The 55,781-nt window shown below is 70.4% G+C and carries 60 protein-coding genes and 2 pseudogenes (1 of these 62 running past the window's edge); 38 read left to right on the forward strand and 24 right to left on the reverse strand.

The features are described 5' to 3' along the window. Positions 1-162: 162 nt before the first annotated feature. The 7 genes and pseudogenes from VFR64_14030 to VFR64_14060 form a co-directional block, all read right to left on the reverse strand. On the reverse strand, positions 163-579 hold the full coding sequence (locus tag VFR64_14030) for a nuclear transport factor 2 family protein (protein ID HET9490857.1): 417 nt from the start codon (positions 577-579) through the stop codon (positions 163-165). After that, positions 559-936 (reverse strand): annotated as a pseudogene (locus VFR64_14035) (VOC family protein). Before VFR64_14035 ends, VFR64_14030 begins: the two are co-directional and overlap by 21 nt. After that, on the reverse strand, positions 933-1,865 hold the full coding sequence (locus tag VFR64_14040; protein ID HET9490858.1) for an acetamidase/formamidase family protein: 933 nt from the start codon (positions 1,863-1,865) through the stop codon (positions 933-935). Before VFR64_14040 ends, VFR64_14035 begins: the two are co-directional and overlap by 4 nt. Before the next feature lie 2 nt (positions 1,866-1,867). Further along, positions 1,868-2,320 (reverse strand): DoxX family protein, encoded by a 453-nt coding sequence (locus VFR64_14045; protein HET9490859.1) that lies wholly within the window; start codon positions 2,318-2,320, stop codon positions 1,868-1,870. Between the two features lies 1 nt (position 2,321). Continuing rightward, positions 2,322-3,161 (reverse strand): hypothetical protein, encoded by an 840-nt coding sequence (locus VFR64_14050; protein ID HET9490860.1) that lies wholly within the window; start codon positions 3,159-3,161, stop codon positions 2,322-2,324. After that, entirely contained in the window at positions 3,161-3,511 is a 351-nt protein-coding gene (locus tag VFR64_14055) for a hypothetical protein (protein HET9490861.1), read from the reverse strand. Before VFR64_14055 ends, VFR64_14050 begins: the two co-directional genes overlap by 1 nt. Further along, positions 3,504-3,872, reverse strand: a complete 369-nt coding sequence (locus VFR64_14060; protein HET9490862.1) for a cupin domain-containing protein — start codon at positions 3,870-3,872, stop codon at positions 3,504-3,506. The genes VFR64_14055 and VFR64_14060 overlap by 8 nt, the downstream gene beginning before the upstream one ends. 95 nt (positions 3,873-3,967) lie before the next feature. Here VFR64_14060 and VFR64_14065 point away from each other — a divergent pair, with 95 nt between their 5' ends. The 18 genes from VFR64_14065 (at position 3,968) to VFR64_14150 (ending at position 20,332) form a co-directional block, all read left to right on the forward strand. Beyond that, entirely contained in the window at positions 3,968-4,627 is a 660-nt protein-coding gene (locus tag VFR64_14065; GenBank protein HET9490863.1) for a GntR family transcriptional regulator, read from the forward strand. Between the two features lie 44 nt (positions 4,628-4,671). Then, the gene (locus tag VFR64_14070) at positions 4,672-5,010 is read left to right on the forward strand and encodes a hypothetical protein (protein ID HET9490864.1); all 339 of its coding nucleotides are present in this window, start codon (positions 4,672-4,674) and stop codon (positions 5,008-5,010) included. A gap of 116 nt (positions 5,011-5,126) precedes the next feature. Then, on the forward strand, positions 5,127-6,410 hold the full coding sequence (locus tag VFR64_14075; GenBank protein ID HET9490865.1) for an ABC transporter substrate-binding protein: 1,284 nt from the start codon (positions 5,127-5,129) through the stop codon (positions 6,408-6,410). A 110-nt stretch (positions 6,411-6,520) separates the two neighbouring features. Next, complete coding sequence (locus tag VFR64_14080; GenBank protein HET9490866.1) at positions 6,521-7,387, forward strand: branched-chain amino acid ABC transporter permease; 867 nt, start codon at positions 6,521-6,523, stop codon at positions 7,385-7,387. Beyond that, the gene (locus tag VFR64_14085) at positions 7,384-8,340 is read left to right on the forward strand and encodes a branched-chain amino acid ABC transporter permease (protein ID HET9490867.1); all 957 of its coding nucleotides are present in this window, start codon (positions 7,384-7,386) and stop codon (positions 8,338-8,340) included. Before VFR64_14080 ends, VFR64_14085 begins: the two co-directional genes overlap by 4 nt. Next, on the forward strand, positions 8,337-9,074 hold the full coding sequence (locus VFR64_14090; GenBank protein HET9490868.1) for an ABC transporter ATP-binding protein: 738 nt from the start codon (positions 8,337-8,339) through the stop codon (positions 9,072-9,074). Before VFR64_14085 ends, VFR64_14090 begins: the two co-directional genes overlap by 4 nt. Then, positions 9,071-9,775 (forward strand): ABC transporter ATP-binding protein, encoded by a 705-nt coding sequence (locus VFR64_14095; GenBank protein ID HET9490869.1) that lies wholly within the window; start codon positions 9,071-9,073, stop codon positions 9,773-9,775. Before VFR64_14090 ends, VFR64_14095 begins: the two co-directional genes overlap by 4 nt. Positions 9,776-9,863: 88 nt before the next feature. Next, entirely contained in the window at positions 9,864-11,099 is a 1,236-nt protein-coding gene (locus tag VFR64_14100; GenBank protein HET9490870.1) for a DUF1015 domain-containing protein, read from the forward strand. Between the two features lie 28 nt (positions 11,100-11,127). Continuing rightward, positions 11,128-13,425: a xanthine dehydrogenase family protein molybdopterin-binding subunit gene (locus tag VFR64_14105; GenBank protein ID HET9490871.1), complete on the forward strand. Its 2,298-nt coding sequence runs from the start codon at positions 11,128-11,130 to the stop codon at positions 13,423-13,425. A gap of 69 nt (positions 13,426-13,494) precedes the next feature. Further along, positions 13,495-13,593 (forward strand): pyrroloquinoline quinone precursor peptide PqqA, encoded by a 99-nt coding sequence (gene pqqA, locus VFR64_14110; GenBank protein HET9490872.1) that lies wholly within the window; start codon positions 13,495-13,497, stop codon positions 13,591-13,593. A gap of 80 nt (positions 13,594-13,673) precedes the next feature. Beyond that, the gene (gene pqqB, locus VFR64_14115) at positions 13,674-14,591 is read left to right on the forward strand and encodes a pyrroloquinoline quinone biosynthesis protein PqqB (protein HET9490873.1); all 918 of its coding nucleotides are present in this window, start codon (positions 13,674-13,676) and stop codon (positions 14,589-14,591) included. Then, positions 14,588-15,325, forward strand: a complete 738-nt coding sequence (pqqC, locus tag VFR64_14120; protein HET9490874.1) for a pyrroloquinoline-quinone synthase PqqC — start codon at positions 14,588-14,590, stop codon at positions 15,323-15,325. Before pqqB ends, pqqC begins: the two co-directional genes overlap by 4 nt. Further along, complete coding sequence (gene pqqD / locus VFR64_14125; protein HET9490875.1) at positions 15,322-15,603, forward strand: pyrroloquinoline quinone biosynthesis peptide chaperone PqqD; 282 nt, start codon at positions 15,322-15,324, stop codon at positions 15,601-15,603. The genes pqqC and pqqD overlap by 4 nt, the downstream gene beginning before the upstream one ends. Further along, complete coding sequence (gene pqqE / locus VFR64_14130; GenBank protein HET9490876.1) at positions 15,600-16,745, forward strand: pyrroloquinoline quinone biosynthesis protein PqqE; 1,146 nt, start codon at positions 15,600-15,602, stop codon at positions 16,743-16,745. The genes pqqD and pqqE overlap by 4 nt, the downstream gene beginning before the upstream one ends. Positions 16,746-16,831: 86 nt before the next feature. Further along, the gene (locus VFR64_14135; GenBank protein HET9490877.1) at positions 16,832-18,028 is read left to right on the forward strand and encodes a PQQ-dependent sugar dehydrogenase; all 1,197 of its coding nucleotides are present in this window, start codon (positions 16,832-16,834) and stop codon (positions 18,026-18,028) included. 101 nt (positions 18,029-18,129) lie between these two features. Continuing rightward, positions 18,130-18,792 carry a c-type cytochrome gene (locus VFR64_14140; GenBank protein ID HET9490878.1) on the forward strand — a complete coding sequence of 221 codons (663 nt, stop codon included), beginning with the start codon at positions 18,130-18,132 and terminating at the stop codon, positions 18,790-18,792. Then, on the forward strand, positions 18,789-19,775 hold the full coding sequence (locus VFR64_14145) for a hypothetical protein (protein ID HET9490879.1): 987 nt from the start codon (positions 18,789-18,791) through the stop codon (positions 19,773-19,775). The genes VFR64_14140 and VFR64_14145 overlap by 4 nt, the downstream gene beginning before the upstream one ends. Then, a complete protein-coding gene (locus VFR64_14150; GenBank protein ID HET9490880.1) occupies positions 19,772-20,332 on the forward strand; it encodes a histidine phosphatase family protein in 561 nt (186 codons plus the stop codon). Before VFR64_14145 ends, VFR64_14150 begins: the two co-directional genes overlap by 4 nt. On the opposite strand, the gene VFR64_14155 is transcribed toward VFR64_14150, so the two are convergent. From VFR64_14155 to VFR64_14165, 3 genes are read right to left on the reverse strand one after another with little or no spacing between them, the layout of a single operon-like run. After that, the gene (locus tag VFR64_14155) at positions 20,329-20,601 is read right to left on the reverse strand and encodes an OsmC family protein (protein ID HET9490881.1); all 273 of its coding nucleotides are present in this window, start codon (positions 20,599-20,601) and stop codon (positions 20,329-20,331) included. The genes VFR64_14150 and VFR64_14155 overlap by 4 nt on opposite strands. Then, complete coding sequence (locus VFR64_14160) at positions 20,602-20,796, reverse strand: hypothetical protein (GenBank protein ID HET9490882.1); 195 nt, start codon at positions 20,794-20,796, stop codon at positions 20,602-20,604. It lies immediately after the preceding gene. A 27-nt stretch (positions 20,797-20,823) separates the two neighbouring features. Beyond that, on the reverse strand, positions 20,824-22,227 hold the full coding sequence (locus VFR64_14165) for a hypothetical protein (GenBank protein ID HET9490883.1): 1,404 nt from the start codon (positions 22,225-22,227) through the stop codon (positions 20,824-20,826). Positions 22,228-22,419: 192 nt separating this feature from the next. Here VFR64_14165 and VFR64_14170 point away from each other — a divergent pair, with 192 nt between their 5' ends. Then, on the forward strand, positions 22,420-23,508 hold the full coding sequence (locus VFR64_14170; protein HET9490884.1) for a patatin-like phospholipase family protein: 1,089 nt from the start codon (positions 22,420-22,422) through the stop codon (positions 23,506-23,508). Positions 23,509-23,524: 16 nt separating this feature from the next. Here the strand turns inward: VFR64_14170 and VFR64_14175 are convergent, their stop codons facing one another. The 3 genes from VFR64_14175 to VFR64_14185 are packed head-to-tail and all read right to left on the reverse strand — an operon-like array spanning position 23,525 to position 26,816. Next, the gene (locus VFR64_14175; protein HET9490885.1) at positions 23,525-24,718 is read right to left on the reverse strand and encodes a CaiB/BaiF CoA-transferase family protein; all 1,194 of its coding nucleotides are present in this window, start codon (positions 24,716-24,718) and stop codon (positions 23,525-23,527) included. Then, positions 24,718-26,076, reverse strand: coding sequence for an MmgE/PrpD family protein (locus VFR64_14180; protein HET9490886.1), 1,359 nt, complete (start codon positions 26,074-26,076; stop codon positions 24,718-24,720). The genes VFR64_14175 and VFR64_14180 overlap by 1 nt, the downstream gene beginning before the upstream one ends. A 17-nt stretch (positions 26,077-26,093) precedes the next feature. Next, positions 26,094-26,816, reverse strand: a complete 723-nt coding sequence (locus VFR64_14185; protein HET9490887.1) for a 2OG-Fe(II) oxygenase — start codon at positions 26,814-26,816, stop codon at positions 26,094-26,096. Positions 26,817-26,952: 136 nt separating this feature from the next. Between VFR64_14185 and VFR64_14190 the strand changes: the two genes are divergently transcribed. After that, entirely contained in the window at positions 26,953-27,108 is a 156-nt protein-coding gene (locus tag VFR64_14190) for a DUF6496 domain-containing protein (protein HET9490888.1), read from the forward strand. Between the two features lie 207 nt (positions 27,109-27,315). Here the strand turns inward: VFR64_14190 and VFR64_14195 are convergent. Then, positions 27,316-27,909: pseudogene (locus VFR64_14195) on the reverse strand (N-acyl homoserine lactonase family protein). A gap of 66 nt (positions 27,910-27,975) precedes the next feature. On the opposite strand from VFR64_14195, the gene VFR64_14200 reads away from it, so the two are divergent. The 7 genes from VFR64_14200 to VFR64_14230 all read left to right on the forward strand — a co-directional run bounded on the left by VFR64_14200 (position 27,976) and on the right by VFR64_14230 (position 39,181). Then, positions 27,976-29,139: an acyl-CoA dehydrogenase family protein gene (locus VFR64_14200; GenBank protein HET9490889.1), complete on the forward strand. Its 1,164-nt coding sequence runs from the start codon at positions 27,976-27,978 to the stop codon at positions 29,137-29,139. A 183-nt stretch (positions 29,140-29,322) separates the two neighbouring features. Further along, positions 29,323-29,706: a response regulator gene (locus VFR64_14205; GenBank protein HET9490890.1), complete on the forward strand. Its 384-nt coding sequence runs from the start codon at positions 29,323-29,325 to the stop codon at positions 29,704-29,706. 5 nt (positions 29,707-29,711) lie between these two features. Next, on the forward strand, positions 29,712-30,512 hold the full coding sequence (locus VFR64_14210; GenBank protein ID HET9490891.1) for a methyltransferase domain-containing protein: 801 nt from the start codon (positions 29,712-29,714) through the stop codon (positions 30,510-30,512). Further along, a complete protein-coding gene (locus VFR64_14215; protein HET9490892.1) occupies positions 30,509-31,279 on the forward strand; it encodes a methyltransferase domain-containing protein in 771 nt (256 codons plus the stop codon). Before VFR64_14210 ends, VFR64_14215 begins: the two co-directional genes overlap by 4 nt. Before the next feature lie 144 nt (positions 31,280-31,423). Next, positions 31,424-32,095, forward strand: coding sequence for a GNAT family protein (locus VFR64_14220; protein HET9490893.1), 672 nt, complete (start codon positions 31,424-31,426; stop codon positions 32,093-32,095). Further along, entirely contained in the window at positions 32,082-34,226 is a 2,145-nt protein-coding gene (locus VFR64_14225; protein ID HET9490894.1) for an ATP-binding protein, read from the forward strand. The genes VFR64_14220 and VFR64_14225 overlap by 14 nt, the downstream gene beginning before the upstream one ends. Then, on the forward strand, positions 34,223-39,181 hold the full coding sequence (locus VFR64_14230; GenBank protein HET9490895.1) for a GAF domain-containing protein: 4,959 nt from the start codon (positions 34,223-34,225) through the stop codon (positions 39,179-39,181). The genes VFR64_14225 and VFR64_14230 overlap by 4 nt, the downstream gene beginning before the upstream one ends. Here the strand turns inward: VFR64_14230 and VFR64_14235 are convergent. Genes VFR64_14235 through VFR64_14265 form a run of 7 tightly spaced genes read right to left on the reverse strand, consistent with a single transcriptional unit; the run spans position 39,154 to position 44,679 of the window. Further along, positions 39,154-39,783 (reverse strand): phosphatase PAP2 family protein, encoded by a 630-nt coding sequence (locus VFR64_14235; GenBank protein ID HET9490896.1) that lies wholly within the window; start codon positions 39,781-39,783, stop codon positions 39,154-39,156. The two genes, VFR64_14230 and VFR64_14235, sit on opposite strands and share 28 nt — an antisense overlap. Next, positions 39,750-40,124 carry a copper resistance CopC family protein gene (locus VFR64_14240; GenBank protein HET9490897.1) on the reverse strand — a complete coding sequence of 125 codons (375 nt, stop codon included), beginning with the start codon at positions 40,122-40,124 and terminating at the stop codon, positions 39,750-39,752. The genes VFR64_14235 and VFR64_14240 overlap by 34 nt, the downstream gene beginning before the upstream one ends. Beyond that, entirely contained in the window at positions 40,121-40,300 is a 180-nt protein-coding gene (locus VFR64_14245; GenBank protein ID HET9490898.1) for a hypothetical protein, read from the reverse strand. Before VFR64_14245 ends, VFR64_14240 begins: the two co-directional genes overlap by 4 nt. After that, positions 40,297-41,304 carry a cytochrome c gene (locus VFR64_14250; GenBank protein ID HET9490899.1) on the reverse strand — a complete coding sequence of 336 codons (1,008 nt, stop codon included), beginning with the start codon at positions 41,302-41,304 and terminating at the stop codon, positions 40,297-40,299. Before VFR64_14250 ends, VFR64_14245 begins: the two co-directional genes overlap by 4 nt. A gap of 25 nt (positions 41,305-41,329) precedes the next feature. After that, entirely contained in the window at positions 41,330-42,268 is a 939-nt protein-coding gene (locus VFR64_14255; protein HET9490900.1) for a cytochrome D1 domain-containing protein, read from the reverse strand. 39 nt (positions 42,269-42,307) lie between these two features. Continuing rightward, complete coding sequence (locus tag VFR64_14260; GenBank protein ID HET9490901.1) at positions 42,308-42,673, reverse strand: copper-binding protein; 366 nt, start codon at positions 42,671-42,673, stop codon at positions 42,308-42,310. Further along, a complete protein-coding gene (locus tag VFR64_14265; GenBank protein ID HET9490902.1) occupies positions 42,673-44,679 on the reverse strand; it encodes a CopD family protein in 2,007 nt (668 codons plus the stop codon). Before VFR64_14265 ends, VFR64_14260 begins: the two co-directional genes overlap by 1 nt. A gap of 8 nt (positions 44,680-44,687) precedes the next feature. On the opposite strand from VFR64_14265, the gene VFR64_14270 reads away from it, so the two are divergent. Next, on the forward strand, positions 44,688-45,422 hold the full coding sequence (locus tag VFR64_14270) for an HAD-IA family hydrolase (GenBank protein HET9490903.1): 735 nt from the start codon (positions 44,688-44,690) through the stop codon (positions 45,420-45,422). Between the two features lie 159 nt (positions 45,423-45,581). Here the strand turns inward: VFR64_14270 and VFR64_14275 are convergent, their stop codons facing one another. Continuing rightward, a complete protein-coding gene (locus VFR64_14275; protein ID HET9490904.1) occupies positions 45,582-46,952 on the reverse strand; it encodes a phosphomannomutase/phosphoglucomutase in 1,371 nt (456 codons plus the stop codon). Positions 46,953-47,045: 93 nt separating this feature from the next. Here VFR64_14275 and VFR64_14280 point away from each other — a divergent pair, with 93 nt between their 5' ends. The 8 genes from VFR64_14280 (at position 47,046) to prsR (ending at position 54,216) form a co-directional block, all read left to right on the forward strand. Next, positions 47,046-47,450, forward strand: coding sequence for a carboxymuconolactone decarboxylase family protein (locus tag VFR64_14280; GenBank protein HET9490905.1), 405 nt, complete (start codon positions 47,046-47,048; stop codon positions 47,448-47,450). Further along, a complete protein-coding gene (locus tag VFR64_14285) occupies positions 47,450-48,232 on the forward strand; it encodes an inositol monophosphatase family protein (protein HET9490906.1) in 783 nt (260 codons plus the stop codon). Before VFR64_14280 ends, VFR64_14285 begins: the two co-directional genes overlap by 1 nt. A 12-nt stretch (positions 48,233-48,244) precedes the next feature. Further along, a complete protein-coding gene (locus VFR64_14290; protein HET9490907.1) occupies positions 48,245-49,279 on the forward strand; it encodes an LLM class flavin-dependent oxidoreductase in 1,035 nt (344 codons plus the stop codon). Continuing rightward, positions 49,276-50,361, forward strand: coding sequence for a uroporphyrinogen decarboxylase family protein (locus VFR64_14295; GenBank protein HET9490908.1), 1,086 nt, complete (start codon positions 49,276-49,278; stop codon positions 50,359-50,361). The genes VFR64_14290 and VFR64_14295 overlap by 4 nt, the downstream gene beginning before the upstream one ends. 32 nt (positions 50,362-50,393) lie before the next feature. Continuing rightward, complete coding sequence (locus VFR64_14300) at positions 50,394-51,302, forward strand: glycosyltransferase family 9 protein (protein ID HET9490909.1); 909 nt, start codon at positions 50,394-50,396, stop codon at positions 51,300-51,302. An 8-nt stretch (positions 51,303-51,310) separates the two neighbouring features. Continuing rightward, positions 51,311-51,487 carry a hypothetical protein gene (locus tag VFR64_14305; GenBank protein ID HET9490910.1) on the forward strand — a complete coding sequence of 59 codons (177 nt, stop codon included), beginning with the start codon at positions 51,311-51,313 and terminating at the stop codon, positions 51,485-51,487. 211 nt (positions 51,488-51,698) lie between these two features. Continuing rightward, positions 51,699-52,829: an ATP-binding protein gene (locus tag VFR64_14310; protein HET9490911.1), complete on the forward strand. Its 1,131-nt coding sequence runs from the start codon at positions 51,699-51,701 to the stop codon at positions 52,827-52,829. Next, positions 52,816-54,216: a PEP-CTERM-box response regulator transcription factor gene (prsR, locus tag VFR64_14315; GenBank protein ID HET9490912.1), complete on the forward strand. Its 1,401-nt coding sequence runs from the start codon at positions 52,816-52,818 to the stop codon at positions 54,214-54,216. Before VFR64_14310 ends, prsR begins: the two co-directional genes overlap by 14 nt. Here the strand turns inward: prsR and VFR64_14320 are convergent. Next, the gene (locus VFR64_14320; GenBank protein ID HET9490913.1) at positions 54,213-54,626 is read right to left on the reverse strand and encodes a hypothetical protein; all 414 of its coding nucleotides are present in this window, start codon (positions 54,624-54,626) and stop codon (positions 54,213-54,215) included. The two genes, prsR and VFR64_14320, sit on opposite strands and share 4 nt — an antisense overlap. Before the next feature lie 233 nt (positions 54,627-54,859). Between VFR64_14320 and VFR64_14325 the strand changes: the two genes are divergently transcribed. Beyond that, positions 54,860-55,003 (forward strand): hypothetical protein, encoded by a 144-nt coding sequence (locus tag VFR64_14325; protein ID HET9490914.1) that lies wholly within the window; start codon positions 54,860-54,862, stop codon positions 55,001-55,003. Positions 55,004-55,047: 44 nt separating this feature from the next. On the opposite strand, the gene VFR64_14330 is transcribed toward VFR64_14325, so the two are convergent. Next, positions 55,048-55,233, reverse strand: coding sequence for a hypothetical protein (locus VFR64_14330; GenBank protein HET9490915.1), 186 nt, complete (start codon positions 55,231-55,233; stop codon positions 55,048-55,050). A gap of 445 nt (positions 55,234-55,678) precedes the next feature. Here VFR64_14330 and VFR64_14335 point away from each other — a divergent pair, with 445 nt between their 5' ends. Next, positions 55,679-55,781: the start of a dihydrodipicolinate synthase family protein gene (locus VFR64_14335; GenBank protein ID HET9490916.1), read on the forward strand. It continues 1,064 nt past the right edge of the window; the window shows 103 of its 1,167 coding nt (coding positions 1-103); the start codon lies at positions 55,679-55,681; its stop codon lies off the right edge, out of view.

A 55,781-nucleotide genomic window follows, 5' to 3' on the forward strand; every position in this document is an offset into this window, starting at 1 on the left:
CTCGCCGCCGGCGAAGGGGCTACGCCGGCTGGTCGGGATGTGCGTGTGCTCGGGGACGAACAGCGACTCGAAGCCCCGGCTCTCCGCCTCGCGAGCCAGCTCGTCGATGCGGATCGCGTACTCGGTCGAGAAGATGCAGAGGCCGATGTCCATGATTCCTCCCTACGTCGTCGGCGACAGCGAAAAGTGCGTGTGGGTGGCGAGCCAGCGTCCGGCCCGCCGCTCGAAGAGGATCGTCAACCGCCCGGGGCGCGGAAAGGTCGACCCGTCGGGACGGGTCCCGAAGGAGTCCCAGCGGGCGGCGACCCAGCCCTGGTTGCCGTGGAGGCCGCCGCGGGCGTGGTCGGCGTCGATCGTGAACTCGCGGATGTGCGGCCACACCTGCCGCCACTGCTGCTGCATGACCTGATCGATGCCCTCCACCATCTCGGCCCGGGTGCCGAAGGCCAGCATCTCGGGGGCGCACAGCGCGCGCCCTGCGATGAAGTCCTGAGCCCGGACGCAGGCCTGCAGCCGCCTGAGCCAGTCGCGGAGCGGGGCGAGGGGGTCGCCCTCGGCGACCTCGTTGGAGATCTCCACGAGGTTGCCGTCGGGGTCGCGCAGGTAGATCGATTCGATGGGCCCGCGGGCGCCGGTGCGCCGCACGGGCCCCTGCTCGATCGCCACCCCGCAAGACTTGAGATGGTCGATCCACTGGGCCAGCGGCTCCGCGGTGAGCAGGCACAGATCGGCCGAGCCCGGCGTGGGCCGCGCCGCCACCAGGGTGAAGCCCCCACCGGCAGGATGGATGTTGATCTTCTGGTCGCCGAAGCGCAGCGCCGTGCGACCCTCGCCGAAGGCCATGACCTCCATGCCCAGCACGCGCTCGTAGAACGCCGCGGTGGCGGGGAGGTCGCGGACGGTGAGCACCAGGTGATCCAGGCGCTCGAGGTTCACAGGAGCACGCTTTCCGGCAGGAACGCCGACACGATCCAGTTGGGTGCGTCGACGATCTGGCTGATCTTCAAATCCGCGGCCACGCTGCACAGCACGTAGGCTTCCTCCCGCGTGAGCCCCCGTTCCTCGACCAGATGCTCGATCATGTAGCGGGTGGCCTGCTGGGCCGATCGGTAGAGGTCGGGGCCGTGAGCGGTGGTGGCGTAGTGGGGGCCCACGTTGGTGCGGGCCGCGATGGGCCCGCGGGTGCGCAGGCGCGGCTCCGGCAGCTTCCGATCGGTCAGTAGATCCAGGCGCAGCGTGACCTGGGCCGCCATCTCCACCGCGTTGATACACACCTCGCCGTCGCCCTGGGCAGCGTGGCCGTCGCCCACGCTGAACAGCGCGCCGTCCACCCACACCGGCAGGTAGAGGGTCGTCCCGGCCGTGAGCTGCTTGATGTCCATGTTGCCGCCGTTCTTCCGCGGCGGCAGGGTCGTGTGGCCGCCCGGCTCGTCGAGGGCGACGCCCATGACGCCGGGGAACGGTTCGATGGGCACGGCGACACGGCTACCCAGGCGAGCCAGCAGGCCGTCGGAGAGATCCCAGATGTGCACGGAGGCCTCCAGGAATTCCTCGGGCAGCAGCCCGCGGCCGGGGATGATCTGGGTGTAGCCGAACGAGGCGGCCGGCTTCATGTCGACGATCTCGACCACCAGCACCGTGCCCGGGCGCGCCCCGCGGACGCGGACGGGACCCGTGAGGGGATGTCCGCGGAAAGGCGGCTTGGCGGCCGCATCCGCCGCCGTGGAGGTCGGGGTGAACCAGCCGTCGGCGGCGTCGCGCGTCCGGAAGACGACGGTGTCGCCGGGGTCGATCTCGAGCCGCGGCGGCAGCGCGTGGTTCCATTCGTAGTGGACCAGGCTGGCGTCCAGCTCGTGCGTGGCCATGGTCAGGGCACCGGCAAGCGGCGGTGGCGGCGGGCTACGTCGACGGACGGGGCGCCGGGCCCAGCCAGGACGATCGTCAGCGTGGCGGTCAGGACCAGCAGGGAGAACTCGTAGCCGGCGAGGGTGGGGCGCCCCTCCGGGCCCTCGACCACCTTCATGAAGAAACCCTGCGGCGCGTGCAACAAGAAGACCGCGGCGGCCATGATGGGGACCTGGGCCAAGGCGGCGACAAGGGTCCAGAGGCCGAGGACGAGCAGCAGCCCGCCGAGGGCGTGCGCGACGATCAGGTACCAGGCCAGCGGCGTGCTCAGCGCCGGCGGGTTGCCGAGCCGCACGATGTAGTCGGCCATTCGGGCCGGCCCGAGGACCGCGAAGGCGAAATAGCCGTGCATGATGAAGATCACGCCCAGGACGACGCGCAGGAGGGCCAGGCCCCAGGCGGGCGCCGTGTACATGTCAGGCCAGCTCGTCCCACACGACCATGCCGGTCCCCGTGCGCCAGGCGATGGCCGGCATGTAGGCGAGCACGTCGGCCGGTCCCCGCGTGAAGGCCAGCGCCAGGATCCAGGCGTTCAACTCGGCGGTGCCTCCCGAACCCGCCTGCTCCATCCGCTCCAGCGTGCACTCCCGGAGCAGGGTCTGGTGGTCGCCCTTCTTGAGCAGATCCAGAAACCAGCGGTCGAACTCCTCGTCTACCCAGAAGTAGCGGGGCCCGCCGGGCTCGTGGCTGAGGCCGCCGGTGGCGAGGATGGCGATCCGCTCGGGTCCCGGCCAGGCCTTGAGCATGTCGCGCAAGACCAGCCCCACCTGGTAGCAGCGCTCGGGGGTGGGGATGGGCGGGACGGTGCAGTTCATGGTGATGGGCACCAGCGCCGTGCGTCCCTCGGGATTCAGGTAGTGCATGGGCACGGAGATGCCGTCGTCGAACTGCATCTGGCGCAGATAGGCGAAAGCCAGCCGCCGACGGGCGCCCTCGTTCACGACGTAGCGCGCCAGCGCCGGATGCCCGGGGATGCGGTACCGGCCGAGGGCCAGCCACTCGTCGTACCATTCCGCCGGCCCCACGTGTTCGGGGCCGATGCCCACCGTGAACTCCGGGATGTTGTTGATGGGCCAGTTCAGCAGGTGATCGTTGGAGAAGGCCAGGACGACGTCGGGGCGGGCCGCCTCGAGCCGCCGGCGCAGCTCGCCGAGCGCGCGGCGGGCCTCCTGCTGCTGCTCGAGGGGCGCGCGGTCGAACCAGCCGGTCAGGCCCGGGGAATGCGTCATGGCCAGCGCCGCCACGATGCTGGCCATCAGTTCCTCGCTCGCCGCTGCAGCCGCTCGGCCTCGGCGAAGGCCCGCGCCGTCTCCTCGGGGAAGGCTCGACGGTAGGCCTCCAGGGCGGGGTGGCTGTTCGCGTTCGCGGAGGCCCCGAAGAACAGGCGCATGATCTGGGGGATGTAGTACTGGTGCACCCCCAGCTCGTTCAGGCGCCGCACGTCCCGCGCCTGGAGCGCTTCGGACTCCTCGCGACCGAGCCCGAACTCGCGGCAGAGGCCGTCGAGGTCCGTCTGCCACCGCTCGCGGAGCCGCGCGTCTTTGCGCACGTAGAACATCATCTCGTTCAGCGGCAGGGTCTTGTCGCAGCGCTCGACGTTACCCACGCTTCAGGACCCGGGGATTGACCTTGACGAACATGATGACGCACCGCTCGGTGCCCAGATTACGGACGTCGTGGGGCACGTTGGCGGGAAATCTGATGATCGAGCCGGCCGGCACGACGTAGTCCTCGCCGCCCACGCTCATGGTGGCTCGGCCCTCCAGCACGAAGATCGCCTCCTCCTCGCCGGGATGGTGGTGCATCACGGTGGACTGCCCGGGCTCGTAGCACGCGATCTCGGACCACAGCTGATCGGTCTTGAACAGCATCTTGCGGACGCGCTTGTCGGAGGCGAACTCCTTGAGGGCGTGGAGATCGAAGACCTGCGCGACGCGCTGGCTGGTCGCTACGGCGGCCTCGTTCATGGCGCCTCCTCGGGGCGCCTAGTGTACCTCACGGCGGTGCGGGAGGATGGTCCTCTTGACTTCGTCGCCATTTGGTCTGACAGTGACCGCGCAGCATGTTCACCTCGGTCCGGGCGCCCCGCGTCTACGAGCACATCGTCGAGCAGGTCGAGCGGGCGATCTTTGCCGGGCGCCTGCGCAGCGGCGACCGGCTGCCCCCGGAGCGGGAGCTGGTCCACCAGTTCCGGGCCAGCCGGGTGGCGGTGCGCGAGGCCCTGCGCACGCTGGAGCATCGCGGCCTCATCGAGGTGCGTCACGGCTCGAGCGGCGGCCACTTCGTCCGCCACGTCGACGCCAGCCTCCTGCGCCGCGACTTCGCGACCCTGTTCCGGCTGGGCCGGGTCACGTTGCCCCAGCTCACCGAGGCCCGCCTGATGGTCGAGCCCGAGATCGCCCGGCTGGCCGCCGAGCGCGCCACCGAGCCCGACCTGCAGCTGCTCGCCGACGCCGTCGACGGGCAGCTGGAAGCGAAGGACCGGTTCCACCGGTTGCTGGCCGCGGCGGCTCGTAACCCGGTGCACGCCGTGCTGGTGGACGCGCTCACTGACCTGGGGCCGCGCCCGTGCCCCGAGGACGACGAGGCCGTGTCGGTCGCCCACAAGACCATTTTCGCGGCCGTGGCCGCCCGCGACCCCGAGCGGGCCCGGGCCGCGATGGCTGCCCACGTCGTCGACGTCCAGCGCCGCCTCGGGCGCACGCGATCGGAAGCGTCCTAGCCAGGCACGTCCTGCCGGTCGCCGCCGCGCTCGCTGCCGTCGTCGTGGCGGCGTGGCCACTCCCCGCCGGCGCCCACGCCACCGGGGCCGGCGTCATCCTGCTCCTGCCGACCCACCTGTACATTGCGGGCGGGGCGATCACGGTGGCCGTCTCGTTCGCCCTGACGATGCGCACCTCGCCGCGGTTCGTGGCGCGGGCGCTGTCGCTGCGGTTGGCCCTGCCCGTTCCCATCCCGGTGCGCCGTCATCTCGAGACGGCGGCGAGCCTCCTGGGGCTGGCCGTGACCGGCGTGCTCGTCGTCGCCGGCGTGGTGGGCAGCCGCGACCCGCTGGCGAATCCGCTGCCGCTCTTCGTGGCCAGCTCCCGCTCCTCGTCCTCATGATCGGCTATACGATGCTCGGTCTCTGGCTGCTGTCGACGCCCACCGCGAGTTGAGTCGATGACGCCGCCGTGTTAATAGACGATCGCGTCTGATCCACGTCCACCAGGAGGTCGGCCATGGCGAGCAGGTCGCGACGGAATTTTCTGAAGGCCGCGGGCGCGCTCGCGGTCGCGACCTCCTTGCCCGCTCCATGGACCCCCCGAGCCGTGGCCCAGGGCGGGTCGGCGCCCCTCCGCCTGGGCTTCCAGGTGCACCGCACGGGCATCGGCGCCGTCTACGGCCGGTGGTACGAGCGGACGACCACGGCGGCGGTGAAGCTCATCAACGAGAAGGGGGGCATCGCCGGCCGGCCCATCGAGATCGTGGCCGAGGACGACGGCACCGATCCCAAGCGGGGCGCCGAGGTGGTCGAGAAGCTGGCCGTGCAGCACAAGGTCGATCTCATCTTCGGGACGCTGTTCTCGCACGTCGTCATCGCCTCGGCCCCGCGGGCCGGCGAGCTCAAGATCCCGTATCTCGTCGTCAGTGAGGGCTACCACGTGGCTTCCGGCCGGCTGAACCGCTACGTCTTTCAGCCCGGCATCACCGACGTGCGGTCGCAGGTCACCGCGGTGGCGCCCTGGATCCTCAAGAACCTCGGCAAGAAGGTCACATTGATCTTTCCCGACTATGCGTTCGGCCACGATCACCGCGACTTCTTCAGCCGAATGGCCGCGGCTCAGGGCGGGACCGTCCGCGCGCTCGTGCCGATTCCGCCCACCGAGACCTCCTTCACGAAGTATTTCCCGCGCGTGCCCGCCGACACCGACGTCGTCTACCACGTCATGGTGGGCCCCGGCGTCCTGACCTTCGTCAAGGAGATGGGCGAGCATTTCGGCCGGCGGCGGCCGCAACTCTTCGGGTTCGTCGATTCGCTGGAGGGCGTCGACCTGGCCAGCCCCGGACTCGAGTTCCTCGAAGGCACCTACTTCTGGGAGGCCTTCCCCCGCTACGCCAGCCCGACCACCCCGGCCCACGTGCGCACGTACCGTGAGCGGGTGGGCGTCAACGACAGCGGGGCCAGCGTCGGCGATCCCAAGGACGTCTCGACCTTCTCGCACATGTTCGGCTGCTGGGAGACGCTCTTCGTCATCAAGCGAGCCGTCGAGCAGAGCCGCTACCGGAACCCCGGGGCCGGTGACTACAAGGCCTTCGTTGAGACGCTGGAGGGCTTCTCGTCCTTCCCCGAGGGCCTGGAGCACCCGCAGGGCGCCAAGCGGTTCGTGGGCCGGCTGCACCAGGTGTTCGGCCACCAGACGATCTCCCGGGTCGAGAAGCGGCGGCTCGGCGTGGTGCACCGTACCGCGATCGAGGACTCGATGTACCCGCCCGAGGCCGACTACACCAAGCAGCCGCTGTGAGCAAATCGGAGGGGGCGACGCACTGGCGCGCCCCGTAGGGCGCGACGGCCCCCCTCCGAGGCCTCCCCCAGGATTGCGCGGGCAAAGCCCGCGCTGGAGCACTCGCGCTCATGAGCGTCGGGCCGCACCTGCTGCTCGCGCTGCTGGAAGGCACGGTCGGCGCGCTCGTACTGGCGCTGACCGCGCTGGGCCTGTCCCTCGTCTTCGGCGTCATGCGCATCGTCAACGTCGCCCACGGCGAGTTCTTCATGCTGGGCGCCATCGTGGCCTGGTACGTGTCCACGACCACGGGGAGCTTCGCGGCCGGGCTGGTGGTCGCGCCGCTCGTCGTCGCCGCCATCGCCGTCGCCGCGGATCGGCTGGTCCTGCGGCGCGTCGGCTACGAGCCCGAGAGCACTATCGTGGCCACCATCGGCCTGCTCTACATCCTGCAGCAGCTCGTCCTCACGACCTATGGGCCCTACGCGCGTCCGGTGGAAGCCCCCGTGTACTTCCGCATCGACTTTCCCTGGTTCGGCTACTCCGGCTACAAGGTGATCGTCGCCGTGGTGGCGGCTGGCCTCCTGGGGATCACGTGGCTCGCGCTGTCCCGGACGAGGCTGGGGTTGCGCATGCGGGCCACTCAGCAGGATCGGGAGATGGCCCAGGCCTTCGCGATTCCCGTCGCCCGGATCTACACCATCGCCTTCGGCCTGGGGGCCGCGCTCACGGCCGTGGCCGGCGCCCTCATCGTCCCCGTGCAGCAGGCGCATTACCTCATGGGGCTCGACGCCTTGCTGATGTCCTTCGTCGTCGTGATCCTGGGCGGGCTGGGCAGCCTGCGGGGGACCCTGGTGGCCGCCTTGCTGGTCGGCCTCAGCGACGGCGTCGTGTCCGTGCTGTTCTCGCCGACGCTGGCCAAGATCGTGGCCACGCTGCTGGTCGGGCTCGTGCTGGCCGTCCGGGGGCGTGGGCTCTTCGGGGAGGAGACGGCGTGAGGCGACGTCCCGACGGCCCCGTGCTGGCGCTGCACGCGGGCGTGGTGGCCCTGCTCGGCCTGCTGCAGCTCCTGCTTCCCCCGTTTCACCACGGCATGATGGCCCGGATCATGGTGCTCGCCGCCTACGCGACCGGCTACAACCTGCTGCTCGGCTACACGGGGCTCATGAGCCTGGGCCACGCCATGTTCTTCGCCGCCGGCATGTACGGCGCCGGGCTCACCATCCAGCATCTGGGCCTGGGGGCGGCGGCCGGCTTCGTCGGCGGCATCGGGGGCGGGCTCGCGGTGGCGGGGCTGGTCGGTCTCATCACGCTCCGGACGGCGGGGCCGGCGTTCCTCATCGTGACCATGATGCTGGCCCAGGCGTTCTACCTGGCCACCCTCTACTTCAACGAGCTCACGATGGGCGATCAGGGCTTCATCCTCGCCGGACTGCACCTGCAGGTCGGGCCGTGGCGACTCGTCCTCGCCGACGCCAGTGTCAAGTACAACGTCGCGCTCGTCGTCTTCGCCGGATGTCTGTTCGGCAGCCTCGGGCTGGTGCGCTCGCCGATCGGCCGGATCCTCGTCGCCGTTCGCGAGAACGAAGAGCGGACGCGTCTGCTCGGCTACAACACGGCCGGGTACCGCTTCGTGGCCGTGGTCGTGTCCGGCCTCATGTCGGCGGTGGCCGGCGCCGTCTACACGTTGCTCTTCTCGTATGTGGGGTCGAGCTTCGCGGGCATCCTCTACTCCATCTACCCGCTGCTGTGGACGCTGCTGGGCGGGGCGGGGACGACGCTGGGTCCCCTGATCGGCACGCTGCTCATGACCTATCTGGTCGACGTGACGAGCGGGCTCACCACCGGCTACCTGATGGTGGTGGGCGCCGTGCTCGTCGTGACGGTCGTCTGGCTGCCGACCGGACTGATCGGCGGCGTCAGAGGCCGGTGGGCGCGGTGGCTGCCCTGAGCGCCCTGCTGGAGACGCGGGCCCTCACGCGGCGCTTCGGCGGGCTGGAAGCCGTCAGCCGCGTGGACTTCCGGCTGGAAAACGCGGAGGTGCGAGCGCTCATCGGGCCCAACGGCGCCGGCAAGACGACGCTGGTCAGTCTCATCAGCGGCCGGCTGGCGCCGAGCGCCGGGCAGGTGCTGTTCGGCGGCCGGGACATCACGCGCCTTCCCGCCTGGCATCGGGTGGGGCTCGGGATCGTCTACACCTTTCAGATCACCAGCGTCTACCGGCGGCTGAGCGTGCACGACAACGTGGCCCTGGCCGCCCAGCGCCGGCGCCTGCGCGGGCTGACCGACTGGCTCGCGCTCGACCGCGCGGCAGTGGCCGCCGATGTGGACCGCGCCCTGGCCACCGTCGGACTCGGCGGGGTTCAGGACCAGCCAGCCGGCGCGCTGCCCCACGGCCACCAGCGGCTACTGGAGATCGCCATGGCCCTGGCGCTGCGTCCGGCCCTGCTGATCCTCGACGAGCCCACGCAGGGCCTGGCCGCCGCCGAGACCGACGCGGTGATCGCTCTCGTGCGGCAGGTCGCTCGGGGCGCTACGGTGCTGGTCATCGAGCACAACATGGCGGTCGTCCTGGAAGTGGCGGACCGGGTCACGGTGATGGACGGCGGCCGCATCATCGCCGAGGGCACCCCCCGCCAGATCGAGGCGGATGCCGGTGTGCAGCGCGCGTATCTGGGCCGATGATTCTCCGCCTCGATCGGGTCAACGCGTATTACGGGGGCGCTCACATCCTGAAGGACGTCTCGCTGGAGCTGGCCGGCGGGCAGGTCCTGGGACTGCTGGGGCGCAACGGCGCGGGCAAGACGACGACCCTGCGAGCCGTCATGGGCCTGGTGCGCGCGGGCTCCGGCCGGATCACGTTCGGCGATGCCGACCTCGGGCGGTTGCCGGCCCACGAGATTCCACGGCTGGGGATCGCCTATGTCCCCCAGGGGCGGCGGCTGTTCGGGGACCTCACCGTCGCCGAGAACCTCACGATCGGCCTGCTCGTCCGCGGCGGAGGCGCCGAGACGCTGGAGCCCGTGCTGGAGCTGTTCCCCGTGCTCCGCGAGCGTCTGCGCCAGCGCGCCGGCACGCTGTCCGGCGGCCAGCAGCAGATGCTCGCCACCGCGCGAGCGCTCTGCGCGCGCCCGGCCATCCTGTTGATGGACGAGCCCGGCGAAGGCCTGATGCCGACGCTGGTGGACCGGCTGCTCACGAGCATCGCCGCGCTCAAGGCCCGCGGGGTCGGGGTGCTGCTCGTGGAGCAGAAGGTCGACGCCGTCCTCCGGGTGGCCGACCGCGTGGCCCTGATCGACAACGGTCGCATCGTCCGCCAGGCGACGCCCGCCGAGCTGGCCGCCGAGCCCGAGGTGTTGTTGCGGCACGTCGGCGTCCGGCGCTGAGACGTCGGAAGCGATCACGCGGTTGCCACCTGCCGGGCGGTCTGCCAGAATCGCGACGTGCGGTCAGCCGCCGCCGGACGCTAGACACGTGGAGATTCTGCCGTTCCGGGGTTACCGGTACGCCGTGGCCGAGGCGCAGGACATCTCGACGGTCGTGGCCCCGCCCTACGATCAGATCAGTCCCGAGACGCAAGAGCGCTTGCTGGCTCTCAGCGCCCACAACGTCGTCCGCGTCACGCTGCCCAAGGACGAGCCGGGGTTCGACCGGTACCAGCGGGCCCGCCAGGTGCTCGAGGAGTGGCTGGCGGACGGGGTGTGGGCCCCCGAGCAGCGCCCGGCCCTGTATCCCTATCACCAGACGTACGCGGTGCAGGGGCGTCAGGTGACGCGGGCCGGTTTCATCGGGCTGGGCGAGGTCACCGAGTACGCGCGGGGCGTGGTGCGGCCCCACGAGCGCACGCACGCCGGGCCCAAGCAGGACCGACTGCGCCTGCTCGAGGCGACCGGCGCCGACGTCGGCCTGCTCTTCATGCTGATCAGCGACCCTCGCGGCGCCCTGCTGCAGGCGACGCGCCCTCAGGGCGACCCCATCGCCGAGGCATACGACCTGCGGGGCGAGTTGCACCAGCTCTGGCGGATCACCGACGATGTCACCATCGCCCGCCTGCGGACGCTGATGGCGGGCAAGTCGGTGATCATCGCGGATGGACACCACCGCTACGAGACGGCGGTGGAGTACGCGCGCCAGCATCCGGGAGCGCGCCTCAAGCTCATGGCCTTCTGCACCCTGGAGGCGCCGGGGCTGACCATCCTGGCCAATCACCGGCTCGTCCGGGGCGTGGACGGCTTCTCGCTCGACCGGCTGGCGGAGGGCGCGCGGCCGTGGTTCGAGACGGCGCCCCTGGCCGACCCGCTGGGCTTCACACCGACCAACCGTGTGATCGGCGTGGTGAGCGCGGGCCAGGCGCTGACCTTCCGTCTGCGCGACGAGGCGATGGCCAAGCTGCCGTGGCCGCCGGACACGTCATCCGCGTGGCGCGCCCTGGCCGTCTCGATCCTGCACGAGGGGATTCTCAAGCCCTTGCTGGACATCACCGAGGCCAAGCTCGACGCCCGGAGCCACGTGGACTACACCGCCGACGCCGGTGAGGCGGTGCGTTCGGCTCGCGCCGGCGCCTGCCAGGCCGCCTTCCTCATCGCCCCGACCACGCCCGACGAGCTGCGCGCCGTGGTCGAGGGGGGCGAGCTGCTGCCCCAGAAGTCCACCCACTTCTATCCGAAGCTCCTCGACGGCCTCGTGTTCCACCGGCTGACGGAGGTTTGATCGCCTGGCCCGGCCCCCGCGTGCGGATGTGATCCGCCTGACCGGCGCGCGCATCAAGCGGGTGGAGGACCCGCGGCTGCTCCGCGGGGGCGGGCGCTACGTGGCCGACCTCGCCCTGCCCGGGATGCTGGCGGTGGCCTTCGTTCGCAGCCCCCACGCTCACGCGGAGGTCCGTGCGGTCGACGTGGCCGGCGCCCGCGCCCGGCCCGGCGTGCTGGCGGTCGCGACGGCGGCCGACCTGCGCGGGAAGGCTCGCCCACTGGCGCCCCGGCTCGACGGCGGCGGCTTCACGCCCACGGAGTGGCCCGCGCTCGCCGAGGGCCGCGTGCGCTTCGCCGGCGAGGCGGTGGCGGCGGTTGTCGCGGACAGCGCCGCGCTGGCGGTCGATGCCTGCGAGGCCGTCGTCATCAGCTACGGGCCGCTGCCCGCGGTCACCTCGATCGATACGGCTCTGGCGAGGGGCCAGGTCCTCTTCCACCGCGACTGGCGCCACGGCGAGGTCGACGCCGGCTTTGCCACGGCGCCGGTGGTGCTGCGCGAGCGGTTCAGCCACGGACGCTGTGCGCCGGTGCCGCTGGAGCCTCGCGGTCTCGTCGCGGACTGGGACGGCGCGACCCTCACCGTGTGGGCGTCGACCCAGACGCCCCAGATCCTCCGCTCGGCCCTGGCGGCCAGCCTGGGGCTGGGTGAGGCGCGCGTCAGGGTGATCGTGCCCGACGTCGGTGGCGGCTTCGGGCTCAAGGTGCACGTCTTTCCCGAAGACGTTGCGGTCGCCGCGCTTGCTCGCACGCTGGGACGCCCGCTGAAGTGGGTCGAGGCGCGGCGGGAGAACCTGGCGGCCGCATCGCATGCGCGCGAGCAGCGGGTCGACCTGGAGGTGGCGGCCGATGGCGATGGCCGCCTGCTGGCCCTGCGGGCCCGGGTGCTGTCCGATGCGGGCGCCTATCACATCCACGGGCTCACGCAAGCGCTCGAGCCGCTGGGCACCGCCGCCATCCTGCCCGGGCCGTACCTGACGCCGGCCTACGCCTACGAGGCCGTGGCGGTGGCGACCAACAAGCCCCCGCTGGGCGCCTACCGCGGCGTGGGAATGACGATGGGCGCCTTCGTCATGGAGCGCGCGCTGGATCTGCTGGCCGGGCGGCTCGCCCTCGACCCCGCCGACGTGCGGCGCCGCAACCTGATCCCGCGCGAGGCCTATCCGTTCACGTCGGCCAGCGGGATGACGTACGACAGCGGCGATTATCACAAGGCGCTCGATCTCGCCCTCGATCTGGCGGGCTACGAGCAGCTCAAGCGCGACCGCCAGCGCGCCCGGGCCGCCGGGCACCGGGTGGGGATCGGGGTCGCCTGCTACACGGAGTACACCGGCATGGGGGCCGAGGTCTTCCGCCGACGCGGCATGCGGGACATCCCCGGCATCGAGGCCGCGATGGTGCGCATCGAGCCCGACGGGACCGTGCGCTGCGCGGTGAGCTTCCCTTCCCAGGGCCAGGGCCATGCCACGGCGCTGGGGCAGATCATCGCCGACCGGCTGGGCGTGCCGGTCGAACGCGTCGTGCTGCAGCCGATCGACACGCACGGCGGGCCGGCGGGCAGCGGGACCTTCGGCAGCCGGGGGGCCGTGGGCATGATGGGCGCCGCCGGCGCGGCGGCCGATCGGGTGCGGCAAAAGGTGACGCGGCTGGCGGCGCACCTGCTGGAGGCCGCCCCCGAGGACATCGTGCTTCAGGAGGGCGGGGCCCACGTCACCGGCCTGCCCCAGCGGGCGGTGTCGCTCGTCGACATCGCGCGCGCCGCGTACGCGCCGCCTGTCGGCGGCCTGGGCCCAGGGGTGGAGCCGGGGCTCGAGGCTACGATCTATTTCGATCCCCCGGGCGCGACCTTCTCGGGGGCCGTCCACGTGGCCGTGGTCGAGGTGGATCCCGAGACGGGCCGTGTGCGCGTGCTGGGCTACACCGTGGTGGAGGACTGCGGGCCGCTGATCAATCCCATGCTCGTGGAGGGGCAGGTGCACGGCGCCGTGTGTCAGGGCGCCGGCGAGGCCCTGCGGGAGAGTATCGTCTACGACGAGGACGGCCAGCTCCTCACCGCGACCCTCATGGACTACGCCCTGCCGAGGGCGGACGAGCTGCCCGAGCCCCGGATCGGCCACCTGGAGACGCCTGCTCCTCATTTCCCGGGCGGCATCAAGGGCATGGGCGAGGGGGGCACCATCGGCGCCCCGGCGGCGCTCGCCAACGCCGTGGCCGACGCCGTGGGCGCGCGCGGCGTCACCATCACGCGGCTGCCCATTCGCCCCGCCGACCTCATCGGCATGCCTTGACACGGGTGAGGCGGCTCCGTACCCTTTCGACTGGTAGCCGCGGTACCAGCCGACAGGAGGTGGGCGCCGATGACGTGGGAGACACCCGCGTTCGTGGAGATCAAGATGGACGCCGAGATCAACTCGTACCAGGATGATTTCGATCGCGACGACCCGGATTCCTTCTAGGGGCGGCGCTCCCGCACGCTGAACAGCCCTTCCCGGCCGGCCCCGCAGGCCGCGCGAAGGGCTGTATCATCTCGGTCACCGTGCGCATTCGGGTCCTCGGCTCGGCAGCAGGGGGCGGAGCGCCGCAGTGGAACTGCGGCTGTGGAAACTGCCGCGGCCTGCGCCAGGGGACGGTACGGGCGCAGCCGCGCACGCAGGAATGCGTGGCCGTCAGCGCCGACGGCGACGCGTGGTTTCTCCTCAACGTCTCGCCGGAGATCCGAGCCCAGATCGAGAGTTTTCCTCCGTTGCACCCGCAGGCGGCGCGGCATTCCCCCATCGCCGGCATCGTGCTCACCAACGGTGACCTCGATCACTGCCTGGGCCTGCTGTCGCTCCGCGAGTCGTACCCGCTGACGGTGTACGCGACCGATCGCGTGCGGCGCGGCTTCACCGAGGACAATGTCCTCTACCGCACCCTGCAGCGGTTCGACGGGCAGGTGATCTGGCGGGTGCTGAAGTTCGGCCACGAAGAAGAGATGACGGCATCGGGCCGGCCCACCGGGCTCGTGCTGTCCGCCCTCGCCGTCCCCGGCAAGCTGCCGATCCACCTGGAGGGGCGTGTACCCCCCGATCCCGAGGACAACGTGGTCCTGCGCATTCGGCAGTCGGCAACCGGGCGCACGCTGGCCTACGCTTCCGCGGTGGGCGCGGTGACGCCGGCCGTGCGTGCCGCACTGGCCGGGGCGGACTGCGTATTCTTCGATGGGACGTTCTGGTCCAGCGACGAGCTACCCGTGCAGGGGCTCGGCACCAGTCGGGCCGAGGACATGGCCCATGTGCCGGTGGGAGGGCCGCAGGGCAGCCTGGTCGCGCTGGGGGCGATGCCGGGGACGCGGCGAATCTTCATCCACATCAACAACACCAACCCGTTGCTTCGCGAGGACTCGCCGGAACGGCTGGCGATCGTCGCGCAGGGCTGGGAGCTCGCCTTCGACGGCATGGAGATCGTGCTATGAGCGAGGCCTCACCGCGCCCGCCGCTCTCGGCGGACGCCTTCGTGGAATGGCTGCGCCGCGAGGGCGAGACACGGTATCACGACCATCACCGCTATCACGTGCTGATGCACGACGGGAAGCTCACCCGGCTCCAGCTCCAGCAGTGGGTGCTCAACCGCTACTACTATCAGACCCGGGTCCCCATCAAGGACGCGATCATTCTCTCCCGGTCGGAGGATCCGGCCTTCCGGAGGATGTGGATCCGGCGCATCCATGATCACGACGGTGACGAAGCGGGGGCGGGCGGGCTCGAGCTCTGGCTCCGGCTGGCCGAGGGGGTCGGGCTCGACCGCGAGGAGGTCGCGAGCTGCCGCGCGGTGCTGCCCGGTGTGAGGTTCGCCTGCGATGCCTACGTCGCGCTGGTGCGCGAGCGCAGCCTGGTCGAGGCGGTAGCGTCGTCGCTGACGGAGTTCTTCGCCCCCGATCTGATGACCCGGCGGGTCCTGGCCTGGGAGCGCCACTACCCATGGGTCAGCCGCGAGATGCTGGAGTACTTCCGATCTCGGGTGCCTCGGGCCCGACGCGATTCCCAGGAGGCGATCGACTTCGTCGCCCGTCACGCCACGACCTACGAGTTGCAGGCCCGCTGCGTGGCGGCGCTCGTCCGGAAGACGGAGATCCTGTGGCACCTGCTGGATTGCCTGTACGCGGCCTACATCGAGCCGGGCTGGGGGCCGGCGGGTGGGCGGGCATGATGTCGCCGGCGAGCCGGCCCCGGTTGGCTTCCAAAGCCCGGATTCGCTTCGACCGGCGGGGCCAGCAGTACATGTTGCTCTATCCCGAGAAGGGGTTGGCCCTGAACTCCACGGCCGCCGCGGTCGTGAGGCTGTGCACGGGGGAGCACACCGTCGAAGCGATCGTGGACCGGCTGGCCGCCGAGTCCGGAGGCGAGCCACGCGAGCGGGTGGAGCGGGAGATTGTGGCCTTCCTGCAGGCGCTGGCCGATCGCGGCCTGGTGAAGGACGGCATGTGAGCAACCCCCACCGGCCGTATACGCTCGTCGCCGAGCTGACGTACCGGTGCCCGCTGCGGTGCGTGTACTGCTCCAACCCGCTCGACTACGCCCGCCACGACCAGGAGCTGGACACGGCCGCCTGGCGCCGGGTCTTCCGCGAGGCGGAGGACCTCGGCGTGGTACAGCTCAACCTCACCGGCGGCGAGCCGCTGCTCCGGAGCGATCTGGAAGCATTGATCGAGGAGGCGCGGGGCCTCGATCTCTACACCAACCTCATCACCAGCGGCATTCCGTTGACGGTCGAGCGGCTCCGCTCGTTCCGCGCCCGCGGGCTCGACAACGTCCAGCTCTCGCTCCAGGACGTCGAGGCCAGCGCCTCCGACCGCATCGCCGGCCACCGCTCGTTCGCCCGGAAGCTGGAGGTGGCTCGCGGCGTGAAACAGGCCGGCATGTCGCTGACCCTCAACGTCGTGCTGCATCGCGAGAACCTGGGCCGGGTGTCGGAGATCGTGGCCCTGGCGGAGTCGCTCTCCGCCGATCGGCTGGAGCTCGCCAACACGCAGTATCTCGGCTGGGCGCTGCTCAACCGCGCAGCGCTCCTGCCCGGCCGCCGCCAGCTGGAGCAAGCGCGGGCGGTGGCGGCCGCCGCCCGGGACCGGCTGCGCGGCCGCATGGAGGTCCTCTTCGTCACGCCGGACTACTACGCCCGCTTCCCCAAGGCCTGTATGGACGGCTGGGGCCGGCGGTTTCTCGTGATCAGCCCGGACGGGCTCGTCCTGCCCTGCCACGTCGCCCACACCCTGCCTGGTCTGAAGTTCGACAACGTGCAGGAGCGCGGCCTCGCCGAGATCTGGGACGATTCCCCCGGCCTCAATGCCTTTCGGGGCGAGCGGTGGATGCCGGAGCCCTGTCGAAGCTGCGACCGGCGTGCCGAGGATTTCGGCGGCTGTCGCTGCCAGGCCTTTCACCTGACGGGCGACGCGGCGGTCACCGATCCGGCCTGCTCGCTCTCGCCGCACCACGCCATCGTGGAAGCCGCCCGTGAAGACGCGACGTCGATCAGCGCCCCGCCACCGGCCTTTCAGTATCGTGGGCCCCGGGCGACCGCCGCCCGCCGAGGGTTCGGGGGCGGGTCGGGCCGCCGGGCCCGGCCGCGTTGACAACGCCGGGTCCGCGTATTACGTTTCGCCGCGCGTCGAAGGTCCACTGCACACCGGTCGAGGCTCCTCGCTCAAGGGAGGCAGTTATGGGGGTCGCACGAAGCACGGGCATCATCGTGGTCGTCCTGATCGCGCTCGGCGCCTGGCTCCTCTCGCCGGAGCCCGCTCTGGGGCAAGCATGGAAGCAGGGGCAGCCGCCGGAGCTGGCCAACTCGCCGCTGGCGCCGGTCCCGTCACCGCCGACGCCGACGCCGGCCGCCAAGATTCCCGTCAACAAGATCAAGTTGCCACCCGGCTTCAGCATCAGCGTCTGGGCCGACGGGCTGGCCAATGCCCGGCAGATGGCCTGGGGATCGAAGGGCACGCTCTTCGTGGGCACGCGCGTGGCCGGCAACGTCTACGCGGTCGTGGATCGCGGCGGCAAGCGCGAGGTCAAGACCATCGCCAAGGGTCTCACCCAGCCCAGCGGCCTGGCCTTCAAGGACGGCGCGCTGTACGTCGCAACGATTCCTAACATCATCAAGTACGAGAACATCGAGGCCAACCTCGACAGCCCGCCGGCCCCGAAGACCATCTACGTGTTTCCGCCGGACGCGCATCACAACTGGCGGTTCCTGACCTGGGGACCGGACGGCAAGCTCTACTTCAACATGGGCGCCCCCTGCAACATCTGCATGCCGCCCGACACGCATGCCAACGTCTCGCGCGTCAACCCCGACGGGACGGGCTTCGAGTACGTGGCCTTCGGCGTGCGCAACAGCACCGGCGCCGACTTCCATCCGGTGACCAAGGAGCTCTATTTCGTCAGCCACGGTCGCGACTGGGGAGGCGACGACTTCCCCAACGACACGCTCCACCACGCTCCCAAGAAGGGACTCCACTTCGGTTACCCGTACTGCCATCAGGGCGACACTCCTGATCCCGACTTCGGCAAGGGTCGCTCCTGCAGCGAGTTCGCGCCGCCCCTGCTGAAGCTCGGCGCCCACGTCGCGCCCATCGGCACCCGGTTCTACACGGGAAGCCAGTTCCCACCCGAGTATCGGAACCGGCTCTTCATCGCCCAGAAGGGCTCCTGGAACCGCACGGTGAAGCAGGGCTACCGGGTGATGACGGTCGAGCTCAAGCCGGGCCAGCCGCCGAAGTACGATGCGTTTCTCAGCGGCTGCCACGAAGGCAACACCGTCCTGTGCCGGCCCACGCACATCGAGTGGATGCCCGACAGCTCGATGCTGCTGTCCGACGACTACCACGGAGCGATCTACCACATCAGCTACAAGCGTTAGATAAGCGGGAGGGGGCCTCGACGGCCCCCTCCCGATCCTCCCCCCAGGAACGATTGCGCCGGCGGAGCCGGCGCTCGGAAGCGGTGATACGCTGGGCGCCGGTGAATCTCCCGGCTCGCCTGCCTCGCATCATGAACGTCGCTTCGTTCGGTGCCGGAGTCCTCATGGGAGCTGTCCTCGTTAGCCTTGCACCCGTGCGCGTTGCCGGCGGGGGTGATGTCGACCCGGGACGGAAAAAGGCCGAGGTCTGTGTGCCCTGCCACGGTCCGGAAGGCAACGCGGTCACGCCGGGCGTGCCGTCGCTGGCCGGCATGCCCGCTTTCTACACGCACTGGCAGCTCATCATGTACCGCGACGGGCGCCGCCGGGACGCCCAGATGTCGCCGTTCGCCGCCAACCTCACCGACACGGACATGGCGGACCTGGCCGCCTACTACGCCGCCCGGCGCCCGCGCGCGCGTCCGGTCGAGGTCGACGCGGCCCGGGCCGCCGCAGGCCGGCCGCTGGCCCAGCGCCTTCACTGCGGGTCGTGTCACGGCCCGCAGTTGATGGGGCAGAACCAGGTGGCACGCCTGGCCGGGCAGGACTTCGATTACCTCCTCAAGCGGCTGCGCGGCTACAAGGCCAAGACGACGAGCGATCTCGACGGCATGATGACGATGGTGGCGCAGTCCTTGAGCGAGGAGGACATCCAGAATCTGGTGCACTTCATGGCCGGGGCCGCGCCGACGACGGCCCCCGAGCCGAAAGGATCAGAGCGATGAAGAAGTGGCTGCTGGTGGCCTCCACGATGCTCGCCGGCGCTCCCGCGTGGGCGGGCGGCTCCGACTACGCCATCGTGCCCGGCGCCCGTACCGCGATCGAAGGCAAGGTCTCGGAGTGGGCGGTGCCGACCCCTCGGTTCGCGCGGGACCCCGCGCCGGGGCCGGACGGGAACATCTACATCGCGGTGATGGGCGGCAATCGGATCGCCCGCTTCGACACCCGGGCCAGGTCCTTCACCGAGTGGGATCTGCCGCCGGGGGCCCGACCTCACGGTCTGCTGGTCGACCGGGCGGGCCAGGTCTGGTACACGGGCAACGGCAACGGCACGATCGGCCACCTCGATCCCGTCTCCGGCAAGGTGATCGAGCATACAGTGCCGTCCGGCGGCGACCCCCACACCCTGGTGACGGACGGCAAGGGGACGATCTGGTTCACCGTCCAGGGGGGCCAGCGTATCGGACGGCTCGACACGAAGACGGGCCGGTTCACCGAGTACCGGACACGCGGCAATCCCTACGGCCTCGCGCTCGATCGCGCGGGCGCGGTGTGGTTCTGCCAGTTCGGCGGCGACCGCCTCGGCCGCCTCGACCCCCAGAGCGGCGTGATCACGGAGCTGGCGATGGCGCCCGGATCTCGTCCGCGACGCATGGCGACGGCGCCGGACGGGTCGTTGTGGGTGACGCTCTACGGCCACGGCAAGCTGATCCGGGTCGACCCGGCCACGCGTGAGGTCGTGAAGGAGTACGCGCTGCCGGCGGGGCCGACGGGCGGGCCCTACGCGGTAACCGTGGACGCGGCCGGCGTCGTGTGGGTCAACGAGATCCAGACCGACACCGTCGTTCGGCTCGACCCGAAGACCGATGCCGTCCGCGTGGTCACGCTGCCGTCCCGGAACGCGGGCATCCGCAAGATGATCGTGGACGCCGAGGGCCGGCTCTGGTACATGGGCAGCCACAACGGACGGCTGGGAGTGATCGAGTGATCCGCGCCGCCGCGGTCGCCGCGGCGCTGGTCGTGGCCGGGCCCGGCCGCGTCGCCGCCGGCGACGCGCTGTGGGACGTGTTGAAGGCGGGTGGCCAGGTCGTGCTGCTTCGCCACGCGACCACCACGCCCGGTGCCGGCGACCCTCCCGGCTTTCGCGTCGAGGACTGCGGGAGCCAGCGCAACCTCAGCGAGGAAGGGCGGGCGGAGGCCCGCCGGCTCGGCGCCGCCTTTCGGGCCCGCGACATTCCCGTCGGGCAGGTGCTCTCCAGCCGCTTCTGCCGGTGCCTGGAGACGGCGCGGCTAGCCTTCGGGCGGGCCGAGCTCCACCCTCCGCTGGACAACCTGATTCACGATCGCCGCCGTGAGCCCGAGCGCGCGGCCGCCATCCGCGCCCTGGCCGGTGAGCCTCCGCCCGCCGGCAACCTCGTCATCGTCACCCACGGTGTCAACATCGCCGCCGCCATCGGCCTGCATCCGGCGCAGGGAGAGATGATCGTCATCACTCCCCGCGGCAATGGAGCCTTCCAGGTCCGCGGCCGGATTCCGCCGCCCTAAGTCTCCTCCTCCACCTCGCCGTCCCATTCGATGGCGATCCCGCGCTGGACCGACTGCGAGGCGGGACAGCCCTTCTCGTGCACCTCGATGGCCCGGCGGGCGTCATCAGCCTTGCCCGGGGGCACGCGGACCTTGTAATGGACTTTGATGCGCGTGATCAGGGGACGGCCGTCCACGTTCTCGATGAACCCCTCGGCGTCGGCCTGCAGCCGATCGGGCTGGGTGGGGATCTTCCGGGCCGCCAGCGCACCCGCTAGCGTGCCCGTCATTCAGCCGGCGACCGCGGCGATGATGTGGTCCAGCGTCGTCGGTTGCTCCTCCTCGGGCTCGACGCCGTAGAACGCCTTGACCCCCCCGTGGAGGCCGTAAACCACCGGCTCGGCGAAGGGCGCGATGTAGGCGCGGCGGCGGGGGCCCTTGTCCTTCACAATGCGGACCCGCGAGACGTGCAGCACGTCACCCATTGAAGGCTCCTTTCGGGAGGTTCGGGCTCAGCCCCGGGAGGATACGACGCCCGGCTTGGCGACCGCGCTGGTCTTCGTCCGCTCCCCGCTCACGCTTCCCCGCTCTTCGTGCCACAGCAACGGCAGGGCGAGCAAGGGCAGGAGCCCCAGCATGCCGACGACGATCATGAGCTGCCCGAGGTTCGAGTAATCCTGCTGCGTGACGTTGAAGAATTCGTTGAGGTACTGGGTGAAGAGCTGGCTGGCCGACAACGCCAGGTTCATCAGCGAGGCCATGATGGCGAACATGGTGGCTTCGGCGCCCCGGGGGGCCGTCTTGGCGATGAGCACCAGCATCGGCACCATCGTGAGCTGGGCCAGCGGCGCCGAGATCGTGGTGTCGATGAAGGCCAGCGTGCGGGCGCTGATGCCCAGCCACGTGTGCAACCCGTAGAAGAGACCGATGTTGGGCAGGTAGAGGATGGTCCCGGCGATGACGACCCACAGCAGGGTGAAGCTCACCGGGCGCGTGACGATCGTCTTGCGGAAGACGAGGAGGCCGAGCAAGCTCAGCACCGAGCCGACCTGGGCCAGGATGCCGAGGAACTTCTGATCGAAGCCGAGGCCGTCGACCGCCCAGTAGCTGTACCCCTGGCCCACGCCGGGCGTGGCTCGAAAGAGGAAGATCACGATGGAGGCCACGGCCACCCCCCGGGAGATCCCGACCTTCTGGAGCAGCAGCCCGATGAGCACCATCGAGACGACGAGCACGATCTCCCGCGAGAACGCGACCTGCAGCGTCTCCAGGGCCACGCCGAACGCGGCGTAACAGAGACCGACCACCAGGACCAGCCGCGCCTTGCCGCTGCTCAGTGGGCCAGCCCGGTCGGCAGCCGGCGCCACCACCCGGGATGGCCGTCTGCTGCGTAGCGGCAGGACCAGGCTCAGCGCCACCAGCAGGGGCAGCACGGTGGCCACGGCGAACGTCGGGCGAGAGCCGATGGTGCCGGCCAACCAGCCGGACAGGTAGCCGACGCTGATGCCGCCGAGCAACAGGGCCATGCGACCGAGCGTCTGGATCTGACCGATCTCCTCGTCCGTCTCGGCCACTTCCACGCTCAGGGCATCGGCGACGACGTCCTGCACCATGAAGCCGACGGTCACGAGCAGGCCGGCCACCAGGTAGGCGGCCTTGGTATCGACGCTGGTGGCCAGCAGCCCGTACCCGGTCAAGCTGAGCCCACCCCCGAGCAACAGGTAGGCCGTGCGGCGGCTTCCCAGCAGGGGGTAGACGTCGGAAGCCACGCCGGCAACCATCTTCATGGACCACGGCAGACTCAACCAGAACGCGATCCCGGCGGCCTCGGCCGGCGTCAGCTTGAGGACATCCTTCTGGAAGAAGAGCTCGGCCACCCCTGTCACGACGCTGGCGCCGTAACAGAAATAGGTCATCAAGATCGGAGTCCAGGCGAGACGAAAACCGCCGAGCATTCCTCGCACTGTCCCCATCGTACAGCAGAATAGCTTCAGTGTTCTCGCGGGTTATGCGGACCGCGGGTGGCCGGCGCGACGCACGAGATGCGCCGTTACTCGACGCTATTGTAAGTTGGTAATGGCCTTGCTACCTATATAAGTGAGAGCGCGATGACCGTGATCGAGCGGGCCCTGGCGTTTTACAAGCGGCGGCAGCCCCAGCCGACCTCACCTCCCCGCTTGGCTCTGGCCCTCGGTGGCGGGGGCGTCATGGGCGGGATGTACGAGGTCGGGGCTCTGGCCGCGCTGGAAGAGCGGCTCACCGGTACGGGGCAACTGTTCCACGTCTACGTCGGCTGCAGCGCCGGCTCCGTGGTCGCCTCGCTTCTGGCCAACGGCATTCGCGCGTCGGACATCTATCGCATCCTGGACCAGGACTTGCCCGATCCTCTGAACTTCCGCCGCGGGGCCGTGTTCTCCCCGGACTCGTTCCGCCGGGCCGCTGGACGGTTCGGTCGCATGATGTGGGCGTTCAGCAAGAACGCCATGACCGGCCTGCGGGGATCGATCCCCGACATGCTGGCCAGGGCCGAACGCGACCTCCCCCCCGGGTTCTTTTCGCTCACCGCGCTCGAGCGCTTCATCGCGGAGGCGATCGCCGCGCGCGGGCTGTCCAATTCCTTTACGGAGCTGCCCCGGACCTTGCTGATCCCGGCGGTCGACCTGGACCGCGCGGAGCGGGTGATTTTTGGCCAGGGCGATCTGCAGGACGTGCCGATCAGCCATGCCGTGGCCGCGTCGTCGGCGATCCCGGGGTTCTTCGAGCCGTACATGATCGGCGGGCGCGATTACGTCGACGGCGGCGTGGGCTTCAGCGGGCACGCCGATCTGGCCGCCGAGGCGGGCGCCGACGTGGTGTTGCTCGTCCACCCGCTGGTTCCGACGTTCCCGCCGGAGGACTCTGGCCTGACGATGCGGGCGAGGGGCCTGTACAGCATCATGGAGCAGACCAGCCGGATCTACGGACAGAACCTGCTCCAGCTGGGCCTGGCCACCCTCAGTGTGCGCTTCCCGCGCACGACGTTCTTCCTGCTCGAGCCGCCCCGGACGAACTCGCCGCTGTCCGGGCTCTGCATGGGCTTCGAGGGGGCGCGCGCGGCGCTGCGCTTCGGTTACACGTCGACGCGCGACTGGCTGGACACGCAGGGCGAGCCGCTCCTCAAGCGGCTGCTTCCCGAACCGGCCCCGGTCACGCTCTAGCCGCCGCGGCGGCGACCTACTCGATCACGCCCTTGTCTCGGAGAGCGGCGACGTCCGCGCTCGGCACACCGAGCTCGGCCAGCACGCTCTCCGTATGCTCGCCCGGCAGCGGGGCGGCCTGGCGCACGGCGCCGGGAGTGTCGGAGAGCTTGATGGCGATGCCGAACTGGCGCACCTTCCCGAGCACGGGGTGCTGGGTCTCCACGACCATCTGCCGGTGCGCCACCTGGGGATCGCGCACGACCTCCTCGACGTCGTAGACCTTCCCCACGCAGACGTCGGCCTTGACCAGCAGGTCGTACCATTCGTCCCGGTCGCGCGTCCTGATGATGGCCTCGATCTCCCGGCGGGCGGCTTCCTCCTCGGCATTGGCGGCCCGGACGAACTGGTCGGGGCGCCGGGCGAACCGCACGAGCTCGGGCCGGCCGATGGCCTTGCAGAAGTTCTCCCACAGCCAGGGCTCGGTGCAGCCGATGGTCAGCAGCTTGCCGTCCCGCGTTTCGTAGATCGCGTAGTACGGGTAGGAGCCGCCCAGGAAGCCCTCGCCACGCCGCGGCGCGATGCCGTCGCTGAAGAAGAACCGCATGTTCGGCGTCGCCGCCAGCAGCGCGATGGTGGTGTCCAGATAGGCGATGTCGACGTGCTGTCCCCGGCCCGTTCGCTCGCGGGCGAACAGCGCCAGCACGATACCGAGCGCCCCGTGCAGGCTGGCGCCCGCGTAGTCGGCGATGAGGTTCAGCGGGATCACGGGCTTGCGGTCCCGCTCGCCGATCAGGCCGAGCACCCCGGCCAGCGAGATGTAGTTGAGGTCGTGCGCCGGGTACGCCCGGGCCGGGCCATCCTGACCGAAGCCGGACAGCGAGCAGTAGACGAGGCGGGGATTGAGGCTGCGCAGGGTCTCATAGTCGGCGCCCAGTCTCGCCATCACGCCGGGGCGAAAGCCTTCGACGACGACGTCGGCCGAGGTCACCAGCCGCCGGAAGATGGCCTGTCCTTCGGGCGCCTTCATGTTCAAGGTCATCGAGCGCTTGTTGCGGTTGACGAAGGCGAAGGCCGTTCGCCGGTCCCACTCGGGGCCTCGCGGCCGCTCGGGGTCGGGCGTCTCGATCTTCAGCACGTCGGCGCCCATGTCGGCCAGGATCATCCCGGGCATCTCGGCGGGCGGCACCCGCGCCAGCTCCAGAACGCGGATCCCGTCGAGCACGCCCATCAGTCGATTCCGCCCACGAGCCGCGCAGTCAGCGCTCGGACATCGGGAATGTCCTCGAGGTGAGCGATCTGCTCGGCCACGGCCTCGGCCTCGTCGCGGCCGACGACCGGGCTGGCGCAACCGAGAAACTTCTCGTGCAGGGCCTGCGCGGACAGCGGCCGGTCGGGATGGCCGGAGGCGCCGCGGGGCGGCGAGTGGAGCGCCCGTCCGTCGCGCAGCCGGACGGTCACCCGGCTCCGGGCCTGCTCGGCCCCGCCCGCCAAGCTTTCATCGGCAACCATGGTGACGGCGGGCATCAGGGCCTGCACGACAGGATCGTCGACCTCCCCGTCACGGAAGGCGAGGAAATCGAGGCGGCCCTCCACCAGGGCGGTGGCCGCGCAGAACTGCATCGAGAACTTCCGTTCCAGCGCCGTGGCCGGTCGAGGATAGCTCAGGACCTCGATCGCGATGCGGCTGATGCCGATTTCAACCGCCGTGACGTCGCCCGCCTCGAGCCCGTGTTGCCGGCGCAGATCGAGGAGCGCGTCGACCGCCGGGTGGGTGAACGCGCAGGACGGGTACGGTTTGACGGCGATGCCCGAGTCCACCAGGTGCCAGCGTCGACCCAGTCGCTCCACAGCCTCGTCCAACGGGTTGCCGCCGAAGGCGGCCGAGAAGCCGCGCTTGCCGTCGAGCGCGGACTCGGATGCCGTCAGGCCCTCTCTGGCCAGTCGAGCCGCCAGCACCCCGCTCCGCGCCGCGTGACCGGCGTGATAGGGCTTCGTCATCGTGCCGAAGTTCTCCTGGACTCCCGAGGCCAGCGAGGCCGCCAGGGCCAGGGCCTGACGCGTCTGGGCCGGGTCCAGGCCGAGCACGCGGGCGGCCCCCGCGGCACAGCCGAAGGTGCCGATCGTCGAGGTGGCATGCCACCCGCGCTCGTAGTGCGGCGGGTTCAATCCGCTGCCGAGCGCGGCGTTCACCTCGAAGCCCACCAGGTAGCCGAGCGCCAGCGCGGCCCCGTCGGCCATCTCTGCCTCGGCGCAGGCCAGCAGCGCGGCCAGCAGCGGCACGCTGGGGTGTCCCATGAGGGCAAACGACGTGTCGTCGAAGTCGTGGGCATGACCGGCCGTGCCGTTGGCCAGGGCCGCCCACGTCGGTGCCGTGCGCAAGGCCGTGCCCAGGACCGTGCAAAGCGGTGCGCCGCCCTCGGCCCGGATGACCTCGCGTACGGCCCGGGCGGCCGGCTCGCCGGCCCCGGCGAGCATGACGCCCACGGTGTCCAGGGCCGCCCGACGGATGGCGTCGAGCGCCGGTCGCGGACAGTCCTCCAACGTGGTCTTGACGACGAAGTCGCTCAACCGCGCGATGGCCGTCACGCCCGCACCTTACCGCACTACTTCGCGTTATGGAAGATGACGCCCAGCGTGTAGCGCGAGCCTCGCGTGACGCGGCTGACGCCGTGACGCATGGTCGCCCGGAAGTGGCCGCGGGAGCCGGCCACGGGCCGCCAGCGGGTGGTGAAGATGACCGACGCCCCCTGTGCCGGGGCAATCACCTCGCCCCGGGACTGCGCCCGCGGCCGCTGCTCGACGAGCAGGAACTCCCCGCCCTCGTGATCGACACCGCGGCGGCTGAGAAAAACGGTGAGCTGCAGCGGGAAGGCCACCTCGCCGTAGAGGTCCTGATGCAGGCAGTTGTAGCCGCCGGCCTCGTAGTGCAGCAGCAGCGGCGTCGGCTTCGTCTGACCGGCCCGCCGGCAGACGGCGAGCAAACCCGCCAGGTCGGCCGGGTAGCGCCGGCGCGCGCCCAGCGCCGCTTCCCACCGGTTGGCCACGCCCGCGAGAGGGGGATACATGCGCTCGCGCAGCTCGGCCACCACGGGCGGCAGGGGCTCGGCGAAGTACTTGTACTCGCCGACGCCGAAGCGATAGCGCTCCATGTCGACGCGGCTGCGGAAGCGGGCGTCGTCGGAGTAGAGGGTGACCAGGGCCTGGCATTCGGCCGCCGTCAGCAGAGCCGGCGTGGTGGCGTAGCCCCACCGCCACAGCGCGTCCTCGAGCCCGGTCCAGTCCAGCGCGGCCACGCGTTCGGCGATCGATGAAGGCGTCGTCGCCATCGGGCTGCCATCGTACCGCCGGTCGCCAGCACGCGCATTGCACGTGTCACAGCCGGAGGCCGCCGCCCGGGCGGCCAGGGAGGTGCGCATGGCGAGAAGGTACGGACGCAAGGCCAGTCAATCCGTCGAGCGGGCGATGCACAAGGCCAAGCGCGGCAAGCTCACGAGCGGCCGCAGCGGCAAGAAGGTCACCAGCCGCAAGCAGGCGATCGCGATCGGGCTGTCCGAGGCGCGCCGCAAGGGGGCCAAGGTGCCGGCCCGACGGCGGCCTCGCAGAGGTCGGCGAAAGTGAAGTCGCACCGCGCGCGAATGGGGAGGGTGGGAGGGGGCCGCTGCCCCCTCCCACTAATAGTAGACCGGCTCGATGGCCCGCCAGAACTGCGGGTCGTGGCCGGAAAAGAGCCGCGCGCCGAGCAGGCGGGCCAGCGTCTTGAGCCGCTTGATGGAGTGCAAGGCCAGGGTGGGATTCCAGACCACGCCGGGGACGCGCTCGGCCGTCCAGGTGCTCCGTCCAGTAGCAGGCGTCCCCGGTGAGGATCACCGGCCCGGTCCGGGGCAGCTCGACCAGGAGCGATTGGTGGCCGGGGGTGTGGCCGTCGGTGCGCAGCACCGTGATTCCCGGGGCCAGCTCGGCGTCGCCGTCCAACAGGCGCCAGCGGCGGCCGGCCACATCGAAGTTCTTCCGGTAGTAGAACGGGGCGAAGAAGGCCGCCGGGTAGTGGGCGTAGGCGTACTCGTCCTGCTGGGCGACGAGCTCGGCCCGCTCGAGCAGCTCGATGCCGCCCGCATGGTCGTAGTGCAGGTGGGAGAGCACCACCAGGTCGATGTCGCCCGGCGCGCGGTCGAGCCCCTGCAGACGGTGAACGAGCCGGTCCGCCTCCGTGAACCGGGCCAGGGGATCGCTGCGCAGCAGTCCGGGGACGGCGCGCGGTGACAGCCCGGTGTCGAACAGGATCGTCGCGTCGCTGGTCCGCACGAGATAGCAGCCGACGGGAATCTGCACGCGCTCACCCGAGAACTCGCCATAGAACAGCAGCGACCGCGGGGCGCCCATGAACCCGTTCAGCAACGCGTGCAGCGCGTGAACCGCCATGGCGCGGCATGATAGCACCGGTGGGCCGGACCTCCGGGCGGTGGCCCGCTGGAGTAGAATCGCGGCGTGGACTTCGCCCTGACCGAGCAGCAGGAGCTGATCCGCAAGGAGGTCGCCACGCTGGCGCGGTCGTTCTCGCTCGAGTACTGGCGGGAGAAGGACCGCACCGCGGACTACCCGTGGGAGTTCGTGCGCGCCTTCGCTGCCGGTGGCTGGCTGGGCGTGGTCATCCCCGAGACGTATGGCGGTTCGGGGCTGGGCGTGACCGAGGCCTGTCTGCTTCTGCACGAGATTTGCGCGGCGGGCGCGGGCACCAGCGGGGCGTCTCCCATTCATTTCTACGTCTTCCCGCCCATGCCCCTGGTCAAGCACGCCAGCGAGGCGCTCAAGCGGAGCATCCTGCCCCGCATCGCCACCGGCGAGATCGTGATGTCCTTCGGCGTCACCGAGCCGAACGCGGGCACGGACACCTCCCGTATCGAGACGCGCGCCGAGCGGCGGGGCGATCGCTTCGTCGTCCACGGCCGCAAGGTGTGGAACACGAACGCCCGGCAAGCCACGCACATGCTGCTCCTGGCCCGGACGTCCCCCCGCGAGGCGGACAGGCCCTTCGCGGGGCTGACGTTGTTCTTCGCCGACTTCGACCGGACGCGCATCACCGTGCGCGAGATCGAGAAGCTGGGCCGGGCCGCCGTGGACTCCAACGAGATCTTCATCGACGGCCTGGAGATTCCCGTCGAGCACGTGGTGGGCGAGGTCGGGCGCGGGTTCTACCACCTCCTGGATTCGCTCAATGCCGAGCGCATCCTCACCGCAATCGAGGCCGTGGGTATCGGCCGCGCCGCCCTCGAGCGGGCCACGCAATACGCCAGAGAGCGCGTCGTGTTCGACCGTCCCATCGGCCAGAATCAGGCGGTGGCCCACCCCCTGGCTCTGGCCTGGGCGAAGCTGGAGGCGGCCGAGCTGATCACCTTGAAGGCGGCCTGGCTGTTCGATCGTGGCCGGCCGTGCGGCGCCGAGGCCAACACCGCCAAGCTGTTGGCCGCCGAGGCCGGCTTCGAGGCGTGCGACGTGGCCGTGCAGACCCACGGGGGATACGGGTACGCCAAGGAATTTCACGTCGAACGCCTTTGGCGCGAGATCCGCCTGTACAAGATCGCCCCCGTGTCCCAGCAGATGGTGCTGAACTATCTCAGCGAGCACGTGCTGGGCCTGCCGCGCAGCTACTAGCCCGGCGGGAATCCCGCGGCCGGTCGCTGGTCGCGCAAGTAGCGCATCGGGACCGTTAAATTGACAGTCCGCCAGCGCCCCTGGTACGTCTGGATAGGACACCAATGTGATCTGCGCAGCCGGAGAGGAACGCTCGATGGCCGGGACGTTGGCTAGGGCATTTTCACTAGCGCGCGCCGCTGCGTGACGTCCCCCCTGACGAAGCGCCGGGTCCTGGTCGTGGACGATGCCGGTGAGGTGATCGTCCTCTGCGTCAACATGCTTCAATCGCTCGGCTACGCCGTCAAGGGCGCGAACCGTCCGCAGACCGCGCTCGAGCTCCTCGGTCAGGAGAGGTTCGAGCTGATGATCGTCGACTACAAGATGCCGGAGATGAACGGCTTCGAGGTGTTCCTGCAAGCTCGCCGGCTCCAGCCCCGGATGGCGGTCCTGCTCCTGACCGGACACGGCACCGCGGACATCGTGGAGGAGGCCGCGGCGATGGGGTTCGATGCGATCCTGCTCAAGCCCTTCACCCGTGATCAGCTGCACGCTGCCGCCAAGCAGGCGCTCCGCGGGCACATGTGAGCGGCATGCTCTCGCGAGCCGAGACCGCCCGGCGCACCTCCAACTACAGGGTCGTGCGCCCGCTCGTCAATGCCGTGCAGTGGGGTCTCGACCGGACGGTGTCCGTCGGCTATGGGGTCGTGTACGATTACATCTTCGAGCGCTTCGGGCCGTACCGCGCCCTGCAGCGGGAAGTGCTGGCGCGGGTGGAGGCCTCGCTCGTCGGCGGCGCCAGTCCGCGCCACGAGATCCGCGTGCTGGAGGTCGGCTGCGGGCCCGGAAACTTCAGCTGCCTGCTGGCCGAGGCGGGCTTCGCGGTGGTGGGCATCGATCCCTACGCGGGACTGGTCGAGCTGGCCCGTGAGAAACGCCGGGCGCTGGGCCTGTCCCACCTCGCCTTTCAGCACGCCGACCTGGCCCACGGTGGGGTGTTGTGGGATGCCAGCTTCGATCAGGTCGTCTGCATCCACGCCCTCTACGCCCACCCGGAGCCGCGCCGCCTGCTCGCCGAGATCCACCGCGTCCTGAAGCCGGGCGGCCATGTCGTGATCGTCAACCACACCCGGCGGATCGCCCTGGGGTCCACCTTCACCGAGGTCCGCCGTCGCGACGGCCGGACTCCGGCATGGCAGGCGCTGCTCCTCTGGTTGATGCCCAACGCCATCTTCGAGGCGGCCCGCAAGCCGGTGGGGCCGCACTACTGGGACGAGGCGACGTTCGCGGCCGAGCTCCGAGCCGCCGGCTTCATGGTGCGCGAAATGCGGCGCACGTTCCTCAACGCCACCAGCCTCCTGGTCTGGGCACGCAAGGACGAGGCGCCGCGGTGAAGGAGCCGGGCGCACTGGCCTGGAACGGGCAGCCGCCGATGACGGTGAGACCGATGCGGGTGCTTCTCGACCGGCTGCTGGCGATCGCCTACGGCCTCGGGTACGACGCCGTGGTGCGGGGCTTCTCACCCTACCAGGCGCTGCTCGACGAAGTGGCGGCCTGCGTGGCGCGGGTCTCGGGCGGCCCGCCGCACCGGCTGAACGTGCTCGACATCGCCTGCGGGACGGGGACGGTCGCGGCCCGGCTGGCCCGCGAAGGCTACCGTGTGGTCGGGCTCGACTCGATCGAGCACCTGGTCGCCGTGGCCCGGCGGCGGTACGGGCAGTCCGGCGCCATCGCGTTTCACCATCTCGACCTCGCCCGCCATCCCGTGCCCGAGGCCGGCACCTTCGACGTGGTGGTCAGCATGCACACGCTCTACTGGCACCCCGATCCGCCTGGTATTCTGAACGCCTGCCGCTCGGCCCTGCGCCCGGGTGGGCACGGGATCTTCCTGACGTATGTCCGTCCCGCCTACGTGGCCCGGACGTTCGGGCTGATCCGGGCCGAGCAGGGGCTGCTCGGAGCCCTGCAGGCCCTGCGCTGGCTGCTGCCGACCGCCGCCTTCGAGGCGGTGCGCCACTGCGAGGCCCGCTACATGAGCCGGGACGAGTTCCACCGGAGCCTGGTGCAGGCGGGTTTCGAGGTGTTGGAGTCGCGCGAAACCTTCCTGGCCGGTCTGAGTCTCCTGGCCTTGACCCGAGCCACCCGGCCGGCCGGCCGCTGAGCGAGGGTGGGATACGGCCCAGGGCACTCCCCCCGGCAGGCCGCCGACCGGTATGATCGGGGCTCACGGCTATGAGCTTCAACGGCCGGCGCCCTCATCGTCCGCGACCGCGAGGGTCCGCGGGGCCAGGAGTACCGGCGCGTGATGCGCCTGCCGGACAGCCCGGACGAGCCCGACCAGGAGGTCGAGAACGTCATCGCCCGCGGGCGGCGCGTCTACCTGCGCACGCTGCTGCGTCGAGACCTGGAATTCCTCAGCGAGTGGGCCGACGATCCGTTCCTGCAGCGCATGGTCGGCAGCGAGTTCCTGCGGGCCTTCAAGCACGCGTACGACAAGGATCCATCCTTCTACGACGCCTGTCTGAACGATCCCACGCAGGTGGTGCTCGTCATCATGGCGGTGGAGCAGCGCGAGCCGCGCGACAAGAAGCCCCTCGGGCTGGTGCGGCTGTTCAGCATCCACCTCCAGGAAGGCTACGCGTTCCTGGAGACCCTGCTGGGCGACCAGCACGCGATCCGGCGAGGGTTCGGGGTCGAGGCGGGCAAGCTGATCTGCGCCTACGGGATGGATGTGCTGGGGCTCCGCCGCATCGAGGCCAAGGTCTACGCGTACAACCGCTTGTCCATCAACTCCCTGCTCCGGCACGGCTTCCGGCAGGAAGGCGTCTTGCGTCAGGCCGGCTTCTACGACGGCCGACACTTCGACGTCCTGGTCTTCGGAATCCTGCGCGAGGAGCTCGAGGCACAGCGGCAGACAGAGATCGACCAGAGCTCGTATCACTTCCCGTTCACGGGGCCGCCGGATGAGCCTGCATAAGGTCCTGCCGCTCCTCGCGCTCCTGCTGAACGTCTCCCTGGCCGGCATCGCCCTGCTCCGCAATCCCGGCAGCCGCATCAACCGGGTCTTCGCCTACTTCGTCGGCGCGCTGGCCGTGTGGAACTTCGGGGTCTTCATGCTCCGGAGCAGCGCCGACGAGGCGACCGCCCACTTCTGGGAGATCGTCATCCACGTCGGCGTCATCATGCTACCGGCGCTCTATTACCACTTCATCCTCATCTTCCTGGACGCGACCGTTCGCCACCGGCGTTCGCTGGTGGCCGCCTATGCCGCCTCCCTCGCGCTCATGGTCCTGAACCTGAGCGGCTCCCGGCTGTTCATGACGGGTGTGACGAACACCCACTGGGGGTGGGCCCCGGCCACCGGGCCGCTCTACGTGCCGTTCTTCGTGGCCTGGAACGCGCTGCTCGTCTACGGCATCGCCTTGCTCCTGGGTGCGTACCGCAGCATCGAGTCCAGCTTCCGTCGGAATCGGGCCCGGCTCGTGCTGCTGGGGTCGTTCGTTAGCCTGGCCGGCGGGTTCGTGGACTTCGTGCGCTTCATCCTGGCCCGGGTGTATCCGGCCGCCGATCAGATCTATCCCGTGGGGATTCCGGCCAACATGTTCTTCGCCCTGACCCTGGGGACGTCGATCGTCCGCTACCGGATGTTCGACGTCGACCTGGTGGTGAAGAAGACCGTCGTCTACTCCGGCGTCGGCGTGGCTCTCACTCTCGTCCTGGCCCTGGTGACCAGCACGGCGGAGCGCTACCTCGGCCTGCAGGGCAGCAGCGCGGTGTGGGTGGCCGTCCCCCTGGGCATGCTCATGACGCTGTTGCTGAGCCCCCTGGGGCAGAAGCTCGAGAGCCGGATCGAGCGCGTGATGTTCACGCGACGCCACGGGTGCTACGAGTCGCTGCTGGCCCTCAGCAAGCGGATGAGCGGCATCCTGCACTTCGATGGCCTGGTGGATACGCTGGTCCAGGGGTTGGTCCGCGGCGTACCCCTTACGCATTGCGTGCTCATGATCCACGACACGGAGGCCGGTGCCTTCGTGCCCTACCGCACCGAGCACGCCCTCGACGCGTCGATCACCACCAATCCCCTGCCGGCGGCCAGCCCCATCGTCCGCTGGCTGGCGACCCAGGAGGGCGTGCTGGTCAAGGAAGAGGCCAAGCTCAATCCCCGGCTCGCCGGCTTCTTCGAGGCCGCGGAGAGCGAGCTGGAGGAGATCACCGCCGCCCTGCTCGTGCCCCTGCGCGTGGAGACCAAGCTGATCGCCATCCTGCTGGTGGGGGAGAAGCTTTCCGGTGAGATCTTCGATCAGGCCGAACTGGACATGCTGTCGCTGCTGGCCAACCAGGCGGCGGTGGCGCTGGAGAACGCCCGGTTGTACGAGGATCTCGGGCGGACCAATGCCCAGCTCGTCCAGGCCAGCCGGCTCAAGTCCCAGTTCCTGGCCAGTATGTCCCACGAGCTGCGGACGCCGCTCAATTCCATCATCGGGTTCTCCAAGGTTCTGCTCAACCGCATCGACGGCGAGCTGGGCGAGAAGCAGGAAGCGTACGTGCGCTCGGTGCACAACAGCAGCACCCATCTGCTCCAGCTCATCAACAGCATCCTCGACATCTCGCGCATCGAGGCCGGCAAGCTCGATCTCAAGCGGGAGGACTTCGACCTGCCCGAGCTCATCGACGAGTGTATCGAATCGTCGCTGCCCCTGCTCCGTGGCAAGCCGCTCAAGCTGGAGAAGGACGTGCCCGTGGACGTGCCCCGGCTGACCGCCGATCGAACCAAGATCAAGCAGGTGCTGCTGAATCTGCTCTCCAACGCGGTGAAGTTCACGCCGGGGGGCCGGGCCCTGGTCCGGGCCCGCCTGGAGGGCGACCAGGTCCACGTGAGCGTGAGCGATACGGGCATCGGCATCCGCAAGGCCGATCTGAGCCGGCTGTTCGAGCCCTTCGAGCGTCTGGAGAACCCGCTGGCCCGGCAGGCCGGCGGCACCGGCCTGGGGCTGGCCATCAGCAAGAAGTTCGTCGAGCTGCACGGTGGCCAGATGTGGGTGGAGAGCCGCGAGAGCCTGGGGTCGACCTTCCACTTCACCCTGCCGCTGCGATCAGGGGCCGCGTGACCGTCCCGATCCCCTCGCGCCCGACCCGCGGGGTCAAGATCCTGCACATCGAGGACAATCCCGACAACCGGGTCCTGGTGCGAGCCCTGCTCGAGGCGGAGGGCTATACCGTCGTGGAGGCCGAGGACGGCCTGAGCGGCATCGAGGTCGCCCTTCGCGAAGAGCCGGCGCTGGTCCTGCTGGATATCAACCTGCCCGGCGTCGACGGATACGAGGTCGGGGTCATCCTCAAGTCGTTCCCCAGCCTCGGTGTCACCCCGGTCATCGCCGTCACCGCCTACGCCATGGAGGGCGATCGGCAGCGGACCCTGGTGGCCGGATGCGACGGCTACATCCAGAAGCCGATCGACGTGGACCAATTTCCCCGCCAGGTCGAGGAGTTCCTCCGCGGCAAGCGTGAGCGGGTGGACGAGGTGGAGGCCGGCCCGTACCTGCGCGAGCTGAACCAGCGACTGGTCTACCGGCTGATCAGCCAGGTCGAGGAGCTCAAGCGGCTGAACCAGCACTTCGTGCGCCGGGCCGTGCAGCTGGAGGACTTGCACGAGGCGGTGCAGGACATCACGGCCGAGCTCGGGCTCGCGCCGATGCTGGAGCGGCTGCTCCGGGCGCTGGCCCGGGCGCTGGGCACGGTGAGCCTCACCGTGGAGCTCACCGACCCGGCGGGCATGCGGGTGACCGCCGCCGGCACGCCGTTCGAACGCGGCGCCGGCGTGCTGGGCGCGACGGTCGCCGACGAGTGGGTCGAGGTCGAATGGAGCCTGCCCCTCAACGTACGCGGCCGCGCGTTGGGGACACTGACGGCGCGGCACGTGGTGCCGCCGGGGGCCCGGTCCGATGAGGAGCAGCTGCTCAAGATCGTGGCCAACCAGCTGGCCATTGCCGTGGAGAACACGCGCCTCTACACGGAGACCCAGGCCCGGCTGCGGCAGACGGAGACGCTGCTCGGCGTGAGCCAGGCCGTGGGCTCGGCCCTCACCATCGCCGAGGCCGCCCGCCGCACGACGGAGGCCCTGGTCCGCGCGCTGGGCGCCGACGTGGGCGGGGCCTGGCAGCTCACGCCAGCCCGGGACCGGCTGATCCCGCTCGGCGGATACCGCGTGCCGAAGGAGGTGTTCGCGGCCGCGGCCGAAACACTGCCCGCCAGCGGAAGCGTTTTGCTCGAGCAGATGCTGCGGGGCCAGGGCCCGATCTACGCCAGCGACAGCACCGCCGATCCTCGCTTCGACCATCCGCTGCTCAGGCTGCTCCCCCACAAGTCCGCCCTCGTGGTGCCCATGCGCGTGAAGGACGAGGTCCTCGGCGGCTTCGCGGTGGCCTGGCTGCACCAGCACCACGAGTTCCGCCCGGAAGAGCTGCGCCTGGTGGAGGGGATCGCCCGACAGGCCGCGGTCGCGATCGACAACGCCCGCCTGCTGGAAGCCGAGCGGGAGACGCGCGACCGCCTGGCCGCGTCGCAGACGCGCTACCGGGAGCTGTTCGAGAACGTCATCGACATCGTGTACCTGCACGACTTCATGGGCCGGCTGCTGGAGGTGAACGAGGCAGCCGTGCGGGCCAGCGGCTATCCCCGTGACGAGCTGCTAACGATGAGCGTCCACGATCTGGTGGCGCGCGAGGAGCAAGAGCGGGTGATCCAGATGGTGGGGCGGCTGGCCAGCGGCGAGCGCCAGGTGGAGTCCCTGGTCGCCGAGTTCGTCAACCGCGACGGGGCCCGCCTGATCCTGGAAGCCGTGGGACGGGTGGTGGTCCAGGACGGCAGGCCCGCCGCCATTCTCGTCTCCGCGCGCGACGTCACCGTCCGCCGCCGGCTCGAGCGCCGCCAGGAGACGCTGGTGGCGCTGAGCCGCGAGCTGGCCAGCGAGATCGACCTCGAGCGCCTGCTGCCGCGCATCGTCGAGGAGGCCCGGCGGCTCATCGGTATGCACTCGGCGCTGCTGCTGCTGCTCGAGGACGACGAACTAGTCCTGCGGGGGGCGTCTGCGGTCGACGAGGCGATGCTGGTGCCCGGCGAGCTGGGGGCGACGCCTAATCTCTTGCGGATCGCCCTGCGCGAGCGCCGCCCGCTGGTCTACGCTAACCTCGCCGCCGATCCCGCCTGGCGACCCACGCGCCTGGTCGGCGAGTTCGGCTACCGCGCGATGCTCGCCGTCCCGCTGACGGTGAAGGAGCGGACGCTGGGTATTCTACAATTGCTGCATCGGGAGCCCCGGCAGTTCGCCCTCGAGGAGATCGAGTTCCTGCGCGCGCTGGCCACGCAAGCCGCGCTGGCCATCGAGAACGCTCGGCTCTTCGCCGCCCGGCGCGAGGAGGCCGAGATCTCGGCCGGGCTGCTCCGGCTGGCCAAGGCTATCGAGGGTGTCCAGGAGCTGGACGAGGTGCTGACAACGGTGGTCCGGACGACGACCGATCTGGTGGGGCGACGCCAGTGCCTGCTGTTCCTCCTCGACCCCGTCGATCAATCGTTGCTGCCGCGGGCGGCCGCGGGACTTCCCCCGGAACACCGCCCGGCGTTCGAGAGCCTCCGCGACGCCGCTCACCTGCCTTCCCTGAGCGCCGCCCTGCGCAGCCAGGACCCGGTGACCCTGGACGATGCCGGCCCGGACGCCCAGCAGTGCCCGGCCCTGGCCGCGGTGCTCGGCCTGCGGGCGATGCTGCTGGCGCCCATGGTGAGCGGCGGCCGGGTGCTGGGCGCGCTGGGCATCCACACTCCGGGCAGCCGCGAGGTCTTCTCGGCCAAGGAGGTGGCGCTGGCCCGCGGCATCGCGGCCCACGCCGCCGTCGCCATCGACAAGGCCCGACTCTTCCAGCAGACCCAGATCCGGCTTCGGGAAACCGAGACCCTGCTCAACATCACCAAGGCCGTGAGCTCCACCCTCGATCCCACCGAGACCATGCGGCGGGTGGCGCGTGAGATCGCCCGCACGCTCGGCGCGGACATGGTCGGAGCCTACCTGGCCGACGCCACCCAGGAGGCGCTGCACCCGATCGCCGGCTACCGCGTGCCTCGCGAGCTCTACGACGACTTCCTGCGCTTTCCCATCCCCATCAAGGGCCATCCCGCGATCGAGGAGGCATGGCAGAGACGCCAGGCGGTGTGGTCCAACGACGCCCCCGGCGACCCCCGAATTCATCGGCCGAGCTTCGACCGCTTTCCCCACCAGTCGCTGCTGTTCGTGCCCATGATCGTGAAGGCCCAGCCGATCGGCGGCTTCTTCGTCATCTGGTGGACGGAGCGCCGCGACTTCCGGCCCGACGAGATCCGCATCGTGGAGGCCATCAGCGACCAGGCCGCCATGTTCATGGAGAACGCCCGGCTCTACTCGGAAGCGACCCGCCAGCGGCGCGAGGCCGAGGAGCTCGCCCGCCTGGCCCGAATGCTGACGCAGAGTTTGGACGCCGCTGACGTAGGCGAACGCATCGTGGAGAGCGCCCTGGCGCTCCTGGGCGGCTCCTTCTCCGTCCTCCGCCTGCTCCAGCCGGACGGGACGCTCAAGCTCATCGCCGCCAAGGGTGACGCCCAGACGATCGCCGTCCTGCCCGCCGTCGCGCCGGCGAGAGAGGGCGTCGTCGGTCAAGCCGTGGCCCAGGGGGCGCCCGTATGGTCGGCCAGCATCGGGGAGGAGGAGCTGGCCGTTCCGCTGCGGGTCAAGCGGGAGATCATCGGGGCCCTCGGCGTGGGCGCGTCCCCCGGCCGCCGATTCACCGAAGCGGAAGTGGCGCTGGTGCAGACGTTCGCCGACCAGGCGGCCACGGCGCTGGAGAACAGCCGGCTCTACGGCGACCTCAGGACCGCGCTGCAGGCCGTGGAGGAGTCCCAGCGGCGTATCGTGCAAGGCGAGCGGTTGCGCGCCCTCGGGGAGATGGCGGGCGGGGTGGCCCACGACTTCAACAATGTGCTCGCCATCATCGTGGGCCGGGCCGAGGTCCTCCTGAGCGAGACCGAGGACCTTGATCTGCAGCGGCAGCTCAACGTCATCGTGAAAGTCGCTCTCGACGCCGCCCAGACGGTCAAGCGGATCCAGGAGTTCACGCGCGTCCGCCGCGCCCGGCCCTTCCAGCAGGTCACGCTCCATCAACTGGTCGAGGAGATCGTGGAGGTGACCCGGTCGCGCTGGAAGGACGAGGCGCAGTCCAAGGGCATCCGCTACGAGGTGGTCGTGGAAGCCGGCGTCACTCCCGTCATCGCCGGCGACCCGTCGGAGATCCGCGAGGCCCTCACCAACATCATCTTCAACGCGCTGGACGCGATGCCCGAGGGCGGCCGCCTGACCCTGACGACCGGCGTGGACGAGGGGCGGGTGTTCTGTGCCATCACCGACACCGGAATCGGCATGTCGGACGACGTCCGCCAGCGCATCTTCGATCCCTTCTTCACCACCAAGGGCGAGCGGGGCACGGGCCTGGGGCTGAGCGTCGTGTACGGCATCATCGGCCGTCACAACGGGGAGATCGACGTGCAGAGCCGCGCCGGTCAGGGGACGACGTTCACGCTCCGGTTCCCGACGGGCGAGCCCGCCGACCGGGAGACCGTGGCTGCGATCGGGACGGCGCCGCTCAAGAGCAGCGGGCGCATCCTGGTGATCGACGACGAGACCGACGTGGGGGACGTGCTACGTGACCTCCTCACACGCGATGGACACAGCGTGGTCGTGTGCCACGACGCCGAGGCCGGGCTGCGCCAGTTCCAGGCGGAAGCCTTCGACCTGGTCATCACCGATCTGGGCATGCCCGAGGTCTCGGGCTGGGAGGTGGCCCGTCAGGTCAAGCTGGCGCGGCCGGAGACCCGTGTCGCCATGGTCACGGGATGGGGGGACCGCATCGATCTGGCCGAGGCCGAGGCGCGGGGCGTGGACTTCGTCGTCGCCAAGCCGTTCAAGCGTGACCAGATCCGCGAGGTCATCGCCGCCGCGCTCGGCGGCGTGCCCGATCAGCGTTCCTCGCCCGCCGGGACCTGAGCGGCCCAGGCCGCCGCCGAGGCCAGGGCCAGACCCAGGACGGCCCCGCCCAGCGCGTCGAGGGGCCAGTGCGCCCGTAACACGATTCGCGCCAGCGCGACCAGCAGAACGATGAGGACCGCGCCGACGCGTACGGCCAGGCGCACGCCGCGTGAGGGCACGCCGGCGATCAAATAGCCGAGCGCGCCGAAGAAGGCCGCGGCCGCAGTGACGTGGCCGCTGGGGAACCCCAGCGAGAGGTCTTCGGGCCGGGTCCGCCCGATCAGGTGCTTCACGAGGCTCTCGGCCAGGGGCGTCGCGACGATCAGGCCCACCCAGGCCCGCCAGCGCTCGCGCGCGCCGGGGAACAGGGCGAACAGCACCACGGCGCCGGGGAGGATCAGGCGCCAGTCACCGGCGAGGTTGATCACGTCGAGGACGGCCACGAGCGTCGGCGACGCCCAGCCCAGGAGCGCGTGCCGGACGTCGGTCTCGGCCTCCACGGTCCCGACCAGCACCAGGACCACGAGCCCGGCGAAGCCGCCGCCGGCCAGCGCCAGCACGGTGAGCGGCAGCGGGCTCCGTGGTATCAGCGAGCGCGGCCCTTCACGGTGAACGAGCAAGCGGCCTCGACGACGTGACCGTCGACGGACAGCACGCGGTAGCGCACCGTGTAGGTGCCGGGGGAGATCGGCGGCAAGGCGACAGTGAGGCGGCGGGGATCGTCCCGGCTGACCGTTCCGTCGCCGCGGTCCACGCGCCGGCCCTCGGCGTCCTCCACCGACACCCGAGAGTAGGCGCCTTCCAGCCGCTCGCTGAACCAGAGCTCTACCCGCCCAGGGGGCTCGCTGACGACGGCGCGTCGTGCGGGCACCGACTTGACGAGAAAGGCGTGCCCCAGCACGCCGACGGGTGCCAGAGGCAGCAGGCCGATGAGACCGGCGATCAGGCGCGGCGCCCTCACTCCGGACGTCCGCGCCGGGCCAGCGCGCTCACGATGGCCACGAGGGCGACGCCCAGCAGCAGCACGACGGCCGCCCACATCAGCGCCTGCGCCAGCGGGCTTGCCGGAGCGGCGCGGGTCGCATCTCCGTGATCGGCCCAGGCCGCGGCCACGGAGGCCAGGGCGCCGGCGATCACTGGCCGGCCGCCTCCCATTCGAAGACGACGGAGACGGCCCGCGTAAATCGGTCCCTGGCGAGCGGGAGCGTGGTGGGCCCGATCGACAGGGTGATCTTCTGCGTACGGGGGGGCAGGGTGAGGTCCAGACGGTAGTGAAAGCCCTGCTCGCCCATCTGCGGGACCAGGCGCAGCCGCTCCGTCGGCCGGCGTTCGGCCTGCACCGCGGCGATGATGGGCAGGTAGGGGACGGGCTCATCGAACTCCCGATCGGTGACGAACACGCTGAGCCGGCCCGGGCCGAGCATCGGTTTCGTCGCCGCGGACTCATGTCCGGCCGCGTGATGGTGCCCGGCGCCGGGGTGCTCGCGGGCGGGCGCGGGTGACACGTAGACGAGCCGGATGCGATAGTCGCCAGCCACCTGCTCCCGCTCGATCTCATGCCCGTCGTGAGGGGCGTCTGATGCGCCGGTGAGCGACTTCAAATACGCGACGAGGTCGAGCCACTGCGCCAGCGAGAGGTTGTCCGCGAAGCTCGGCATAGTGGACAGGCCATCGGGCCCGGTATAACCGGGGCCTTCTAAGATGACGTGGTTCGGCGCCAGGACCGACTCGGCAAGGTACTCGGCCGGATGCTTGCCGCCCATGCCCGTCAGCTCCGGCCCCTTGGCCTGCGCCTCGTCGGCCGGCGTCGGTAGCAGCTCGCCCTTGATCACGTGGCACTTGTGACACTCGAGGTCGGCGAAGAGCTGCCGGCCCCGGGCGGCGTCTCCGGCGGGCACCGCGAACTTCCAGCCCCGCGGAACGCCGCCGGCCCGATGCAGCTCCTCCATCGTCACCCGTCGGGGACTGCGCGGACCGGGCACCGGCGCGGGGCTGGTCGGCGCGGCCGGAGCGGCGGCCTCCTGGCCGTGGCCGCGATGCGAATGCTGAGCGAGAGCGAGGCCGATGCCCGACAGGGCGAGCGCGGCCACGACGCCGACGCCCCCGAGCAGGATGGAACGCGTACCGCGGCTGATGCCCATGGCTATCTTCTCCAAGCGCGACGGCTCAGCGCGGCCGCAGCGCCATCCCGTGGGGGGCCCGGCCCACCGGGATCGTGCGCACCTCCTTGTGGGTGGCGAGGTCGATCACGGCGACCTGATCTGCGGTGCGGTTGGTCACCAGCGCGTAGCGACCGCTCGGCTCCATCACGACGAGATCCGGGTAGCCCCGCTGGGGGACGGTGGCCACCACCTTGTCGTCGGTGGTCCGCACGACGACGACCCGGTTGGTCTTGCGCAGAGTCGTGTAGAGGAAGCGGCCGTCCAGGGTGAGGGTGGCCTCGTGCACGACTCCCGGCAGCGGAATCTCGCCGACGATCCGATTGGTCGCGGTGTCGATCTTGAGGATGACCTTGTTTTCCCCGGCGGCCGCATACAGCAGCTTTCCGTTCGTGGACAGGGCCAGTCCCATGGCGTCGCCGCCCCCGTGCACGATGCGCCCGGTGACGCCCCGGGTGGCGGTGTCGATCATGGTGACGTCACCGGCCGTCTCGCCGGAGACGTAGAACACGCGGCCGTCACGGCTGAAGACACCGTGCGCCGGCCAGGTCGAGACTTCGATCCGGGCCTCGATGCGCTCGGCTTTCAGGTCGTAGATGATCACCTCGTCGTTGCTCGTCTCGCTGGCCCAGTCCAGCACGTAGAGATACCGGCCGTCCGGCGTGAAGGCCAGGTTGTAGGGATTGCCGCCGATTTTCACCCGTTTGACGAGCTTGCGGGCCTCGGCGTCGACGATTCCGAGGTCCCGGCTCTTGTCGTAGACGACCCAGGCGATCCGTCCCTCCGGATGGAACGCGATCCGGTTGGGCTTGCCCCGGCCGAGAGGAATGGCGCCGATCACCTCGAAGGTGTCCGTGTCGATGATCGAGATGGAGTCCGACCTCGTGTTGGTGACGAACAGCGTCGCGGCGCCTGCCGGCGACGCCGCCAGGACGCTGACCAGCACCCATAACGTCGACGCGATCCACGTGCTCAGGGGGCCTCCTCAGGGGGCGCGCTCCAGGGCCACGACGAGCACATTGGGGGCGGCGCCCCGTAAGGTGAATCGTACCTCGTCGCCGACCTGGACGCCGTCGTAAATCTCGGGAGACGCCACGCGGAAGCCCATGGTCATCGGCGTCATGTACCCGGCGATCTCCTCGTGGCTGATCACGATGAGCCCGGCCTCCGGCAAGAGGGCGCGCACGACGCCGCGCACCGTCCACTCCTGCTCGGCGGCGGCCCGCGTGTCCCGCGTCCGCGCCAGCTCCTCGGCGAGACGCTGAGCTTGCCGACCCCACCAGAGATAGCCCCCGCCCACCCCCAGCAGGAGGGACAGGTTGAGCAAGAGCACCACCTTCCAGGGCCGCATCAGTGCACGTGCTCGTCCGGCGCCGGCGCGCCGGCCGGCTCTTCGTTGAGTTGCTGGACCTGGGCCAGGAGCGAGTTCAGATCGTCCGGGGGCGGTCCCTCGGCCGCCCAGCGAGCCCGCAGGTAGCCGGATCGGTCGATGAGGAACTCGGCGTGCGGGCCGTCGGCGAGCAGGCTATAGGCATCCACGATGGCCTCAGCGCCCTCGGTGACGATCGGGAAGAGGATAGGGGGCCGGGAGGCCAGTTGGCGGATGGCGTCGGGCGCGGCATCGCGCGGCACGGCGATCGGTTCCACGCCCAGCAGCGCGAGCAACTGATAGTTCTGGGCGAGCTGGGCCAGCCGGGGGCGGGACTCGGGCAGGGTGTAGAGGACCAGGAGGACGATACGGCGGCCGCGAAAATCGCGAAGCCACTGCGCCGGGATCGGCCCCACCGAGAACGCGAAGTCGGGCGCCACGAGCCACGGCCGCCCGCGCTCCACCTCGGGCCCCAGCGAGCGGGCGGCCGCACGTGCCCCGAGCGCCCTGACGAAATTCACCAGGTCCCAGCGCTGGTCGACGGTGAGCCGCTCGCCGAAGCCCGGCATCCCGCCGCGAGCAATGCCGTGGGTGAGCCACCAGAACAGATCGCCAGCCGTGTGCTGGCTGGTATGCGGGGCGCGCAGGTCGGCGGGCCGGCGAGGCAGCCCTTGGCCGGCCGGCCCGTCGCCGGCACCCGTCGCGCCGTGGCACGCGACGCAGTGGGCGCGGTAGAGCGCGGCCCCCTGGGCGATGGAGGCGGCCTGATAGGGCACCGTGGGCCGGCGATACGTGGTTGGGTACGCATCCACGGTGAGCGCTGGCAGCAGCAAGGCGAGTCCGGCCCCGCCGAAGCCGACCGCGGCGGCGGCCGTCGTCCGGCGGGCCGTGCGGAGGAGCAGCGCGGCCAGCAGCGCCGACAGCCCGAGCACGGTGAGCTGCGATCCGATCAGCGCACGCAGGCGCAGGTCGGGCGAGCCGTCCAGCGCCGTGAGCGTGAGACGGAAGGCGAACGGCCACGTGGCCTCGACGTGACGGGCCGGCGGGGTCGTGGTCAGCGCGGCGACGATGCCGATGAGGACCAGGGCGAACGCCGCCTCGATCGTCATGCTGCGGGCCAGCCGCCGCAAGGCGGGACGACCGACGGACCTCGCCTCGCCGGCCAGCGCCGGTAGCAGTCGGCGACGGTTCAGCCCCGCCAGCGCCAGGATCGGCGCTACCAGGGCCAGCTTGGCGAGGAGCAGGCGACCGTAGGCGGTGCCCAGGAGGCCGGCCACGCTGCCCACGTGGGTCGCGGTGTTCCACACGCCCGAGAGTAGCAGGCCCAGAACGGCGACCAGGGCCAGCCGCGAGAAGCGCCGCGCGGCCAGGACGGCGTGCGGCCGCGCGTCGGCGCCGTCCTCCGCGCTCGCCGCAGCCATCAGCGCGGCGAGGGGCAAGAGCGAGCCCGCCCAGAGCCCCGCGGCGATCAGGTGCAGCCCGTCCACGGCGATCGCGCGCGCCGTCCCCGGGTCGACGGCGGCGGCGTGCCCGGAGGCGCCCAGGAGCGCCAGGGCCGCCAGGCCCAGGAATGCGGCCTGCCCGCGGGCGGCGAGCCAGTCGACGCGTCGACTGGTGTCGCAGCGCAGCACGAGGAAGGCGCCGAGCAGCAGGAGCAGACCGTGGCGGGCAAGCCAGACATGGCCACCCTGAGTTTGCAGGAGGACGCGACCGACCGCGCCCAGCTCCAGCGCCGCCGACATGCGTCCTTCCAGCAGGGCCGTCTGATATCCGAGCATGCCGAGGCCGGTAGCCAGCGCCAGGAGCAGCAACCGTCGCGCGTTGGCGAGCGTGCGCTCCTCCCAGACCGTTGCCGTCGGACGCGGCGCGCGCCCGGCAATGAGCGGGGCGCTGAGCGCGCCCACGACGAGCACCGAGGACAGCAGGTGGAGCCAGCGGATTGCGATCGTCGCCGCAGCGTTGAGGTCCACGAACCCGTACCTTACCATCGACCGCGATGGCCTCGCGTGGCGGCGGCGCCCTTCGGGCCGTGTTCTTCGACGCCGGCAACACGCTGCTGCGGATGGACTACGACGTGATCGCCGAGCGCTTGTGCGCCTGCGCCTGCGGCGTCCAGTGCCGCGCGACGGACGTGCAGCGGGCCGAGTGGCGGGCGCGGGTGCGGCTGGATGCCGCGCTCGGCCCGCCCCGGATGGGCCGACCGTCGACCGAATCCGCCGGCACCAGCGACCTCTACTCTCGGCTCCTGCTCGAGGAGCTCGGCGTCGGCGACCCGACCGTGCTCGACGCGATGGCGGCGTGGCGCCGGGCCTACAACCCTCCGGTGGGCTTGTGGAACACGGCGCAGCCCCACGCCGAGAAGGCGTTACGGCGGGTTCGGGCGGCAGGCCTGAGCGCTGCCGTCATCTCCAACTCGAACGGCTCGGTCCGCATGATCCTGGACTCGCTCGGACTCGGGGCCTACCTGGACTTCGTTCTGGATTCCTCGGAGGTCGGCGTCGAAAAGCCTGACCCACGGATCTTCAGGCTGGCGCTGGAGCGCGCTGGGCTCGGCCCCGGGCAGGCGATCTACGTCGGCGACCTTTACTCCGTCGACGTGCTCGGCGCCCGCGGGGCCGGCCTGGGCGCCCTGCTGCTGGACCCCGGCGCCTGCTGGGGCCCTCGCGACTGCCCCACCGCCCCCGATGTACTGACCGCCGTCTACCGGATTCTCGAGCAAGCAGGGCCATAAAGCAGGACTGTTCAGGGCCGGTTCCACCGCTCCCACTGCGTTGCACCTCACGCGAAATGGGGAGGTCTGGAGGGGGCAGCCTCGCCCCTTCCAGGTTCATGCCGAGGTTTGGAGGGGGCGCGCCTCGTGCCCCCTCCAAGTTCATGTCGAAGCGTGAAGTCACTCCGGCAGCGTGACGAACGGGTAGCGGCGAAGGGCGTCGTAGAGGACGCGCTTCATCTGCTGGATCTCGCGCTCGGTGCCCGCCTCGAAGCGGAGGGTGAGGTAGGGATTGGTATTGGAGGCGCGGACGAGGCCCCAGCCGCCGCCGGGAAACAGCACGCGGGCGCCGTCGATGTCGATGGTCTCGTAGCGCTGACGGAGGTCTCGAGCCAGCTCGTCGATCACGCGGAACTTCTCGCTGTCGGGGCACAGCGCCTTCAGCTCCGGCGTCGCGTGCAGATGGGGCACCGAGTCGAACAGCCGCGACAGCGGCTCCTCGGCCCGGGCGGCGATCGCCAGCACCTTGCCGGCGGCCAGAAGTCCGTCGTCCACTCCGTAGTAGTCCTCGGCGAAGAACATATGGCCGCTGACCTCGCCGCCCAGGAGGATGCCATCGTCCCGCATCTTGCGTTTGAGATGCGAGTGCCCGGTCTTCCACATGACGGGCACCCCGCCGTGCCGCTTGATCTCGTCGACCAGCAACTGGGAGGACTTGACGTCGAAGACGACCTTCGCGCCGGGGTGGCGGGTCAGCAGATCGCGGGCCAGCAGGACGAGCACGAGGTCGGCCTCGTGACGACGGCCGCGCTCATCCACGACGCCGACCCGGTCGGCGTCACCGTCCCAGGCCACCCCCGCGTCGGCGTGGACCTCCAGCACTTTGGCCTGCAGGTCCACGACGTTCTCGGGGTCCTCGGGATCGGGCAGGTGATTGGGAAAGCGGCCATCCGACTCGCAATGCAGCTCGATCACCTCGCAGCCGAGGCGGCGGAGGAGCGCGGGGCCGTGGAGGCCGGCCACGCCGTTGCCGGCGTCGGCCACGACGGTGAGCGGACGCGTGATCGTCACCAGGCGCTCGACGGTCGCGAAGTAATCTTCCCGGGGATCGCGTGCGGTCAGGGTGCCGCTGCCCGTGGCGTAGTCCTCGTCGAGGATGAGGCGGCGGAGGCTCTGGATTTCCTCTTCGGTGAGCGGCGCGGCGCCGGCCCACACCATCTTCACGCCGTTGTACTCGATGGGGTTGTGGCTGCCCGTGATGGTGGCGCCCCCGTCGAGACGCCAGTGCGCCGTGGCGAAATAGAGGATGGGAGTGGTCACGAGTCCCACGTCCACGACATCGACGCCGGCGGAGCGCACGCCGTCGACGAAGGCCCGCTTGAGGTCCGCTGAGGACAGCCGGTTGTCCTGGCCGACGGCGATGGTCCGGCCGTTCCGCCGGCGCAACAGCGTGGCGTAGGCCCGACCGACGCTGCGGAAGACTTCGGGATTGATGTCGGTGCCCACGCGGCCGCGGACGTCGTAGGCGCGGAAGATGTGCGGGTTCAGCATTGTGTGGCCGGCGCTCCTGGGCTAAGGTGAGCCGGTTGCGCGATCACCCCTGGAGGGTACCACGGTCACCCGCGATCGATTCTCGAGGTTGCCATGACCGACGACACCGAGCTCCGCGAGCGTACCCGACAAACCGCGCGTCTCCTCTTCCACTCCATCAGCGGTGGCGTGGGCTACGAGACGTGGCGGAAGTTCGACCGCGGCCTGGCCCGTGAGCTGTCCATGTTCTTCCTGGGCAAGCTCTACAGCCGCGAGGTGCTGTCCCAGAAGCAGCGCGAGCTCTGCGCGGTGGCCTCGCTCACCGTGCTGGACCGCCCGCGCGAGCTGAGCGCCCACATCCATGCCGCCCTCAACGTGGGCGCCACGCGGCAGGAAGTGGCCGAGACGATCTTCCAGCAGGTCACCTACGGCGGCATGCCGGTGGTCGTGGAGGCCCTCGAGGTCTACGCCGAGGTCCTGCGCGCTCGCGGCGAGCCGTTCCCGGCCGACGAGCCCTGATGTCCGCGCGCGCCCTGGAGGCCGCGGTGGAGGCGGCCCGGGCTGCCGGCGAGATCGCGCTGAAGTACTATCGGGCCGGCGTCGCGGTGACCCTCAAGGCCGACCGCACGCCGGTGACCCAGGCCGACCGCGAGGCGGAGCAGGCCATCGTCGAGATCCTCGGGAGAGTTCTTCCCGGCTACGGCTTCGTCGGCGAGGAGCTCGGCACGCGGGGACCGTCCGAACGCCGCTGGATCGTCGATCCCATCGATGGGACGCAGAATTTCATCCGCCGGATCCCGTTCTGGGCGACGCTGATCGCTCTGGAGGAGGCGGGGGAGCTCACTGTCGGCGTGATTCACAACCCGGTCACCGGCGAGCTCTACACCGCCCGGCGTGGCCACGGCGCTCAGCTCAACGGCGTCCCCCTGACGGTGTCGCCGCGGGCCGACCTGGCCGAAGCGCATCTCATCCATGCCGGTCTCGACCTGATCCGGCGCGGCGGCCACTGGGATGGCTTCGTCAAGCTGGTCGGCGCCACGGCGCGCCAGCGGGGGTTCGGCGACTATTACGGCTACACCCTCGTGGCCGAGGGTAAGGCGGAGATCTACCTGGAGGCCGACCTCAAGCCCTGGGACCTGGCCGCGTGCCGGATCCTGGTCGAGGAGGCGGGAGGTCGGTTCACGGACTTCGACGGCCGGGCCACCATCTACACGGGTACCGCGCTGGCAACCAACGGTCGACTGCACGAAGCGGCCCTCGCCGTGCTCCACGGCCTTGAACCCTCCCGGGGCGTCTGTTAGGGTCCGATTGCCATGACGGGCCGAGGCCTCGGGGTGTCGATCATGCCGCTCGACAACCGTCGCGAGGCGCTCGTCGCCGCGGCGGTGGAGGCCGACCGCCTCGGCTACGAGGCGTTCTCCCTGCCCGAGACGTGGGCGCTCGACGTCACCGTGGTGTTGGCCGAGGCTGCCGTGAAGACCCGGCACATCGCGCTGGCTACGGGCATCGTCAGCATCTGGGGCCGGAGCGCGGGCACGCTGGCCATGATGGCCGCGACCCTGGCATCGCTGTCGGGCGGTCGCTTCGTGCTCGGGCTCGGCGCCAGCACGGCCCAGCTCGCCGAAGGGCTGCACGACGTACCCTTCCAGACACCGGCTGTCCGTCTCCGGCGGACGTTGACCCAGGTGCGCGCGCTGCTGCGCGGGGAACGCATCCCGCTGGCCGCCGGGGGCGCTCGCGCGCTCAAGCTCAACCTGCCGCCGACGCCGCAGGTGCCGATCTACCTGGCGGCGCTGGCCGACGAGTCCATCCGGCTCGTCGGAGAGCTGGCCGACGGCTGGCTGCCCTTCCTCTATCCGTGCAGCCAGCTCGCCGCGGGGCGGGCTCTGCTGGCCGAGGGTCGAGCGCGGAGCGGCGCCAGCGGGGAGCTTCCGCTCATCTGTCCGTCCGTGCCGACCGTCGTGGCCGAGGACCCGGCCCGAGCACGCGAAGGCGCGGCCTGGTTCGTCGCCTTCTACCTCACCACCATGGGGCCCCTCTACCGGCAGTCGCTGGCCCGCCAGGGCTTCGGCAAGGAAGTGCAGGCGGTGCTGGCCGCGAATACTCCGCGCAATCGGGGGCTCGTTCCCCCGGAGGCCGAGATCCTGCTCGAGGAGCTGACGATCTTCGGCACCCCGGAACAGGCTCGCACCCGCGTCGCCCGCTGGTATGCCGCCGGCGCCGCCCTGCCGATCCTCTTGTTGCCGCCGAACCTGACGCCGGACGAGATCTCGCTGGCGCTCGACGCCTTCCGGCCGCTCGTCGAAGCCCCCACCGGTGCCCGGATCCAGCGCATGGGCTCGGCGTGAGCGGCGTGACGGGACGCGACCGGGTCGTGGCCGCCTACAAGGGGGCCTACGCCGACCGGGTGCCGGCGTATCCGATCGCCGGGTCGTTCGCCGGCTGCCTCGACGGGCTCAGCATCGAGGAATACTGCACCAATCCCACCAAGGCCGTGCGGGCGATGCTGAACTACTACGAGCGGTACGAGCCCGACATCATGATCGCCTTCAACGACCTGGCCAAGGAGGCCGAAGCGATCGGCTGCCACGTGAAGTACTCCGACTATGTGGTGCCCTCCATCGACCAGCACGTACTGCAGGACGACAAGGGCCGGCTGGCCCGCCTGGAGATTCCCGACCCGTCGCGGGACGGTCGGCTGCCCGCGTTTCTCGAGCAGTGCGCGGCGCTGTCGGCGGCCCGCCTGCCCAGCGCGCTGGGGGCCGTCCTGGTGGGGCCGTGGACGATCGCCATGCTGATGCGGAACCCCGAGCTGATGTGCCTGGATACCATCGACGATCCTCCCTTCGTCCACGAGCTCATGCGCTTCGCCACCGAATACGCCAAGCGGTTCGGCGAGGCGGTGCTCGCGACGAAGATCGGGCTCAGCTACACCGACCCCACGGCATCCTGCTCGCTCGTGGGCCCCGACACCTATCGGGAGTTCATCAAGCCCTACCACCAGGAGCTGGTGGAGCACTTCAAGGCCAGGAAGGCCGGCACGACCGTCCACATCTGCGGCACCACCCACCAGATCCACGAGGACCTGATGGACGTGGGGTTCGTGGCCATCACCATCGACCTCGACCAGCAGGCCGACCCGGCGCTCAAGGTGGACCAGCTCGACAAGCTGGTGACCCTGGGGAACCAGCGCAACGTGGTGGCCATCGGCAACGTGGATGTGACGATTTTCGAGCGCGCCACCCGGCAGGAGATCGAGGCCGAGGTCCGCCGCTGCATCGACACCGTCGGCCGGCGGTCGCGATTCGTCCTGTCCACCTCCTGCGAGCTGCCGCCCCGGGCCAACCCCGACTGTGTCCGCTGGTTCATGGACTGCGCTCGGGACTACGGTCGGTACGAGCGGATCTTCGGCGCCGACAGCGCGCGGTGACCTGCGCCCGCGCGCAGGCCGCGGGAGCGAGCGTGCTGGCGATCCACCCGGGCCCTGTGGGCGATGTCCTGCTGGCCGTTCCCGCCCTCCGAGCCCTGAAGGCCGCGGTCCCGGACCAGCCACTGGTGCTGGCCGCCCAGCCGGCCGTGGGAAGCCTGTTGGCCGCGCTGGGCGCCGTCGACGACGTGCTGGCCTTCGAGGGCCTCGGGCTGCAATCGCTGTTCGTCGAGGACGACACGCTGCCCGAGGTCACGGCGGTCCGGCGGGCGAGCCGGATCGTGTGCTGGTTCGGCGCCCGTGATCCCGTCTTCACGCGTCGGCTTCGGGCCCTGGCGCCGACGGCGGTCGTGGCTTCCCCGACCGGGGACGGCACGCTCCCGGTCTGGCAGCACGTGCTGGCCAGTCTGCACGCCGGGCTGGAGGTGTCACTCGCTCCCTGTGATCTCTCCCCGGCGGCGCGCCGGGCCGGGGGCCAGGCCCTGATCGGAGCGGGGTGGCGGCCGGACAGGCGGCTCGTGATCGCTCACCCCGGCGCGGGCAGCCGCGACAAACGCTGGGCCGCCGACGCGTTCGTCGAGGTGCTGGCCCCGCTGTGCGCGCGCGCAGACGTGAGCGTCGTCCTGCACGAGGGACCGGCTGATGCCGACGCGGTCGCCCGGGTCGACACGGGTTTGGCCGGTCAGGCCGGGGTGCTGAGAGGCTTGCCTCTGGTGGACCTGGCCGGCGCCCTGGCTCAGGCCACCGCCTACGTGGGGAATGACTCCGGGGTCAGCCACCTGGCCGCCACGGTCGGCCGGCCTTCGGTGATCCTGTTCGGGGAGCAGCGCATCGCCTGGCGCCCGTGGTCGGCGTCCGCCGACGTCGTGCTCGTCGAGGCCGGATCGGCGGCGAAGGCCGATGTCGTCGCCGTAGCGCGCCGGCTGGCGGCGCGGCTCGTCTGAGATCCGCGATGGGGAAGCGACGCGGCCCCACGGCGCACCTCCTGGCTGGCGTGGCGATCGTCGCCGGCGCCGTCGGCGTCGGTGTGGTCGAGGCGCTGCGCCTGCCCAGAGGATCCACCTGGCTTGTAATCGCCGTCACCATCGTGTTCGTCGTCGTGGCGAGGTCGCTGCACCGTCGATTTTGACATCTCGCGCGTCGTGCGACGACGGCGCGACGGCGAAGTGAGATGAGATCGTGATCACTTTTCATCCACGCATAGTGTGATCGTCGTATTCGATCGTTACGATGCGGTTTCCCCTCTTGACACCATGCAACCCACAGCGTAATTACGTTCGAGAGAAAGTTCTTTAACAGTTCGATAGGGGAGCGCATTGCCGAGGCGCGTGATCGAATCGATGAGGGCAGACGAGGGGCGTCCACGGAATGACGCGACCGCCACACTGATGCACCTGCCCGACGGCGTGTTGCTCACGGATGATCGCCAACGCATCTGCTGGAGCAACACCGCCGTCACGCGCATGACCGGCTGGACGGCGGACGAGCTCAGCGAGATGCCGCTCGGACTGCTGATCACCGGTGAGCAGCTCGAGGCCATCGCGCGCGCGCGCGGCATCGAGCCCGGGCAGCTACAGCGTTACCACTGCCTGCTGCGAGAGAAGTCGGGGGAGCATCGAGAGGTTTCCGTCTCGGTGGGACGCGCCGACATCAGCGAGACGCCGGCGACGATGTACGTGCTGCGCGATCTCCGGCGTCAGCGTGTGCTGGAGCGACGGCTGCTCGCCGAGCTCGAGGAGAACCAGGCGCTCAAGGGGTTCGCCCGGAAGGCCACCGGCGTCGTCCACGATCTCCGCCACCTGAATCATCTGCTCGGCGTCACCGTGAAGAACCTGCAGCGCCACCGTGACGAGCCCGCGTTCGTGGAGGAGGCCTTGCGGTTGCTCGGCACGCTCGGCGGTCGGATGCGGCACGTTCTGGGCGGGCTCGCGGTCGAGCCCGCGCACCCTGGTCTGCGCCGGCAGCTCACCGACGTCCGGGACCTGGTGCATCATGCCCTCGCGCTGCTGGGCAGCCCGGGTCGCGAGACCCCGAGCGAGGTCGCGCTCGAGGGATTCGATCAACCACTCCTCAGCGACGTGGACCCCGACGAGATCCTGCGCGTGGTGTTCAACGTCCTGGTGAACGCGCTCGACGCGGTGGCGCCGGAAGGCCACGTCACGGTACGGGCCGCCGGCGATGCCCCCACCGGCCGGGTGACCCTGGTGGTCGAGGACGACGGGCCCGGACTCGCCGCCACCTACTTGCGCAACGACCTGTTCCGCCCCTTCCGTTCGACCAAGCCCGAAGGGCTGGGGCTCGGGCTGTACCAGGCGAAGTCCATCGTCGAGTCTCACGGCGGCACGCTGAAGGTGGCGAACCGCGAAGAGGGACCCGGCGCGCGCGTGACGATCGTGCTGCCCGGTGTGGTGGAGCCGGGGCGGCGGACGTGGCTCGCGGCGCCAGAAAAGGAATCCCATGCAACGGCCTAGGGTGTTGATTGTCGAAGACGATCCACTGACGAGCCGGCAGCTCACCGTCGCGCTCGGGGACGAGTTCGAGGTGATGACGGCCGCCGACCGGACCACGGCCGTGACCCTGGTCCGTCGCGAGGAGCCGCACGTCATCCTGCTCGACCTCGGGCTGCCGCCGACACCCGACAGTCCCGAGGAAGGCTTCCGGTTCCTGGAGGAACTGCGGGGGGAGCCGACCATCCGGCGGGTGATCGTGGGCACCGGCCACGGACAGCGGCATCACGTCCTCCGCGCGCTGAGCGTCGGCGTGCGGGACGTCCTGACCAAGCCCTTCGACCTGGAAGCGCTCAAGCTGGTGATGCATCGCACCTCCTGGGTGGCCGAGGCCGAGCACGAGCTGGCCATGGCGCGCCAGGACGCCGACACCCCGGACGAGGAGATGATCGGCACCAGCCCGGCCATCCGCCAGATCTTCAGCTCCATCCGGAAAGTGTCCACGACCGACGTGCCCGTGCTCCTGGTGGGCGAGAGCGGAACGGGCAAAGAGCTCACCGCCAAGGCCATTCACGAGCGCAGCGCCCGCAAGGACGGCCCGTTCATCCCCATCAACTGCGGCGCCATTCCCGAAACCTTGCTGGAGGCCGAGCTGTTCGGCTACGAGAAGGGCGCCTTCACCGGCGCCGTGCACGCCCGCAAGGGCAAGCTCGAGTACGCGCAGCGTGGCACGTTGTTCCTGGACGAGGTCGGTGAGATGTCGCTGGCCTTGCAGGTGAAACTGTTGCGCTTCCTGCAGGATCGGACCATCGAGCGGGTCGGCGGCCGCCAGACCATCGAGGTGGACGCGCGGGTCGTCGCCGCCACCAACGTCGATCTGCGGCGGGCCCTGGAAGCCGGGACCTTCCGCGAGGATCTGTTCTATCGCCTGAGCGTGGTGACGATCGCCTTGCCGCCCTTGCGGGAGCGGGGCGAGGACCCCGTCTTGATCGCGCAGATCTTCTTCAAGCGCCTCTGCGAGCAGATGCACAAGCGTCTGCGAGGCTTCACCAAGGAGGCCATCCGCGCGATCGAGACCTATCCCTGGCCGGGAAATGTCCGCGAGCTTTCCAACAAGATCCGCCGCGCCGTGGCCATGGCGGACGGCGCCTTCATTACCCCCGACGACCTCGATCTGCCCTGGGACGGCACGCAGGCCTCGCGAACGCTGTCGCTCCGCGAGGCCCGCGACCGGCTGGAGGCCGAGATGATCGCCCAAGCGCTGGCCCGCCACGACGGCAACCTCAGCCGCGTGGCCGAGGAGCTCAAGATCAGCCGGCCGACGCTCTACGCGCTGCTCCGGAAGCATCGGATCCGGGAGCGGCGCGGCGGCGTCGCCCCGCGCCGGCACGAGGGCGCGGCCGGCGCCTAGTCGATCGGGGCAGCCGCCGGCGAATCGGCCGGTGACTTGCCGAATCTCACCAGGGTGTAGCCGAGCGCCGACGTCTGGCCGCGACGGACTCGCCGATCACGCCGACGCCGTTCGTACGACGCGTCGCTCGCCTGCTGGCGGCGATCGCCGCGGCGGCGCTCCATCATTACCCCGACCCCTTTGACGCTGGCCAGCCGGCCCTGCAGGAATGCGTAGAGGGTCGGCTCTCCGGAGGCGATGATGACCAGGAGCTGGATGCCCGGGAACGACGTGGAGGGCAACGTGGACAGCAATTGCTGCTGATGGCGATCGCACACACCGTGGGTTTCCCCGGGATCCTCGAACGGCTCGCGCTCGCCGAGATTCCCGGTCCGACCCTCCTCACGACACCACGCGCAGTACGCCTTCACGGGCTGACCTGGTTGACGGCCACATCTCTTTATACCGCGAAGCAAACGTAAAATTTCGTAGCGGTCGTGATCCCGCGGGACCGCCGTCACTTCATCCTCCTGCCGGCAGTTCGTTGGATTTGACAGTTCCGTCGCGGCGCTCGGACTGACCTTTCACGGTTTCAGCAACTTAGCGAAGCGCGCCGCGCTGGCACACCGATTGCCACGGCTTCGCCATTCCGGTGGGGATGACGATGAGACGAGCGCTCGGGATAGTCGTGGCGCTGTTCCTGCTCGCGTGGGGACCGGTCGCCTTCGCGAAGGGATACGCCACGGGGGCCGAATGCTCGCGCGTGATCCTGTGGGACGAGGAACCTCCGCGGAGCACGCCGTCCTGAGGGACGACCCCTATCCCAGGGGCTGTCGCAGACTTCTACACCAGCTAAGGGACTCGCACGAAGCGGACCGCATCCGCCGCAGCCTGACCGTTGCCGTCGCTGACGCTCACGCTGCCAGTCGTTCCCACCTCGAAGGTGTAGCGACCGTGAAGCTGCCACCGACCGCCTCCGGTCCGCTGATCGAAGGTCCGGGTCGTGCTGCCTCCGGCGTGGGTGACGGTGACCGGCACGCGTCGCGAGCGCCTCGTGCTCGACGTCCACCACACGTACACGTCATAGGCGCCGCGGGCCGGGATGCGGGGCGTCCAGCGGTAGGTGTCTCGGAAGAAGCCGCAGCTGGCGAGTGAGCCGCCACCGAATGGGCCCGGGGCCGACGAGGCGCACCAGCGCCCGCTGAAGGACCGGCCCCCGGTCGTATCCCGAAGACCTGCGGGCGCGTTGTCGATGATGAGCTCCGCGGCGGCGCAGGAGAGCCGGCCACAGCGGGGAAGGGCGGGTCCGCGTCGGCACGCCGGGAGCGGAAATCAAGAAACACGCCAGAGCTGCGGTGAGCAAAGTCGTGCGCCTGCGCGTGGGCGGTGCCCGGCGTTGCCATTCCGCCGCGCGCGCTGGCATGACTGTCAGTTTCGGGACAGCGGTCCGGCGAGGTACACTTCCACCCGGAGGATCGGGCTCATGCCAGCCACGCTGCGACTGCCACGCCCCGACAGGACGCTGGGCCCCTACACCCTCATGGGAACGCCCACGGTGACGCCCCCGAGGGAGCCGCTCACCAGCC

The organism is Candidatus Methylomirabilota bacterium, from assembly GCA_035709005.1.
Classification (GTDB): domain Bacteria; phylum Methylomirabilota; class Methylomirabilia; order Rokubacteriales; family CSP1-6; genus 40CM-4-69-5.

What these genes read in the sequence shown, in the direction of transcription:
- VFR64_14040 (HET9490858.1), bottom strand. Translation starts at nt 1,865, where the DNA reads ATGGCCACGCACGAGCTGGACGCCAGCCTGGTCCACTACGAATGGAAC.
- VFR64_14045 (HET9490859.1), bottom strand. Translation starts at nt 2,320, where the DNA reads ATGTACACGGCGCCCGCCTGGGGCCTGGCCCTCCTGCGCGTCGTCCTG.
- VFR64_14050 (HET9490860.1), bottom strand. Translation starts at nt 3,161, where the DNA reads ATGGCCAGCATCGTGGCGGCGCTGGCCATGACGCATTCCCCGGGCCTG.
- VFR64_14060 (HET9490862.1), bottom strand. Translation starts at nt 3,872, where the DNA reads ATGAACGAGGCCGCCGTAGCGACCAGCCAGCGCGTCGCGCAGGTCTTC.
- VFR64_14065 (HET9490863.1), top strand. Translation starts at nt 3,968, where the DNA reads ATGTTCACCTCGGTCCGGGCGCCCCGCGTCTACGAGCACATCGTCGAG.
- VFR64_14075 (HET9490865.1), top strand. Translation starts at nt 5,127, where the DNA reads ATGGCGAGCAGGTCGCGACGGAATTTTCTGAAGGCCGCGGGCGCGCTC.
- VFR64_14080 (HET9490866.1), top strand. Translation starts at nt 6,521, where the DNA reads ATGAGCGTCGGGCCGCACCTGCTGCTCGCGCTGCTGGAAGGCACGGTC.
- VFR64_14095 (HET9490869.1), top strand. Translation starts at nt 9,071, where the DNA reads ATGATTCTCCGCCTCGATCGGGTCAACGCGTATTACGGGGGCGCTCAC.
- pqqA (HET9490872.1), top strand. Translation starts at nt 13,495, where the DNA reads ATGACGTGGGAGACACCCGCGTTCGTGGAGATCAAGATGGACGCCGAG.
- pqqC (HET9490874.1), top strand. Translation starts at nt 14,588, where the DNA reads ATGAGCGAGGCCTCACCGCGCCCGCCGCTCTCGGCGGACGCCTTCGTG.
- pqqD (HET9490875.1), top strand. Translation starts at nt 15,322, where the DNA reads ATGATGTCGCCGGCGAGCCGGCCCCGGTTGGCTTCCAAAGCCCGGATT.
- VFR64_14135 (HET9490877.1), top strand. Translation starts at nt 16,832, where the DNA reads ATGGGGGTCGCACGAAGCACGGGCATCATCGTGGTCGTCCTGATCGCG.
- VFR64_14145 (HET9490879.1), top strand. Translation starts at nt 18,789, where the DNA reads ATGAAGAAGTGGCTGCTGGTGGCCTCCACGATGCTCGCCGGCGCTCCC.
- VFR64_14155 (HET9490881.1), bottom strand. Translation starts at nt 20,601, where the DNA reads ATGACGGGCACGCTAGCGGGTGCGCTGGCGGCCCGGAAGATCCCCACC.
- VFR64_14160 (HET9490882.1), bottom strand. Translation starts at nt 20,796, where the DNA reads ATGGGTGACGTGCTGCACGTCTCGCGGGTCCGCATTGTGAAGGACAAG.
- VFR64_14165 (HET9490883.1), bottom strand. Translation starts at nt 22,227, where the DNA reads ATGACCTATTTCTGTTACGGCGCCAGCGTCGTGACAGGGGTGGCCGAG.
- VFR64_14170 (HET9490884.1), top strand. Translation starts at nt 22,420, where the DNA reads ATGACCGTGATCGAGCGGGCCCTGGCGTTTTACAAGCGGCGGCAGCCC.
- VFR64_14175 (HET9490885.1), bottom strand. Translation starts at nt 24,718, where the DNA reads ATGGGCGTGCTCGACGGGATCCGCGTTCTGGAGCTGGCGCGGGTGCCG.
- VFR64_14185 (HET9490887.1), bottom strand. Translation starts at nt 26,816, where the DNA reads ATGGCGACGACGCCTTCATCGATCGCCGAACGCGTGGCCGCGCTGGAC.
- VFR64_14190 (HET9490888.1), top strand. Translation starts at nt 26,953, where the DNA reads ATGCACAAGGCCAAGCGCGGCAAGCTCACGAGCGGCCGCAGCGGCAAG.
- VFR64_14210 (HET9490891.1), top strand. Translation starts at nt 29,712, where the DNA reads ATGCTCTCGCGAGCCGAGACCGCCCGGCGCACCTCCAACTACAGGGTC.
- VFR64_14220 (HET9490893.1), top strand. Translation starts at nt 31,424, where the DNA reads ATGCGCCTGCCGGACAGCCCGGACGAGCCCGACCAGGAGGTCGAGAAC.
- VFR64_14225 (HET9490894.1), top strand. Translation starts at nt 32,082, where the DNA reads ATGAGCCTGCATAAGGTCCTGCCGCTCCTCGCGCTCCTGCTGAACGTC.
- VFR64_14250 (HET9490899.1), bottom strand. Translation starts at nt 41,304, where the DNA reads ATGGGCATCAGCCGCGGTACGCGTTCCATCCTGCTCGGGGGCGTCGGC.
- VFR64_14260 (HET9490901.1), bottom strand. Translation starts at nt 42,673, where the DNA reads ATGCGGCCCTGGAAGGTGGTGCTCTTGCTCAACCTGTCCCTCCTGCTG.
- VFR64_14265 (HET9490902.1), bottom strand. Translation starts at nt 44,679, where the DNA reads ATGGTAAGGTACGGGTTCGTGGACCTCAACGCTGCGGCGACGATCGCA.
- VFR64_14270 (HET9490903.1), top strand. Translation starts at nt 44,688, where the DNA reads ATGGCCTCGCGTGGCGGCGGCGCCCTTCGGGCCGTGTTCTTCGACGCC.
- VFR64_14275 (HET9490904.1), bottom strand. Translation starts at nt 46,952, where the DNA reads ATGCTGAACCCGCACATCTTCCGCGCCTACGACGTCCGCGGCCGCGTG.
- VFR64_14280 (HET9490905.1), top strand. Translation starts at nt 47,046, where the DNA reads ATGACCGACGACACCGAGCTCCGCGAGCGTACCCGACAAACCGCGCGT.
- VFR64_14285 (HET9490906.1), top strand. Translation starts at nt 47,450, where the DNA reads ATGTCCGCGCGCGCCCTGGAGGCCGCGGTGGAGGCGGCCCGGGCTGCC.
- VFR64_14290 (HET9490907.1), top strand. Translation starts at nt 48,245, where the DNA reads ATGACGGGCCGAGGCCTCGGGGTGTCGATCATGCCGCTCGACAACCGT.
- VFR64_14305 (HET9490910.1), top strand. Translation starts at nt 51,311, where the DNA reads ATGGGGAAGCGACGCGGCCCCACGGCGCACCTCCTGGCTGGCGTGGCG.
- VFR64_14310 (HET9490911.1), top strand. Translation starts at nt 51,699, where the DNA reads ATGAGGGCAGACGAGGGGCGTCCACGGAATGACGCGACCGCCACACTG.
- prsR (HET9490912.1), top strand. Translation starts at nt 52,816, where the DNA reads ATGCAACGGCCTAGGGTGTTGATTGTCGAAGACGATCCACTGACGAGC.
- VFR64_14325 (HET9490914.1), top strand. Translation starts at nt 54,860, where the DNA reads ATGAGACGAGCGCTCGGGATAGTCGTGGCGCTGTTCCTGCTCGCGTGG.